At 71.6% G+C, this 57671-nt stretch carries 47 protein-coding genes (2 of these 47 only partly in view); 16 read left to right on the top strand and 31 right to left on the bottom strand.

Translation table 11 applies throughout. The features are described 5' to 3' along the window. The 3 genes from AB0D27_RS15670 to AB0D27_RS15680 form a co-directional block, all read left to right on the top strand. Positions 1 to 767, top strand: the 3' portion of a protein-coding gene (locus AB0D27_RS15670) for an NAD(P)/FAD-dependent oxidoreductase (protein ID WP_362507820.1). Its footprint begins 439 nt before the window's first position; the window shows 767 of its 1206 coding nt (coding positions 440-1206); the start codon falls outside the window, past its left edge; its stop codon occupies positions 765 to 767. 338 nt (positions 768 to 1105) lie between these two features. Beyond that, positions 1106 to 3331, top strand: a complete 2226-nt coding sequence (locus tag AB0D27_RS15675) for an acetate--CoA ligase family protein (RefSeq protein ID WP_362507823.1) — start codon at positions 1106 to 1108, stop codon at positions 3329 to 3331. A gap of 70 nt (positions 3332 to 3401) precedes the next feature. Continuing rightward, positions 3402 to 4226 (top strand): enoyl-CoA hydratase-related protein, encoded by an 825-nt coding sequence (locus AB0D27_RS15680; RefSeq protein WP_362507825.1) that lies wholly within the window; start codon positions 3402 to 3404, stop codon positions 4224 to 4226. An 86-nt stretch (positions 4227 to 4312) separates the two neighbouring features. On the opposite strand, the gene AB0D27_RS15685 is transcribed toward AB0D27_RS15680, so the two are convergent. Further along, positions 4313 to 5275: a hypothetical protein gene (locus AB0D27_RS15685; RefSeq protein ID WP_362507828.1), complete on the bottom strand. Its 963-nt coding sequence runs from the start codon at positions 5273 to 5275 to the stop codon at positions 4313 to 4315. 239 nt (positions 5276 to 5514) lie between these two features. Here AB0D27_RS15685 and AB0D27_RS15690 point away from each other — a divergent pair, with 239 nt between their 5' ends. Beyond that, positions 5515 to 6126 carry a flavin reductase family protein gene (locus AB0D27_RS15690; protein ID WP_362507831.1) on the top strand — a complete coding sequence of 204 codons (612 nt, stop codon included), beginning with the start codon at positions 5515 to 5517 and terminating at the stop codon, positions 6124 to 6126. Positions 6127 to 6135: 9 nt separating this feature from the next. Here the strand turns inward: AB0D27_RS15690 and AB0D27_RS15695 are convergent, their stop codons facing one another. Beyond that, positions 6136 to 7458, bottom strand: a complete 1323-nt coding sequence (locus AB0D27_RS15695) for an MFS transporter (protein ID WP_362507834.1) — start codon at positions 7456 to 7458, stop codon at positions 6136 to 6138. Positions 7459 to 7529: 71 nt separating this feature from the next. On the opposite strand from AB0D27_RS15695, the gene AB0D27_RS15700 reads away from it, so the two are divergent. Further along, the gene (locus AB0D27_RS15700; protein WP_362507837.1) at positions 7530 to 8567 is read left to right on the top strand and encodes a helix-turn-helix domain-containing protein; all 1038 of its coding nucleotides are present in this window, start codon (positions 7530 to 7532) and stop codon (positions 8565 to 8567) included. 20 nt (positions 8568 to 8587) lie between these two features. Here AB0D27_RS15700 and AB0D27_RS15705 read toward each other — a convergent pair whose 3' ends face one another. From AB0D27_RS15705 to AB0D27_RS15715, 3 genes are all read right to left on the bottom strand, one after another. Beyond that, a complete protein-coding gene (locus AB0D27_RS15705; RefSeq protein ID WP_362507840.1) occupies positions 8588 to 9637 on the bottom strand; it encodes an alcohol dehydrogenase catalytic domain-containing protein in 1050 nt (349 codons plus the stop codon). A gap of 10 nt (positions 9638 to 9647) precedes the next feature. After that, positions 9648 to 10808 (bottom strand): acyl-CoA dehydrogenase family protein, encoded by a 1161-nt coding sequence (locus AB0D27_RS15710; RefSeq protein WP_362507946.1) that lies wholly within the window; start codon positions 10806 to 10808, stop codon positions 9648 to 9650. A 116-nt stretch (positions 10809 to 10924) separates the two neighbouring features. Further along, entirely contained in the window at positions 10925 to 11836 is a 912-nt protein-coding gene (locus AB0D27_RS15715; RefSeq protein ID WP_362507843.1) for an SDR family NAD(P)-dependent oxidoreductase, read from the bottom strand. 95 nt (positions 11837 to 11931) lie between these two features. On the opposite strand from AB0D27_RS15715, the gene AB0D27_RS15720 reads away from it, so the two are divergent. Further along, positions 11932 to 12858: a cyclase family protein gene (locus tag AB0D27_RS15720; protein WP_362507846.1), complete on the top strand. Its 927-nt coding sequence runs from the start codon at positions 11932 to 11934 to the stop codon at positions 12856 to 12858. A gap of 434 nt (positions 12859 to 13292) precedes the next feature. Here the strand turns inward: AB0D27_RS15720 and AB0D27_RS15725 are convergent, their stop codons facing one another. The 4 genes from AB0D27_RS15725 to AB0D27_RS15740 form a co-directional block, all read right to left on the bottom strand. Beyond that, the gene (locus AB0D27_RS15725) at positions 13293 to 13754 is read right to left on the bottom strand and encodes an ATP-binding protein (protein WP_362507849.1); all 462 of its coding nucleotides are present in this window, start codon (positions 13752 to 13754) and stop codon (positions 13293 to 13295) included. 479 nt (positions 13755 to 14233) lie between these two features. Next, positions 14234 to 15151 carry an acyl-CoA dehydrogenase family protein gene (locus tag AB0D27_RS15730; RefSeq protein WP_362507852.1) on the bottom strand — a complete coding sequence of 306 codons (918 nt, stop codon included), beginning with the start codon at positions 15149 to 15151 and terminating at the stop codon, positions 14234 to 14236. A gap of 9 nt (positions 15152 to 15160) precedes the next feature. Further along, complete coding sequence (locus AB0D27_RS15735) at positions 15161 to 16315, bottom strand: acyl-CoA dehydrogenase family protein (protein ID WP_362507855.1); 1155 nt, start codon at positions 16313 to 16315, stop codon at positions 15161 to 15163. Beyond that, the gene (locus AB0D27_RS15740; RefSeq protein WP_362507858.1) at positions 16315 to 17502 is read right to left on the bottom strand and encodes an amidohydrolase family protein; all 1188 of its coding nucleotides are present in this window, start codon (positions 17500 to 17502) and stop codon (positions 16315 to 16317) included. The genes AB0D27_RS15735 and AB0D27_RS15740 overlap by 1 nt, the downstream gene beginning before the upstream one ends. A gap of 168 nt (positions 17503 to 17670) precedes the next feature. On the opposite strand from AB0D27_RS15740, the gene AB0D27_RS15745 reads away from it, so the two are divergent. Next, on the top strand, positions 17671 to 19170 hold the full coding sequence (locus AB0D27_RS15745) for an AMP-binding protein (protein WP_362507861.1): 1500 nt from the start codon (positions 17671 to 17673) through the stop codon (positions 19168 to 19170). A 13-nt stretch (positions 19171 to 19183) separates the two neighbouring features. Here the strand turns inward: AB0D27_RS15745 and AB0D27_RS15750 are convergent, their stop codons facing one another. Then, on the bottom strand, positions 19184 to 19696 hold the full coding sequence (locus tag AB0D27_RS15750) for an EF-hand domain-containing protein (protein ID WP_362507864.1): 513 nt from the start codon (positions 19694 to 19696) through the stop codon (positions 19184 to 19186). Positions 19697 to 19871: 175 nt separating this feature from the next. Then, positions 19872 to 20246, bottom strand: coding sequence for an STAS domain-containing protein (locus AB0D27_RS15755; protein ID WP_362507867.1), 375 nt, complete (start codon positions 20244 to 20246; stop codon positions 19872 to 19874). 352 nt (positions 20247 to 20598) lie between these two features. Between AB0D27_RS15755 and AB0D27_RS15760 the strand changes: the two genes are divergently transcribed. Both AB0D27_RS15760 and AB0D27_RS15765 read left to right on the top strand, forming a co-directional pair. Beyond that, positions 20599 to 21180: a sigma-70 family RNA polymerase sigma factor gene (locus AB0D27_RS15760; protein WP_362507870.1), complete on the top strand. Its 582-nt coding sequence runs from the start codon at positions 20599 to 20601 to the stop codon at positions 21178 to 21180. A 620-nt stretch (positions 21181 to 21800) separates the two neighbouring features. After that, positions 21801 to 23030: a maleylpyruvate isomerase N-terminal domain-containing protein gene (locus AB0D27_RS15765; RefSeq protein ID WP_362507949.1), complete on the top strand. Its 1230-nt coding sequence runs from the start codon at positions 21801 to 21803 to the stop codon at positions 23028 to 23030. A gap of 146 nt (positions 23031 to 23176) precedes the next feature. On the opposite strand, the gene purU is transcribed toward AB0D27_RS15765, so the two are convergent. Further along, positions 23177 to 24061: a formyltetrahydrofolate deformylase gene (gene purU / locus AB0D27_RS15770; RefSeq protein WP_362507873.1), complete on the bottom strand. Its 885-nt coding sequence runs from the start codon at positions 24059 to 24061 to the stop codon at positions 23177 to 23179. Positions 24062 to 24275: 214 nt separating this feature from the next. Next, complete coding sequence (locus tag AB0D27_RS15775; RefSeq protein ID WP_362507876.1) at positions 24276 to 24776, bottom strand: hypothetical protein; 501 nt, start codon at positions 24774 to 24776, stop codon at positions 24276 to 24278. 117 nt (positions 24777 to 24893) lie between these two features. Here AB0D27_RS15775 and AB0D27_RS15780 point away from each other — a divergent pair, with 117 nt between their 5' ends. Then, positions 24894 to 26192, top strand: a complete 1299-nt coding sequence (locus AB0D27_RS15780) for an ABC transporter substrate-binding protein (RefSeq protein ID WP_362507879.1) — start codon at positions 24894 to 24896, stop codon at positions 26190 to 26192. Between the two features lie 56 nt (positions 26193 to 26248). Here the strand turns inward: AB0D27_RS15780 and AB0D27_RS15785 are convergent, their stop codons facing one another. Beyond that, entirely contained in the window at positions 26249 to 28189 is a 1941-nt protein-coding gene (locus AB0D27_RS15785; protein ID WP_362507882.1) for a hypothetical protein, read from the bottom strand. A gap of 263 nt (positions 28190 to 28452) precedes the next feature. Further along, the gene (locus tag AB0D27_RS15790; protein WP_362507885.1) at positions 28453 to 29838 is read right to left on the bottom strand and encodes a transcriptional regulator; all 1386 of its coding nucleotides are present in this window, start codon (positions 29836 to 29838) and stop codon (positions 28453 to 28455) included. Positions 29839 to 30144: 306 nt separating this feature from the next. Between AB0D27_RS15790 and AB0D27_RS15795 the strand changes: the two genes are divergently transcribed. The 3 genes from AB0D27_RS15795 (at position 30145) to AB0D27_RS15805 (ending at position 33620) form a co-directional block, all read left to right on the top strand. Further along, complete coding sequence (locus AB0D27_RS15795) at positions 30145 to 30798, top strand: bifunctional DNA primase/polymerase (protein ID WP_362507888.1); 654 nt, start codon at positions 30145 to 30147, stop codon at positions 30796 to 30798. A 99-nt stretch (positions 30799 to 30897) separates the two neighbouring features. Then, positions 30898 to 31692: an ABC transporter ATP-binding protein gene (locus tag AB0D27_RS15800; RefSeq protein ID WP_362507890.1), complete on the top strand. Its 795-nt coding sequence runs from the start codon at positions 30898 to 30900 to the stop codon at positions 31690 to 31692. Continuing rightward, the gene (locus tag AB0D27_RS15805; protein WP_362507893.1) at positions 31689 to 33620 is read left to right on the top strand and encodes a transporter; all 1932 of its coding nucleotides are present in this window, start codon (positions 31689 to 31691) and stop codon (positions 33618 to 33620) included. The genes AB0D27_RS15800 and AB0D27_RS15805 overlap by 4 nt, the downstream gene beginning before the upstream one ends. 63 nt (positions 33621 to 33683) lie before the next feature. Here the strand turns inward: AB0D27_RS15805 and AB0D27_RS15810 are convergent, their stop codons facing one another. Together AB0D27_RS15810 and AB0D27_RS15815 are read right to left on the bottom strand one after the other, a co-directional pair. Further along, complete coding sequence (locus tag AB0D27_RS15810) at positions 33684 to 34550, bottom strand: alpha/beta hydrolase (protein WP_362507896.1); 867 nt, start codon at positions 34548 to 34550, stop codon at positions 33684 to 33686. 719 nt (positions 34551 to 35269) lie between these two features. Next, positions 35270 to 35962 carry a metal-dependent transcriptional regulator gene (locus AB0D27_RS15815; protein WP_327429616.1) on the bottom strand — a complete coding sequence of 231 codons (693 nt, stop codon included), beginning with the start codon at positions 35960 to 35962 and terminating at the stop codon, positions 35270 to 35272. A 296-nt stretch (positions 35963 to 36258) separates the two neighbouring features. On the opposite strand from AB0D27_RS15815, the gene AB0D27_RS15820 reads away from it, so the two are divergent. Next, positions 36259 to 37014: an SIS domain-containing protein gene (locus AB0D27_RS15820; protein ID WP_362507898.1), complete on the top strand. Its 756-nt coding sequence runs from the start codon at positions 36259 to 36261 to the stop codon at positions 37012 to 37014. Positions 37015 to 37033: 19 nt separating this feature from the next. Here the strand turns inward: AB0D27_RS15820 and AB0D27_RS15825 are convergent, their stop codons facing one another. Then, positions 37034 to 38416, bottom strand: coding sequence for a PAS domain-containing protein (locus tag AB0D27_RS15825; protein ID WP_362507901.1), 1383 nt, complete (start codon positions 38414 to 38416; stop codon positions 37034 to 37036). A gap of 727 nt (positions 38417 to 39143) precedes the next feature. Between AB0D27_RS15825 and AB0D27_RS15830 the strand changes: the two genes are divergently transcribed. Further along, entirely contained in the window at positions 39144 to 40169 is a 1026-nt protein-coding gene (locus AB0D27_RS15830) for a 2-oxoglutarate and iron-dependent oxygenase domain-containing protein (RefSeq protein ID WP_362507903.1), read from the top strand. 25 nt (positions 40170 to 40194) lie between these two features. On the opposite strand, the gene AB0D27_RS15835 is transcribed toward AB0D27_RS15830, so the two are convergent. Beyond that, positions 40195 to 41295, bottom strand: coding sequence for a citrate synthase 2 (locus AB0D27_RS15835; RefSeq protein ID WP_362507906.1), 1101 nt, complete (start codon positions 41293 to 41295; stop codon positions 40195 to 40197). A gap of 496 nt (positions 41296 to 41791) precedes the next feature. On the opposite strand from AB0D27_RS15835, the gene pdxH reads away from it, so the two are divergent. Next, positions 41792 to 42430 carry a pyridoxamine 5'-phosphate oxidase gene (pdxH, locus tag AB0D27_RS15840; protein WP_362507951.1) on the top strand — a complete coding sequence of 213 codons (639 nt, stop codon included), beginning with the start codon at positions 41792 to 41794 and terminating at the stop codon, positions 42428 to 42430. Between the two features lie 33 nt (positions 42431 to 42463). Here the strand turns inward: pdxH and AB0D27_RS15845 are convergent, their stop codons facing one another. The 12 genes from AB0D27_RS15845 to AB0D27_RS15900 form a co-directional block, all read right to left on the bottom strand. Further along, on the bottom strand, positions 42464 to 43228 hold the full coding sequence (locus AB0D27_RS15845; protein WP_362507909.1) for a hypothetical protein: 765 nt from the start codon (positions 43226 to 43228) through the stop codon (positions 42464 to 42466). A gap of 85 nt (positions 43229 to 43313) precedes the next feature. Next, positions 43314 to 43931 (bottom strand): TetR/AcrR family transcriptional regulator, encoded by a 618-nt coding sequence (locus AB0D27_RS15850; protein WP_362507911.1) that lies wholly within the window; start codon positions 43929 to 43931, stop codon positions 43314 to 43316. Beyond that, a complete protein-coding gene (locus AB0D27_RS15855; RefSeq protein WP_362507914.1) occupies positions 43919 to 44653 on the bottom strand; it encodes an enoyl-CoA hydratase family protein in 735 nt (244 codons plus the stop codon). Before AB0D27_RS15855 ends, AB0D27_RS15850 begins: the two co-directional genes overlap by 13 nt. Continuing rightward, entirely contained in the window at positions 44650 to 46215 is a 1566-nt protein-coding gene (locus AB0D27_RS15860) for a 4-coumarate--CoA ligase family protein (protein ID WP_362507917.1), read from the bottom strand. Before AB0D27_RS15860 ends, AB0D27_RS15855 begins: the two co-directional genes overlap by 4 nt. Before the next feature lie 31 nt (positions 46216 to 46246). Next, complete coding sequence (locus AB0D27_RS15865; protein ID WP_362507920.1) at positions 46247 to 47407, bottom strand: acyl-CoA dehydrogenase family protein; 1161 nt, start codon at positions 47405 to 47407, stop codon at positions 46247 to 46249. 57 nt (positions 47408 to 47464) lie between these two features. Continuing rightward, the gene (locus AB0D27_RS15870) at positions 47465 to 49330 is read right to left on the bottom strand and encodes a biotin carboxylase N-terminal domain-containing protein (protein WP_362507923.1); all 1866 of its coding nucleotides are present in this window, start codon (positions 49328 to 49330) and stop codon (positions 47465 to 47467) included. An 11-nt stretch (positions 49331 to 49341) separates the two neighbouring features. Then, positions 49342 to 50940, bottom strand: coding sequence for a carboxyl transferase domain-containing protein (locus tag AB0D27_RS15875; RefSeq protein ID WP_362507926.1), 1599 nt, complete (start codon positions 50938 to 50940; stop codon positions 49342 to 49344). Next, positions 50937 to 52637, bottom strand: coding sequence for an acyclic terpene utilization AtuA family protein (locus AB0D27_RS15880; RefSeq protein ID WP_362507929.1), 1701 nt, complete (start codon positions 52635 to 52637; stop codon positions 50937 to 50939). The genes AB0D27_RS15875 and AB0D27_RS15880 overlap by 4 nt, the downstream gene beginning before the upstream one ends. Beyond that, entirely contained in the window at positions 52634 to 53446 is an 813-nt protein-coding gene (locus AB0D27_RS15885; RefSeq protein ID WP_362507932.1) for a TIGR03084 family metal-binding protein, read from the bottom strand. Before AB0D27_RS15885 ends, AB0D27_RS15880 begins: the two co-directional genes overlap by 4 nt. A gap of 655 nt (positions 53447 to 54101) precedes the next feature. Beyond that, positions 54102 to 55073 carry an EamA family transporter gene (locus AB0D27_RS15890; RefSeq protein ID WP_362507935.1) on the bottom strand — a complete coding sequence of 324 codons (972 nt, stop codon included), beginning with the start codon at positions 55071 to 55073 and terminating at the stop codon, positions 54102 to 54104. A gap of 253 nt (positions 55074 to 55326) precedes the next feature. Further along, positions 55327 to 56475, bottom strand: coding sequence for a peptidoglycan bridge formation glycyltransferase FemA/FemB family protein (locus tag AB0D27_RS15895; RefSeq protein ID WP_362507938.1), 1149 nt, complete (start codon positions 56473 to 56475; stop codon positions 55327 to 55329). Between the two features lie 54 nt (positions 56476 to 56529). Then, on the bottom strand, positions 56530 to 57671 hold the final stretch of the coding sequence (locus tag AB0D27_RS15900; RefSeq protein WP_362507941.1) for an FAD-binding and (Fe-S)-binding domain-containing protein. The gene runs 1846 nt beyond the window's last position; only the last 1142 of its 2988 coding nucleotides appear in the window; the start codon falls outside the window, past its right edge; the stop codon is at positions 56530 to 56532.

A 57671-nucleotide genomic window follows, 5' to 3' on the forward strand; every position in this document is an offset into this window, starting at 1 on the left:
ACAACCACACCCCGCACCTCCCCGACTGGTCCGGCCGCGACACCTACACCGGCGAACTCCTGCACGCCGGCGACTACCGCAACCCCGCCCCGTACACCGGCCGCGACGTCCTCGTCGTCGGCGTCGGCAACACGGGCGCCGAGATCGCCGTGGACCTCATCGAGGGCGGCGCCCAGCGCGTGCGGCTCTCCGTGCGCACCGCCCCGCACATCGTGCGCCGCTCCACGGCCGGCTGGGCGGCCCAGTTCACCGGGATCCTCGTACGACGGCTGCCGGTGCGCCTCGTCGACCGGCTCGCCGGGCCGATGGCCAAGCTGAGCGTCCCCGACCTGTCGGCCCAGGGGCTGCCACGCCCCGGCACCGGGCTCTACTCCCGCGTCAACGAGGGCGCCATCCCCGTCCAGGACGTCGGTCTGATCGACGCCGTCCGCAAGGGGAAGCTGGAGATCGTGGCCGCCGTGGACGGTTTCGAGGACGGCAAGGTCGTGCTCGCCGACGGGAAGCGGATCGGCCCGGACGTCGTGATCGCCGCGACCGGTTACGTACGTGCCCTGGAAGGCGTCGTCGGGCACCTCGGCGTGCTCGACGACCGCGGGCGCCCGGTCGTGCACGGCGCCCGCACCCCGAAGAACGCCCCCGGCCTCTACTTCACCGGCTTCACCAACCCCATCAGCGGCATGTTCCGCGAACTCGCCCTCGACGCCGAGAAGATCGCGAAGGCGGTCGCCCACTCCGCCACACGGAAACCGTCGTCCGTCACGCGCTGACCTCACCCGGCGTACGAACGGGAAGTGACCTCGACAGGGAGATCACAACCGGCCGATACCGCTCATCACCTGAGCACACGCGTTCGGCATGAGTGATCACATGTCGGTACGAGACCGAGCCGACCGAGCCCATCGGCGAGGCCGGCCATGTCCACCCGCTCATGAACTTCCCGCACTCGCCGTGACCCTCTGACGGTTCCTCCCTCACGCGTGGCGGGTACGAACCTCTTGCCCGCCACACGTCTTTGCCTGCACAACGCTTCCTGACGCAGCGTCAGTTAAGTAATCTGACAGAGCGTCAGTTAGAAGTTGGCTGTCACACAGGAGCGGGCGGACCGATGCTTGGATCAACCCACGGCACCCTCACCACCGACTCCCGCCGGGCCCGGGTCATCGCCTGCGGCGAGCAACCCTCACCGGTCGTGCACGGCCGGCCGGCCGAGGTGGACGACCTCGACGTCAGCGGACGACCGCTGTACGCCGACGTACCCGATCTCGACCGCTTCTTCCGTCCCCAGTCCGTCGCCGTGATCGGCGCGTCGGACGCCGAGGGACGGCCGAACACCGGTATCACGCGGCAGCTGATCGGCTGGGCCGACCGGGTCGGCGCCCGGCTGCACCCCGTGCACCCCACCCGTCCGTCCGTCTTCGGCATACCCTGCGCTCCCTCCGTCGCGGACCTGCCCGAGCAGGTGGACCTGGCCGTACTGCTGGTCGGCGACCCCCTTCCCGTGATCGGAGAACTGGCCGAGGCCAAGGTGAAGTTCGCGGTCGCCTTCGCCTCCGGGTTCGCCGAGACCGGAGCCGAGGGCGCGGCCGCGCAGGGCCGGCTCGCCGACGCCGTGCGCCGCTCCGGCCTGCGGCTGCTCGGACCCAACACCAACCTCAACGCCTTCGAGAACTTCCGCGACGACCTCGACGGCCCCGCGATCGCGCTCATCACCCAGTCCGGACACCAGGGCCGGCCGGTGTTCGCCATGCAGGAGCTGGGCGTCCGGCTCTCCCACTGGGCACCCACCGGCAACGAGGCCGACCTGGAGAGCGCCGACTTCATCTCCTACTTCTGCGAACAGCCCGGGGTCGGCGCCATCGCCTGCTATGTCGAGGGCCTCAAGGACGGCCGCTCCTTTCTGCTCGCCGCCGACCGAGCCGCCCGGCGCGGGGTGCCCGTCGTCGCGGTCAAGGTCGGCCGCACCGAGACCGGCGCCCGCACCGCCGCCTCACACACCGGCAAGCTGACCGGCGCCGACACGGTGGTGGACGCGGCCATGCGGCAGTACGGCGTGATCCGCGTCGACGGGCTCGACGAACTCCAGGACACCGCCGCCCTGTTGGCCCGGGCACGAGCCCCGCAGGCCGACGGCGTCGTCGTCTATTCGATCTCGGGCGGCACGGGCGCGCACTTCGCGGACCTGGCGAGCGAGGCGGGCCTGAGCCTGCCGGTCCTGTCCGCCGACAAGCAGACCGAACTGCACCAGTGGATACCCGAGTACCTGAACGTCGCCAACCCCGTCGACAACGGCGGCCACCCCGTCGGCGACTGGCGCGGCCGGAAGATCATCGACGCGATCCTCGCCGACCCGGCGGTCGGGGTGCTGATCTGCCCGATCACCGGTCCCTTCCCGCCGATGAGCGACAAGCTCGCGCAGGATCTGGTGGACGCGGCGGAGGAGACGGACAAGCTGGTGTGCGTGGTGTGGGGTTCGCCGGTCGGCACGGAGGCCGCGTACCGCGAGACGCTGCTCGGCTCGTCGCGGGTCGCCACCTTCCGCACCTTCGCCAACTGCATCACCGCCGTCCGCGCCCACCTCGACCACGCACACTTCATCGCCTCCTACCGCTCGCCCTTCGACGAGGCGCCGCGCACCCCCTCGCCCTCCTTCCGCAAGGCGCAGGCGCTGATGCGTCCCGGACAGCAGCTGAGCGAGCACGCGGCCAAGCAGCTGCTGCGCGCGTACGGGATCCGCGTACCGCGCGAGCAGTTGGTGACCAGCGCGGCGGCGGCCGTACGGGCGGCGAGCCTGGTCGGCTACCCGGTGGTCATGAAGGCCTCCGGCGCACAGATCGCCCACAAGACCGAACTCGGCCTGGTGAAGATCGGGCTGACCTCCGCCAGCCAGGTCCGCGACGCCTATCGCGAGCTGACCGACATCGCCCGCTACGAAGGGATATCGCTCGACGGCGTCCTGGTGTGCCAGATGGTCGAGCGGGGCGTGGAGATGGTCGTCGGCGTCAGCCACGACGAGCTCTTCGGGCCGACCGTGACCGTCGGGCTCGGCGGGGTGCTCGTCGAGGTGCTGCAGGACGCCGCCGTACGCGTGCCGCCCTTCGGCGAGGACCAGGCGCGGGCCATGCTGTCCGAGCTGCGGGGGCGGGCGCTCCTCGACGGGGTGCGTGGGGCTCCGCCCGTGGACATCGACGCGCTCGTCGAAGTCGTGATCCGGGTGCAGCGCATGGCGCTCGAACTCGGGGACGACATCGCGGAGCTGGACATCAACCCGCTGATGGTGCTGCCCCGGGGGCAGGGGGCCGTGGCGCTGGACGCGTTGGTGGTGTGCCGCTGAGCGGTCGCCCACACGGCCACGCCTCAGGTGCCACAGGCACACCACTCGCCGCACGAAACGGAGCATCCACATGCCCGACTCCCCCCATGAATCCGTAGAAAAGCCCCTCGACTCATTGATACGTCACGCCACTGACAACGCCGTCTCGTGGATCACCCTCAACCGGCCCGAAGCGATGAACGCCCTTACTTGGGACCAGCGGGAACGCGTGATCGCGCTGCTCGCGGCGGCGTCCGCCGATCCGGACATCCGGGCCGTCGTCATCACGGCGACGGGCCGCGGCTTCTGCGCGGGCGCGGACCTGCGGGGCGGGCCGCCCGCCGGGGAGCGGATGGCCGGGGATGTCGCCCGGACCCTCAGGCTCGGCGCCCAGCGGCTGATCGCCGCCGTACTGGACTGCGAGAAACCGGTGATCGCGGCGGTGAACGGCACGGCGGCCGGGATCGGCGCGCACCTCGCCTTCGCGTGCGACCTGGTGCTGGCGGCGGATTCGGCCCGGTTCATCGAGGTGTTCGTGCGCCGCGGTCTCGTCCCCGACGGCGGCGGCGCCTATCTGCTGCCCCGCCTCGTCGGCCCGCGGCGCGCCAAGGAGCTGATGTTCTTCGGCGACGCGCTGACGGCCACGGACGCGGAGCGGATCGGACTCGTCAACCGGGTCGTACCGCCGGGCGACCTGGAGAAGACCGCCCGGGAGTGGTCCGAACGCCTCGTCACCGGCCCCACCCGTGCCATCGCCCTCACCAAACAGCTGGTCAACGCCTCTCTCGACACCGACCGCGCGACCGCCTTCGCCGCCGAGGCGAGCGCGCAGGAGATCAATATGACGACGGCGGACGCGAACGAGGGGATCGCGAGCTTCGTGGAGCGGCGGAGCCCTGTCTACAAGGGCCGGTAGTCACTCCCGAGACACCGATGGTCATTCCCGAAGGGCTGCTGGTCGTTCCCGAAGGTCCGTTGGTCATTTCCAAAGAGCCGGTGTCATTAGCGCCTCAAGCTCCGCAGGTCACCCGAGTCCAGGTCGCCGAACAGGACGAACAGTTCGGGACGGGCCTCGGTGCCGCCGATGGTCCAGTACGTGTCTTCGCCGCAGTTCCCGAGGCGTACGACGACACCGTCCCGTTGCGCGGGGCCGCTCCCGTCGGCGTTCGGGTCGTAGCGGCCCTCCGTGTCGAGGAACCACCTGCCGGTCCCGCCGCACCGCGTGAAGTCCTTGGTCGCCACGTCCTCGAACTCGGGGCGGGCCGGCAGCGCCGTCAGTTCGGCCCGCCCGCCGGCCCGCAGCCGCAGCACGGCGCCGCCGTCGCCCCGCCAGACTCCGGTGAGCCGCTCGGCGGACAGCTGTGGGGGCTCGTACTCCTTGATGAGTCCCGTGGACAGGCCCACCGCGCCCGCCCCGGCGACCAGCACGCATCCGCCGAGGGCGGCGAGCGCCGCGCGGGTCCAGACGCGGTGGGTGCGCGGCACACGGTCCCTGGCCCGCTCGCGGACGTATCCGACGCCCAGCGCGGGCAGGACACCGGACGCGGCGAGGAACAGGGCCTTCGCGCCGGTGGGCGAGAGGCCGCAGAGTGCGACGGCGAGGGCCGCCCAGAGCGCACCGAGTACGACCGCGAACGTCAGATGCCAGGCGGCCTCGGAGCCGCGTGCGCGCCGGGCCGCGAGGCGGGCGAGCGTGGCGGCCGGCATGGTGTGTGCCGCCGCGTGCAGCAGGCCCAGGACGGCGAGCAGCGGGGGGCCAAGGACGAGCATGCACAGCAGCCCCGCCGCGGCGAGTCCACCGCCGGAGCCCGCACCGTGGCTGTCGTCGTCGAACGTCCCGACCCACCAGACCGTGCCGGCCACCGCGAGTTGTGCCGCGGCGATCGCCGCGGCCGCGTTCAGTTCGACGTTCGCCCAGCTCAGCCGGGTGCGCTTGGGCCGCTGCCATGTGTCTCCCCACCCCATGGGGGGAAGATACGCGGCGGCCCACGGGGTGGCCGGCCTGGGGTGGGCGCCCAGGGTTTTCGCCCCCTCCGCCCCTGCCCGTCCCGTACCCGGGGGTTGCGCCCCCAGACCCCCCTGTGGGCTTCGCGCTCGTCCTCAAACTCCCCCAGTCCCGGCTTCGCTCGAGCGGAGGGGACCCCCACGACGGGCTGGAACACCTCTTCCCATCTGACATACCGTCAGCTTCAATGGTTGGCGTGATGGGACACGCAGGGATGGCCGCCGCCGCCGTCCGCTATCTCAGGTCGGCCGGGGCCCCCACCGTCGCGGGGCCCGTCGAGGCGTTGCCGCGGCCGGATCTGCGCGCGGTCGGCGAGGACGAGCGCGCGCCGGTCGATCAGGCCCAGTTCCGTCGCGTCCTGGGGAGTTTCGCGACCGGCGTGACCGTGGTGACCGCACCGCCCACCGATGACGGGGAGGGCCTGGGTCCAGCCGGCTTCGCCTGCCAGTCCTTCTCCTCGCTCTCCCTCGACCCTCCGCTGGTCTGCTTCATGGTCGGCCGTACGTCGACGACCTGGCCGCGCATCGCGCGCGCGGGCGTCTTCTGCGTGAACGTCCTCGGGGCACACCAGGGTGAGCTGTGCCGCGGCTTCGCGGTGAGCGGCGCGGACAAGTTCGCGGGGGTGGAGTACGACGCGGCGCCGGTGTCCGGCTCGCCCCGCCTGGTGGGCGCCGCGGCCTGGATCGACTGCACGATCCACGCGGTGCACACCGGCGGGGACCACCTCATCGTGGTGGGGCGGGTGGACGCGCTCGGCACCGGCGACGGGGATATGGCGCCGCTGCTGTTCCACAAGGGGCGGTTTCTCTAGGCCCTGCCGTCAGGCGATCGCCGCCGCCGGTACGGCCATCACCGGGCGTCGGCGCCGGATCACCAGTGCCATCAGGGCCGCCACCGCGCACAGCGCGCCCGAGGCGTACCAGACCACGTTGTAGGAGCCGAAGGCGTCGCGGGCGACGCCGCCGAGGAAGGCTACGAGGGCGGCGCCGATCTGGTGGGAGGCGAGGACCCAGCCGAAGACGATGGCGCTGTCGTCGCCGTACTGCTCGCGGCACAGGGCCAGGGTGGGCGGGACCGTGGCGACCCAGTCGAGGCCGTAGAAGACGATGAAGAAGATCATCGGCGGGTGCACGGTCGCGGCCAGGAGCATCGGGAGGAAGAGGAGGGAGATGCCGCGCAGGGCGTAGTAGACCGCCAGCAGGCGGCGCGGTTCGAAGCGGTCGGTGAACCAGCCGGACGCGATCGTGCCGACCACGTCGAAGACGCCTATGACCGCCAGCAGTGAGGCGGCCGCCGTGGGCGGCATGCCGTGGTCGTGGGCCGCGGGCACGAAGTGGGTCTGGATCAGGCCGTTCGTCGAGGCGCCGCAGATGGCGAACGTCCCGGCCAGCAGCCAGAAGGGGCCGGTGCGGACCGCCGAGAGCAGCACGGTCACCGCGCGCCGGGCGGCCCCGGGCACCGGTTCGGGCTTCGGTACGAACTCCGTCGCCCCGTACGGCTTCTGGCCCACGTCCGCCGGGTGGTCGCGCAGCAGGAGCCAGACGAAGGGGACGACCGCGAGGGCCGCGAGGGACACCGTGACCGCCGCCGGACGCCAGCCGTGCTCGGTGACGATCCAGGCCAGCAGCGGCAGGAAGATCAGCTGGCCCGATGCCGAGGCCGCCGTCAGGATGCCCGTCACCAGGCCCTTGCGCACCGTGAACCAGCGGTTGGTGACCGTCGCCGCGAAGGCGAGCGCCATCGAGCCGGAGCCGAGGCCCACCAGCAGACCCCAGCAGAGCAGGAGTTGCCACGCCGCCGTCATCCACACGGTCAGCCCGGAGCCGAGCGCGATCACCGTCAGGGCGACCGCGACCACCCGCCGGATGCCGAAGCGGTCCATCAGCGCGGCAGCGAACGGCGCCGTCAGCCCGTACAGCGCCAGGTTGATCGAGACCGCCAAGCCGATCGTCCCGCGCGACCAGTGGAACGTCTCGTTGAGCGGGTCGATCAGCAGCCCGGGCAGCGAACGGAAGGCCGCCGCGCCGATGATCGTCACGAAGGTGACGGCGACGACGAACCAGGCGCGGTGGATGCGAGGAGCGGAGGGGCGGGTGGGCCGGGAGTCCGCCGCGGCGGTGGTGGCGTCGGTTGTCTGGGTCACGTCATAGAGCTTCGGCGTTCCCGTCGCCGCGAACCACTGGCCCGAAGGACAGCATTCGCTAGGATCGGGCCATGGCCCCTCACGGTACCTTCCGCCGCCACCGCGTCGTCGTCCTCGCCCTCGACGGGCTGCTGCCCTTCGAGCTGGGCATTCCGCAGCGCATCTTCGGCATGGCGCGCGACGCTGAGGAGCGGCCCCTGTACGAGGTCGTCACCTGCTCGGTCCGGCCGCCCGGCCCGGTCGAGACGGACGCCGACTTCACCGTCCTCGTCCCGCACGGCCCCAAGACGCTGGCCACCGCCGACACCGTGGTCGTCCCCGCCTCGTACGAGCTCGGGCCCGTCCACGACGAAGGCGTGCTCACCCCCGAACTGGCCGCCGCCCTCGCCCATATCCGCCCCGGCACCCGCCTGGTCTCGATCTGCACGGGCGGATACGTCCTCGCCGCCGCCGGGTATCTCGACGGCCGCCCGGCCACCACGCACTGGATGCACGCCGAGCACTTCCAGCGGCTCTTCCCGAAGATCCAGGTCGACGCGGACGTGCTCTTCATCGACGACGGGGACGTCCTGACCTCCGCCGGTGTCGCGGCCGGGATCGACCTGTGCCTCCATCTCGTACGCCGCGACCACGGCGCCGCCGTCGCCAACGAGGTGGCCCGCCGCACCGTCGTACCGCCGCACCGCGACGGCGGCCAGGCGCAGTACATTCAGCGCCCGGTACCGCAGGCACAGGCGGCCACCACGACCGCCGCCCGCGCCTGGGCGCTCGGCCGCCTCCACGAGCCCATCCAGCTGCGCGACATGGCCGAGCAGGAGTCCATGTCCGTACGCACCTTCACACGCCGTTTCCGCGAAGAGGTCGGCGTCAGCCCCGGGCAGTGGCTCACCCAGCAGCGCGTCGAACGGGCCCGGTACCTGCTGGAGTCCACCGACCTGTCCATCGACCAGGTGGCACGGGCCGCCGGCTTCGGCACGGCCCAGTCGATGCGACAGCACCTACAGGCGACGCTCGGTGTCACACCCACCGTGTATCGGCGCACGTTCCGGTCCGGGAGCCCCGGGGCCGGCACGGGGTTCGGCGACTCCCTGGCCTCCTCCGTGCGGTGACCGGCCGCGCACTCGGCCCGCTAGAACGTCAGTACCGCCCTCGCCACCCTTCCCTCCTCCGCGTCCTGTGCCGCTTTCTCGAAGTCCTCCACCGGGTAGGTCGCCGTGACCAGTTCGTCGAGGAGCAGATGGCCTTCCCGGTACAGGTCGGCGTACAGGGCGATGTCCCGCTGGGGGCGTGCAGAGCCGTACCGGCAGCCGAGGATCGACTTGTCCAGGTACATGGAGGCGACGAGGAAGGACGCTTCGGCTGTCGCCGGGGGGACGCCGAGGAGTACCGCCTGGCCGTGCCGGTCGAGGGAGTCGATGGCCTGGCGGATGAGTTCGACGCGGCCGACGCATTCGAAGGCGTGGTGGGCGCCGGTGGGGAGGATGTCCCTCACCCCTTCGGTGGAGGTGAGGAAGTGCGTCGCGCCGAACTGGCGGGCCACCGACTCCTTCGCCGGGTTGGAGTCGACCGCGACGATGGTCAGGGCGCCCGCGATCCGTGCGCCCTGGATGACGTTCAGGCCGATGCCGCCCGTCCCGATCACGAGGACGGTCTCGCCCCGGTCCACCCGGGCGCGGTTCAGTACCGCCCCCACTCCCGTCAGGACCCCGCATCCGATCAGCGCGGCGGACGTGAGCGGTATGCCCTTCGGGATGCGGACAGCCTGAACCGCCTTCACCACTGTCCGTTCCGCGAAGGCCGAGTTGGCGGCGAACTGGTACAGCGGCCGGCCGCCCCGCGCGAACGGCTGCTGCGGCATCCCGATCGCCTTGCGGCACATCGTCGGCCGCCCCCGGTCGCACTCGGCGCAGGCCCCGCAGTTGGCGAGCGTGGACAGCGACACATGGTCACCGGGCTCGACATGGGTGACGCCCACACCCACCGCCTCCACCACACCCGCGCCCTCATGGCCGAGCACCACAGGAACAGGGAACGGTATGGTCCCGTCCACCACAGAGAGGTCGCTGTGGCAGAGTCCGGCCGCGGAGATGGCGACCTGTACCTCGCCGGGCCCCGGATTCCGTACCTCCAGATCGTCCACGACCTGGGTCCGCTTTCCGTCGAAGATCACGCCTCGCATCGCGACTCCCTCAGCCTTTCGGTTCCCTTGGAAGGCCGAGCACCCGCTCGGCGATGATCGTGCGCTGAATCTCGTCGGAGCCGCCGTAGATCGTGTCGGCCCGGCTGAACAGGAACAGGTGCTGAAACGCGTCGAGTTCGTACGGTGCCTCCGCCGACCAGTCGGCCGGGCCCACCGCCGCCTCGGCGCCCCGCACCCGCACCGCCAGCTCCCCGAGCCGCCGGTGCCAGCCGCCCCACAGCAGCTTCGCGACACTCGGTGACCCCGCGTCCCCCGAACTCCCCAGCGTCCGCAGGGCGTTCCACCGCATGGCGCGGAGCTGGGACCACTGCCGCACCAGCCGGTCGCGTACGACGGGGTCGGCGACCGCGCCGGTCGCGACAGCCGTCTCCACCACCCGTGCCAACTCCTGTGCGAAGCCGATCTGTTGCGCCAGTGTCGAGACACCTCGCTCGAAACCGAGCAGGCTCATCGCGACGCGCCAGCCGTTGCCCTCGCCGCCGACCAGATGCTCGGCTCGGGCCACCGCACCGTCGAAGAAGACCTCGTTGAACTCGCTCGTCCCGGTCAGCTGGCGGATCGGACGGACCTCGATACGGCCCGGCTGGTCCATGGGGACGAGGAGGAAGGACAGGCCTTGGTGGCGAGTGGATTCGGGTCGCGTACGGGCGAGGACGAAGCACCAGTCCGCCTCGTGGGCGAGCGAGGTCCAGATCTTCTGGCCCGTGACGCGGTACGAATCCGACGGCGCCACTCCCGTGTCCCGTACGGCGATTGTGCGTAGGCCTGCCAGGTCCGAGCCGGCGCCCGGTTCGCTGTAGCCCTGGCACCAGAGTTCCTCACCCCGGGCGACGGCGGGCAGGAAGCGTTTCCTCTGCTCCGGTGTGCCGTGGGCGATGAGGGTCGGGGCGAGGAGGTTTTCGCCGATGTGGCCCGAGCGGGGCGGGGCGTTCGTGCGGGCGTACTCCTCGGCCCAGGCGACCTGTTGGGTCAGGCTCCCGCGCCGGTTGCCATATCCGTCCTCGGCCCAGCCGAGCCCGATCCAGCCGGCCCGGCCCAGCTGCCGCTCCCAGTCCCGGCGGTCCGGCTCCCCGGCACCGAGACGATCCGCCAGCCAGGCCCTCACCTCACCCCGGAACGCCTCGTCCTCCGGCCCGAACCCGAACTCCACGGTCACCGCCTCACGTTGGCCCACTGAGGTTCTTCCCGTACCTGGGGGCTCCGCCCCAGACCCCCGTATCGCGCTGACGCGCTCGTCCTCAAACGCCGGACGGAACCCTCCGGCGCCTACGCATTGGGCCGCGCCCGCTCCCCCGCCGCCCGCGCCATCGCCTCCACCCGTTCCAGCAGCGGCATCGGATCCACGCCCACCGTTCCCGGCAGGAAGTCAGCGATCTTCTCCGGAGTCCAGGACCCCTCGGCGTACCCGGCACGCAGCTCGCGCGGCTGGGCCCACACCGCGATCTTGGGTCCGGCGATCGTGTACACCTGCCCGGTGATCCGTTCCGAGCGCGCCCGCTCGGAGAGCAGGTAGACGACCAGCGCGGCCACGTCCTCCGGTTCGCCGATCTCCGCGAGTTCCATGGGGACGTTGGCGGACATGCGCGTACGGGCGACAGGCGCCACCGCGTTCGCCGTGACCCCGTACTTGTGCAGGCCGAGCGCGGCGCTGCGGACGAGCGAGATGATTCCGCCCTTCGCCGCGCTGTAGTTGGCCTGGGAGACGGACCCCTGGTGGTTGCCGCTGGTGAAGCCGATCAGCGTGCCCGAGCCCTGCTTGCGCATCACCGCGGAGGCGGCGCGGAAGAGCGTGAACGTGCCCTTGAGGTGGGTGGCGACCACCGGGTCCCACTCGTCCTCGGACATGTTGAAGAGCATCCGCTCGCGCAGGATCCCCGCCACGCACACCACGCCGTCGATACGTCCGTACGACGCGAGCGCGGTGTCGACGACCCGCTGCCCGCCCGCCATCGTCGAGATGTCGTCGGCCACCGCGACCGCGTCGCCGCCCGCCGCCTCGATCTCCTTGACCACGGCCTCGGCGACCGAACTCGTGGGCTCGGCCCCAGCGATGGACACGCCGTAGTCATTGACGACGACACGCGCGCCCTCGGCCGCCGCGGCGAGAGCGACGGCCCGGCCGATACCCCTGCCCGCCCCCGTGACGGCGATGACCTTGCCTGCCAAGAAGTTCCCCACGCCCGGCCCCTTCCCGCAGTTTCTGACGGTCCGTTAGATTCAATTCGATTCTACGACCCGTCAGATACCTGGAGACAAGACCCCGGGGAGGACTCATGTCACTGCCGGCCGAGTTCCATGAGATCGCCAAGCGCGTGAACAACTGGGGCCGTTGGGGGGCCGACGACGAGATCGGGACGCTGAATCTCATCACCGACGAGGTCGTACGGGAGGCCGCCGCGGCCGTACGGACCGGACGCCGCGTGCCGCTCGCCCTGCCGCTTCAGCAGGACGGCGTGCAGAGCGGCATGATCCCCGGGCGGGTCAATCCGCTGCACGTCATGGTGCAGGTCAACCAGGAGATCTTCGGGCCCGGCACCGTCGCGTGCAGCGACGACGCCGTGACGATGGGACTGCAGGCGGCGACCCACTGGGACGCGCTCACCCATGTCTCCCACTCCGGGAAGCTCTACAACGGCCGCCCGGCCGGCACGGTCACCCCGCACGGCGGCGCCGAATTCAGCGGGATCGACAAGCCGCGGCACATCGTCTCGCGCGGCGTCCTGCTCGATGTCGCGCGGGCGCGCGGCACGGACCGGCTGGACGGCGGACACGCCGTGACGCCCGAAGACCTCGAGGCGGCCGAGGAGTTGGCGGGGGCGCGGGTGCGGGCGGGCGACATCGTGCTCGTACGGACGGGACAGATCCAGATCTATCTCGCGGGCGACAAGCAGGGATACGGATATCCGTCTCCCGGTCTGTCGGTGCGTACGCCGGAGTGGTTCCACGCGCGCGATGTCGCGGCGGTCGCGAACGACACCCTCACCTTCGAGATCTTCCCGCCCGAGATCGAGGACCTCTGGCTGCCCGTGCACGCGCTCGACCTGGTCGAGATGGGGATGCTGCAGGGTCAGAACTGGAATCTCGAAAAGTTGTCCACAGCCTGTGGAGAAGAGGGCCGCTACACGTTTCTGCTGTCGGCGATGCCCGAACCCTTCGTGGGCGGCACGGGGACTCCGGTGGCGCCTGTCGCCGTGCTGTAGGTGCCCGGGGACTTCTGATCTGGGGTCGGCTGGCGGCGCGCCTCCCCCGCTCTCGACTGCGCTCGAGCGGGCGGTACCCCCACCTCGCCCCGAGCGCGGCGCCGCGCGCCGCCATCCGGCTCCGGCGTACCCGCCCTCCTCCTGCTGGCTCAGCAGGAGCCGACGCCGAATCGCGAATCGCACTCGCCAAGGGCTCCCGTCACCGAAACCCTCGTCGTCCCCTCGCGGCGAATCGCTGAACACAAGGGTGATCAAACGGACACGTCACGTCAACACCCGTTCGGGGATTTAGCACTTGACATCCTTTTTGCGGCAACGCGTACAGAAGCACGACCCGGCGCATTCGGCCACCAACGTGGCCCTGTACTCCCGTTTCGTGCATACATGCACAAGACCGCGCGTCCACGCTCCGCGCGCGCGGCCGGACCGGTCCGCTAGACCGCCTCGTACGCGAAGTCCTCGTACGCGGGATACACCGCTCCCGCCGCGGCACCCGGGGCGCAGCGGTCGACCTCGCACCAGATGCGCTTGCCGGCGCCCTCGGGATTCCAGCCCCAGCGGTCCGCGAGGCCGTCGACCAGTTCCAGGCCGCGGCCGTTGGTCTCGTCGCCGTCGGCATGCCGGGGCACCGGGGGCCGGGCGCTGGAGTCGGCCACCTCCAGGCGGACGGTGGCCGCATTGGCGCCGCACGGCAGGCACAGCCGCAGCACGGCCGGACAGCCGGTGTGGACCACGGCGTTGGTGACGAGTTCGGAGACGAGCAGGATCAGCGTCTCGGCGAGTGGTTCATCGGCCCCTATCCCGGACCCGGCGAGCCTTGAACGGGCCCACCGCCGGGCTCGCCCCACCTCTGCGGGGTCGGGCCGGATCTCCAGCTGCACTTGAAGCACCTGCACCGCTCACACCATCCGAACCGGCGGACACATCGCCTCGCGCCTCACAAGGGCCACGATCGTAGCCATTTTCTGCATGGCCAGAACAAGGATCACGGAAAGTGATTCCCTTGCGAAACAGCATGGTTGACGTACAGTCACCCCAACAAGCGCTTCGGGCATATTCCAGCGCGAAGGAGTACGCGTGCGGCATACTGTGCGACGCTCGCCACGGGGAGTCGAACAGGCAGGCACGGGGGTCCGTCCTGCCCTGCGAGCGGTATGCATCGCCGGGTCCGGAGTCGCCTCAGGGGCAACACCGGGATGGCTCAGCCTCAGAACCACTCGCATCCCACACAAGGTACCGGAGCCCGGCGCCGACTCCAGGCCGTGACAAGTCACGCCTAGGACACAACCCGATATCAACGCTCCGTAATTCCGGTATGCCACGATCCGCAACATTCGCTCGCGCCCTTCCCGCGACATGCCTGCCCAGGGGCCCTCTAGGCCACTCCGGTCAGCAGTTCGCCCGCCAACATCTCCTCACACTCCGTAACTCCGCCCGCACGCTGCGTCCGCACCCACGCCCTCTTGAGGTGGAGATGGACATCGGACTCCCAGGTGAAGCCCATGCCGCCGTGCACCTGGAGGCAGTCGCGGGCGCCGCGCACGGCGGCCTCATCGGCCAGCAGCCGGGCCGCGGCCACCTCGGCCGGGTCGGCGGTGACGGCCGCCGCATAGACGGCCGCGCGGGCCACCTCCACCCGCACCAGCATCTCCGCGCACAGGTGCTTCACCGCCTGGAAGGCCCCGATCGGCTGCCCGAACTGCTCGCGGGTCCGGGCGTGTTGCACGGCCAGCTCGCAGGTGCGGGCGGCGGTGCCCAGCTGTTCGGCGGCGGTGAGGAGTGAGGTGAGGTGTACGGCCCCTGAATCGTCGTCCCCCAAGTCGCCCCTGCGGTCGCCCTCGGCGGATGCGGGCACCCGGTGCAGCGGGGTCAGCGGATCCACCGACTCCAGCGGCTCGGCGCCGGTCGTGTCGCCTCGTACGACATCGGCCTGGGACAGCCACTCCACCAGTCCTGCGTCGACGGCGGCCACCACGGTCTCGCCGGTGGCCGCCCCGTCCACCGCGCCCGCCGCGAGGTGGGTCGCGATCAGCGGGCCGGGCAGCAGGACACGGCCCGCCTCCTCGAAGGCCAGGACGGCTTCCTGGAGGCCCAGTCCGACGCCGCCGGCCGCGTCCGGGAGCCGCAGCGCGAAGAACCCCGCCGCGCCGAGCTCGCGCCACAGGGTCCGGTCGAGGACGGGCGGCCCGTCGGCCACGGCGGCCCGCAGCTCCTCGCGTCCGAAGCGCGCGGTCAGCAGTTCGCGTACGCCGGCCTTCAACGCGCGTTGATCATCTGTGAGTTGGAAGTCCACTTTTCGAACTCACCGTCCCTTGGGAAGGCCGAGGATCCGCTCGGCCACGATGTTCCGCTGGATCTGCGAGGTGCCGGCCGCGATGGTGTACGACAGGGACGTAAGCCGGTCGAGGGTCCACTCCCGCCCGAGGTCGAGCGCCTCGGGGCCGAGAACCTCGGCGGCGGTGTCGTACAGCTCCTGGCGCGCGTGCGAGTAGCTCAGTTTGAAAACCGAACCCCCGACGCCCGGTACTCCCCCTGTCCGCTGCGACTCGCTGACGTTCCACTGCGTGAGCCGCCACAGCGCGCGGAACTCGGCGTTCAGCCTGCCCAGGCGGCGGCGCAGTACGGCATCGTCCCAGCGGCCGTTCTTCCGTGCCTCACGGGCGAGTTCGCCCAGCACCCGGCGGCAGGCGACGACCTCTCCGACGAAGGCGGTACCGCGCTCGTAGGACAGCGTCACCATGGTCACTCGCCAGCCGTCGTTCTCGGCGCCGACGCGGCCCGTGACCGGGACGCGCACCTCGTCGAGGAAGACCTCGGCGAACTCGGTGGAGCCCGCGAGCGTCCGCAGCGGCCGGACCGTGATCCCGGGCGCGTCCATGGGCATGGCGAGCCAGGAGATGCCCCGGTGTCTGGGCGCCGCGGGATCGGTCCGTACCAGCAGCTCGCACCAGTCGGCCACCTCGGCGTGGGAGGTCCAGATCTTGGACCCACTCACCACGTAGTCGTCGCCGTCCCGCCACGCGCGCGTGCGCAGCGCCGCGAGGTCCGAACCCGCGTCCGGCTCGCTGAAGCCCTGACACCACACCTCCTCGCCGCGCAGCACCGGCGGCAGCCAGCGCGCCCGCTGTTCGGCACTCCCTTCGGAGGCGATGGTCGGCCCGGCGTGCAGCAGTCCGACGAAATTGGCCCCTACGTAGGGGGCGCCCGCCCTTTCCGTCTCCTCCAGGTAGATGAGGTGCTGCGTCGGGGTGGCGCCCCGGCCGCCCGCGTCGACGGGCCAGTGCAGACCCGCGTACCCGGCGTCGTACAGCATCCGCTGCCAGCCGAGGTCGTACGCCCGTCTGCCCGGCCAGTCGTCCGGGGACGGTTTCGGCGGCAGCGACGGCAGCACCTTGCCGAGCCACTGTCGAAGGCGCGCCCGGAACTCCTCCTCTTGCGGGGTGTACGCCAGGTCCACTACAGATCCAGGTCCAGCATGCGGATGGCGTTGCCGCGCATCAGCTTGTGGACGGTCTCGTCGTCGAGGCCCTTCACATGGTCGAGGGCGACCTCCTTGGTGTGCGGGAAGGTCGAGTCGACGTGCGGGTAGTCGGTCTCGAAGGTGGCGTTGTCCCGGCCGACCACGTCGAGGGACGCGACGCCGTGCTTGTCGCGGAAGAAGCAGCAGAAGATCTGCCGGTAGTAGTACGTCGACGGGGGCTCGGGAATCAGATCCCTGACGCCGCCCCACGCGCGGTGTTCCTGCCAGACGTCGTCAGCGCGTTCCAGGGCGTACGGGATCCATCCCATCTGCCCCTCTGAATAGGCGAGTTTGAGGCGCGGGAACTTCACCAGCACACCGCTGAACAGGAAGTCCATCATCGAGGCCATCGCGTTGTTGAAGGACAGCGAGGCCTGCACGGCGGGCGGGGCGTCCGGAGAGGCGGCGGGCATCTGCGAACTGCTCCCGATGTGCATGTTCACGACCGTGCCCGTCTCCTGGCAGACCGCGAAGAAGGGGTCCCAGTAGCCGGAGTGGATGGAGGGCAGTCCCAGGTAGGTGGGGATCTCCGAGAAGGTCACGGCCTTCACGCCCCGGGCCGCGTTGCGCCGGATCTCGGCGACCGCGAGGTCGATGTCCCACAACGGGATGAGGCACAGCGGGATCAGCCGGCCGCCGCTGCCGCCGCACCACTCCTCGACCATCCAGTCGTTGTACGCCCGCACACAGGCCAGGGCCACTTCCTTGTCGTGCGCCTCGGCGAAGGTCTGCCCGCAGAAGCGGGGGAAGGTGGGGAAGCAGAGGCTGGCCTCGACATGGTTGAGGTCCATGTCCTTGAGCCGTTCGACCGGGTCCCAGCAGCCCGGCCGCATCTGCGCGCGGGTGATGCCCTCCAGCGTCATCTCGTCGCGGTCGAAGCCGACGGCGGCGATGTTGCGCTTGTACGGGAACTTGAGGTCCTCGTAGATCCACCAGTCGGTGGGCGGCCCCTCCGGGTCCATCGTGATCTGGTACTTCCCGCCGACGTAGGCGAGTTCGCCGATGCCGGCGGTCAGGGGGCGGGGCCCGCGCTCGCGGTATTTCCGCGGCAGCCAGGTCTCGAAGAGGTGCGCGGGCTCGATCACATGGTCGTCGACGCTGATGATGCGGGGCAGTTCGGTCATGGTCCCCTCCGCCTGGCAAGGATCTCGCATTTTCTGATCTCGCATTTTTCTGATGGACCGTCAGATCACTGGTCACAAGCAGGCTAACCCCGCGCCTATGGACCGACAAGGCGGCGGGCCCTACGCTCTGCCCACCATCTGACAGCCCGTCAGTTACAGGGGGCCCAAGTGAACGACACCGCACACGAGCTGAGTTCCGCCCGCACGCTCTGGGACCTGGTGGCCCGTCGCGCCGACCTCACCCCCGACCGGCCCGTCCTCCTCCAGGACGACCGCTCACTGAGCTTCGGCGAGCTGCGCGACCGCGCCGAACGCGTGGCGGCGGGCCTCTACGACAGGGGCGTACGCCCCGGCACGGTGGTCGCCTGGCAGCTGCCCACCCGGATCGAGACCGCGCTGCTGTCCTTCGCGCTGGCCCGCCTCGGCGCCGTACAGTCGCCGGTGATCCCCTTCTACCGGGACCGCGAAGTCGGCTTCGCGCTACGGGAGTCCAAGGCCGAGTACTTCGCCGTACCGGGCGAGTGGCGGGGCTTTGACCACACGGGTATGGCGCGGCGGCTCGGCGCGAAGGGCGTCTTCGAGGCGTACGACGTCCTGCCGGACGGCGATCCCTCCGTACTCCCGGCCCCGCCCGCCGACGGCACCTCGGTCCGCTGGATCTACTGGACCTCGGGCACCACCTCCGACCCCAAGGGCGTCCTGCACACGGACCGTTCGCTGATCGCGGGCGGCTCCTGCCTCGCGCACGCGCTGCGCCTGTCCGCCGACGACGTGGGCTCGATGGCCTTCCCGTACGCGCACATCGCCGGACCCGACTACACGGTGATGCTGCTGCTGTACGGCTTCCCCGCCGTGATGTTCGAGCACTTCGCGCTGCCCGCCGCACTGGAGGGCTATCGCAAGCACGGAGTGACGGTGGCGGGCGGCTCCACGGCCTTCTACTCGATGTTCCTCGCCGAACAGCGCAAGCAGCCCGGGGTGCCGGTCATTCCGACGCTGCGGCTCCTCGCGGGCGGCGGGGCGCCGAAGCCGCCCGAGGTGTACCACTCCGTCGTACGCGAGATGGGGGTGCAGCTCACTCACGGGTACGGGATGACCGAGGTCCCGATGATCACCATGGGGTCGCCGGACGACGCGGTCGGGAACCTGGCGACGACGGAGGGCAGGCCCCCAGAGGGCATGGAGATACGGATCGTGGACGGCGAGGTGCGACTGCGCGGGGAGGCCGTCTGTCAGGGGTATCTGGACCCCCAGCAGACCGCCGCGGCCTTCGACGCCGACGGGTTCCTGATCACCGGGGACGTCGGGCATCTGACGGACAGCGGGCACCTCGTCCTCACCGGGCGCCTGAAGGACATCATCATCCGCAAGGGCGAGAACATCTCGGCCAAGGAGATCGAGGACCTGCTGCACCGGCACCCGGCGGTCGGGGACGTGGCCGTGATCGGACTGCCCGACGCCGAGCGCGGGGAGCGGGTCTGCGCGGTGGTCGAACAGCCGCCAGGGGCCGGGGAGTTGACGCTGAAGGCTGTCACTTCGTATCTGCGCGAGGAAGGGCTGTCGGTCCACAAGCTGCCCGAGCAACTGGAAGTAGTGGACGCCCTTCCGCGCAACGAGACCTTGCGCAAGGTGCTCAAGTACCGGCTCAGGGAGCGATATTCGAGGTGAGTCCCGGTGCGTCCTACTCCGGCACCGTGAAGTAGCGGGCGAACGCGCTCACGACCTCCGACTCACCGATCCGGCCGTCGGAGTCCGCGTCCAGGGTGGCGGCCGCGACGGCGGCGATGTCGTCGTTCACGCCCAGGGCCTTGAGGACACGGGCGGTCTCCTCGACCGTGGCCGCACCGTCCCCGTCGGTGTCTGCGACGGCGAGGGCGGCGTGCAGGAAGGGCCGGGCGATCTCGGCGAACCGGTCGGGGTTGTCGCGCAGCCGCTTCACCGCGCCGCTCACGAACTCCTCGCGGGTGATCCGCTGGTCGCCGTCCCGGTCCGCAATCCCTGCCATGCCCTGCCAGAACGCCTCGGCGCCGACGTAGAGGGCCTGGCCCTTGTCCGACCGGGCCGTCGTGGCGAACTCGGCGAGGACCGCCTTGGTCGCGGCGTTGAAGTCCTCCCGGTCGATGTAGCCGTTGCCGTCCTGGTCGAAGCCGGTGAACCGGGCGGCAATCCTGCGCTCGTACTCGGAGTTGACCATGGTGTCCTCGGACCGCCTTACATCTCAGCCGGACTCTCAGCCGGACTGGGGTTCATCTGGGACGGAGCGTACGACGCGGAGGCCACCTCGGGAGCGGGAAAACGATGGTTGTACCAAGACCGCGGGAATTCCGGGACAACTCTGTCGCGCGGCGTCGCGTACCGGGTGAGGTGCGTCACGCCGACAGGGGGCTCGACTCCTCGTCGACGGCCGCGGTGACGTCCGGATAGACGTCGAAGAGGCGGCGTACGCCGAGGGCCGCGAGGACACGGTTGACGTGCGAACCGTCGTACGCGCCCTGGGCGGGCAGGATCAGACGCAGGCGGCCCTGACAGGAACGGATCAGGCGGCGGGTGGCGATGAGGACGCCGACGCCGCTGGAGTCGCAGAAGAGGACCCCGGCGAGGTCGAGGACAAGACTGCGGCGCCCCTCGGCCACCGCGTCGTGCACCCGCTGGCGCAGCACCGGTGATGTCACGAGGTCCAGCTCGCCCGACACCCGGAGCACGGCCCACTCACCCTCGTCGCCGTCGGTCACCTTGAGCGTCACCGGTACGCCTCTCGCTCGCCTCGCCCAGCAAAAACGGAAGCGGTCACTTCGCTTCTCTTCAGCGCGGCTGCCCCGCCCTCGTTCCATGAAACACCGGTCCGCGAACGAAGAAACGCCTGTCTACGGTCGAAAATGTGCGGTGAACGATCTGTTTCGGACTCGTACGGTCTTTTTCGGGCGCGGCTCTTACCATCTACGGCCCTTCGGGGGGCGCGCATTGGCGTAAAGGGGCGTGCGCTGTCAGACGTGCCGACTACATTCGAGACAGCGGTGCGCACAGGCTGGACGGCGGCAGCGCACATACGTCGACCACGAGGACAGGCGTCGGGCACGGGCAGGGTGAGGGGGCCGCATGGCGAAGAAGGACGCACCGCCCCGTTGGGACCGCAAGATGCAGCAGCGGCTCGCACGCGGGGAGGCGGCGGCGCTCGGCGAGCTCTACGACCGGTTCGCCTCACTCGTGCACGGCCTCGCCCACCGTGTGCTCGGGGACGAGCGGGCCGCGGACGGCATCACACGCGAGGTCTTCGCCCACGTCTGGGAGAACCCCGAGGCGTACGACCCCAAGCAGGGCCCGCTGCGTTCCTGGGTCGCCACGCTGACCCACCGCCTCGCCGTGCAGCGGCTGCGCGCCACCGAGACCGCCGCGCTCGCCCGGGGTGGCCACGGCACCACGGAGGACCTGGAGCGCAAGGTGCGGCGCGCCTCGGTGGCCGCCCGCGCGGACTACATCGTCACGTCCATGCCCGCCCCGCTGCGGGCCGCCCTGGAACTCGCGTACTTCCAGCGCCGTGACTACCGCCAGGCCGCCGCCGACCTCGGCGTCACCGAGGACGAGGCCCGCCGCCGCCTCCGCCTCGGCCTCCAACTCCTTTCTACCGCCCACGACACCGGCCCCACCGGCGCGCCCCCCGAATACGGGGGTGCACGGTGAACGGAGGAGCGGACCGGTTCGAGGCGTCCGACGGGGGCGAGGGACACGAGGCGCACGAGGGGGAAGGGAAGGGCGGGTTCGAGGAGGGGGCGGGGGCCGGGAGCGGCGTGGGTCCGGACGACGTAGGTGGGGCTGCGGCGGCGGGTGAGGGGAGCGTGGGGCCGGCGTCGGGACCGGGCGGGCGCGGCGAGCCGGCAGGATCCGGCGGACCGGGCGGGCGCGGCGAGCCGACGGGGCCCGGCAAATCGGGCGGACCGGCAGGATCGGGCCAACCCGGCGAACCCGGCGGACCGGGCGGACCCGGCGCTCTCGACGGGCCCGGCGGATTGGCCGGACCGGGCGGACCCGGGGGACCGGACGGACCCGGGGGACCCAGCGGACCGGGCGGGCGCGGCGAGCCGACGGGGCTCGGCAAATCGGGCGGACCGGCAGGATCGGGCCAACCCGGCGGACCGGGCGGGCCCGGCGCCCTTCACGGGCCTGGCGGATTGGCCGGACCGGGCGGACCCGGCGAGTCCCGGAAGGGGGACGGGGAGGAGCCGGACACCGGGGAGAGGCCGGACACCGGGGCGCCGGACACCGCAGCGGGGCCGGATACCGGGGCGGGCAAGCCTCCGCGCATACCGCTGCCGCGTTCCTCCGTCGAGGACACCGGGCTGCCGCTTCCGCTGCCCGAACCCGCCGCCGCTCTCCAACCCGCGCCGCTCGTCCTCGAGCACCGTGTCCTGAAGGCGCTGCTCGGCGCGTGGGCGCTGGCCGCCTGCTCGGCGGAGGAGACGGCGGCCGTCGAGGAGCACCTCGGGGACTGCGGATCCTGCGCCGACGAGGCGCTGCGGCTGCGCGGGGCGGTCGGGCTGCTGCACCCCGCCGAGAGCCTCGACCTGGACCCGACCCTGCGCACCCGGGTCCTGGAGGGCTGCCTCGACCGGCGCCCGCCGCGCATCCCGGTGCCCGAGTGGGCGACTCCGTACGACGCGGAGACCGCGCGGCTCGACGCGCTGCTGCAGGACATAGGCGGTGCCGAGTGGCACGCGCCCGTGCGGCTGCGCTGGTTCGAGGGCGACGAATCCACCAGCCGCCGTACGACGGTCGCCGGGGTCATCGCCCATCTGCTGAGCGTCGACGGCCTGGTCGCCGTCGCGCTGGGCCTGGAGGACCCGCTCGGCCCGGCCACCCCCGAGGAACCGACGCCGGAGGCCCGCACCGAGGCGTACTGGCGTGCCTCGCACTTCCCGCCCACCCGGTCCGTACGCGGACCCTGGCGGGAGCAGAGCCACAACCTGGTTCGTACGGTGGCGTTCGCGGATGGGGGCACCTCCCGCACGAGCGAAGCCGAGCGTGGGGGAGGCTCCGGGCGCCTCACCGTGGCGTACGGCGAGTTCGAACTGCCGCTCAGCGACTCGATGCTGGACCGGGCCTTCGAGTGCTGGGTGCACGCGGGGGACATCGCGGAGGCGGTGGACTACCCGTACGAGCCGCCGGCCCCTCGGCACCTGCACCGGATGATCGACCTGGCCGCACGGATGCTGCCGGGGTCGCTCGCGGAACGCCGGCGGGCGGGGCTGTCGAACGCGCCGGCCCGCCATCTCGTCGCCGCGGGTGCGCCGGGGCGCAGCCTGCGCCTCGAGATCGAGGGCTCCGGGGGCGGGGAGTGGCTGATCCCGCTCGACTCACCCGGCGCCGTGGCCTCCGCCGAGCGCGAGGTCGCCCACGTCGCCCTCGACGGGGTCGAGTTCTGCCGTCTCGCCGCGGGTCACGTCTCCCCCCAGGAGGCCGCCGCCGGCCAGGACGGCGACCGCGAGGCAATCAGGGACGTCCTGTTCGCGGCGGCGTCGCTGAGCCGGATGTAGGGGGTTCAGCCCGTCGTGGGGGTCCGCCCGCTCGAGCGAAGCCGGGAGTGGGGGATTTTCGAGGACGAGCGTGAAGCGCGATACGGGGGGTCTGGGGGCAGGGCCCCCAGATACGGGACGGGCAGGGGCGGAGGGGGCGAAAACCCCTACGCGAAGACGACCGTACGGCGCCCGTTCAACAGGATGCGCCGCTCGGCGTGCCACTTCACAGCGCGCGCCAGCGCCTGGCACTCGACATCCCGGCCGATGGCGACCAACTGGTCGGGGGTCACACCGTGGCCCACCCGCTCGACCTCCTGCTCGATGATCGGCCCCTCGTCGAGGTCGGCGGTGACGTAGTGCGCGGTGGCACCGATGAGCTTGACACCCCGGGCGTGAGCCTGGTGATACGGCTTCGCGCCCTTGAAGCTCGGCAGGAAGGAGTGGTGAATGTTGATGATGCGACCGCTGAGCTGCTTGCACAGGTCGTCCGACAGCACCTGCATATAGCGGGCGAGCACGACCAGCTCGACATCCTCCGCACGGACCAGCTCGAGCAGCTGCGCCTCCGCCTCCGCCTTCGTGTCCTTCGTCACCGCGATGTGGTGGAAGGGGATGTCATACGAGGCCACAAGCTCGGCGAAATCCGTGTGGTTGGAGACCACGGCGGCGATGTCGACGGGCAGCGCGCCGGTCCGCGCCCGGAAGAGCAGGTCGTTCAGGCAGTGCCCGAACTTGCTGACCAGGAGGACGATGCGCATCCGGTCCTCGGCACGGTGGATCTGCCAGTCCATGTGGAAGGAGTCGCCGATCGCGGCGAAGCTGGCGCGCAGCTTCTCCACGGTCACCGGCGCCTCCGCCGAGAAGTGGACCCGCATGAAGAACAGTCCCGTGTCGTGGTCGCCGAACTGCTGACTGTCCTCGATGTTGCAGCCGGTCATGAAGAGGTAGCTCGACACGGCGTGCACGATTCCCTGCTTGTCCGGGCAGGAGAGGATCAGGACGTACTGCTCGGCGGCGGGCGCGGCCCCGCGAACGGACTGCTCATTCATGCATCACAGGGTCCCATACCAGCCCCCGGGCCCGGGCGTACGTCCCGCCAGACGGACGGCACCGAAGGGCGCAGCCGTCTCTCCGCCAACCACGCCCAACAGCGCACGCGTCTCTGAGCCGGACCACGCCTCCAACCGCGCACGGGTCTCTGAGCGGACCCCGACGAACGCGCGATCATCGCCACGCGGACGCCATCCGATCACGCACCCGTCCCTAAGCGGACCGCGTAAGGATCCGCAGCACCTCGAGCGTCCGCGGCACCGCGTCCGGATCCTCGCCGTCGCTCGCTGCCAGGCGTACGTGCGCGTCGCGGGCGGCGCGGACGGCCTCCGGCCACCCGTGGTGGTCGAGGTAGGCGGAGACGGGCGCGTCGGGCCCCACCTGGTGCATGATCCGCAGGACGCGCAGGACGGCGGTGTCGACGAGGGCCGCCTCCTGGGAGTCCCGGAAGATCGTGCCGACGTACTTCTCGGCGGACCAGCTGTCCAGCCAGGTGTCCTCGACCAGGCGGTACACGGCGTCGGTGACGTCCCCGTACCCCTCGACACCGGCGAGCCAGACGTCACGTTGGAAGGCGGGGTCGGAAAGCATGTGCAGCGCGGAGCGCACATTGCTGCGCCAGCGCCACCACGGCATGTCGTTCAGTGGCATGCCGCCCATGGTGGAGGAGCGACGGCCGCGACGGGAAGAGTTCTCCGAACCTTGCACGGTCATCGATCGTACGTTCCCCCTGAAGAACAGATCACCGGCCCCCGTAATTCACCTCTGAGTCACCTCTCGTTGACCAGGGGTCACACGCAGGTTAGCGATGTGACGGAATCGTGCGTGTCCATGACCGGTAGGCGACGCACGCGCACCAGCTCTCCCGTCCTCCCCCGGCCTCTCAAGGCCACATTGCTGTCCGCGGGCGCGCTGGCCGCGTGTGCGTCGATCGCCGTCGGATGCGGGGTCATCCCTGGTGCCACGGGGGGTTCCAGGGATGACCCCGTCACCGTCATGACCTGGGCGCCCGAGAAGACCGCGGCGACCAACAAGCCCGGCATGCCGGCGATGGCGAAGGCGTACGCCCGCTGGGTCAACTCCCACGGCGGCATCAACGGCCACCAGCTCAAGATCCTCACCTGCAACGACCACAACGACTCCGTGGACGCCGCGAAGTGCGCCCTGCGCGCGGCCGACGAGAACGTCGTCGCGGTCGTCGGCTCCTACAGCCAGCACAGCCGCTCGTTCCTCGCCCCGCTGGAAAGCGCGGGCATCCCCTACCTCGGCGGCTACGGCGTCACCGACGACGAGTTCACCAGCCCCCTCTCCTACCCCGTCAACGGCGGTGAGCCCGCGCTGCTGGCCGGCCTCGGCGAGCAGCTCGGCAAGAACTGCGGCCCGGTCTCCCTGATCCGTCCGGACACCATCGCCGGTGACCAGCTGCCGGTGCTGCTCAACGCCGGCCTGAAGTCGCAGGGCCACGCGTCCGCCGGGGACCAGCGGGCCGCGGAGGACGCCACCGAGTACTCGCGCCAGACGGACCAGGCGCTCGAGCACGCGACGTCCGACCCGCTCGACCGGGGCTGCGTGGTGCCCGCGCTGGGCGACCGTACCGACACCTTCATGGACTCCTTCCGCCGCGACAGCGCGGACTACCCGAGGGTGCGCACGGGCAGCGTGCTCGGCAGCGTCGACCAGTCGCTGATCGACGCCAGCGGCGGCAAGTCGAGCCCGTACGAGGGCTCGTACGTCACCGGCTGGTACCCGACGGCGAGTGACCCGCGATGGGACTCGATGCGCGCGGTGATCAAGGAGCAGGCCTTCGGCGACAACCGCATCGACCCCGCCGACTCCGGGGTGCAGACCACCTGGATCGCGTACACCGTGCTGCGGGCGGTCATCGAGTCACTCGGCGACGGCCAGGTGTCCGCGCTCACCGTCCGGCGCGCCCTCGACAACGGCCTCAAGGTGACCACGGGCGGGCTCACCCCGACGCTCAGCTGGCGCTTCGAGGACCTGATAGCGGCCGTCGACTTCCCACGCCTCGTCAACGCCGACGTCACCTTCCAGGTCGTACGCCAGGGTCAACTGACCGCGCAGCGGCGCGGTTTCGTCAATGTGTCGAGGACTCTGGAGAACGCGGACTGAGGACCGGCCTCGGGGGCCGACCGGCCCCCGAGGGCGCGCGGACGGTCAGAGACGGCTCACAGCTGGGTCCGCGTCCGCTGTGTCAGGCCGTACGTGGACGCGATGGAGTTCCACAGCTTCGCGGCCTTCTCCTTCTCCGTGGACGCCGTGCCACTGGCCCGGTTGCCCGCCTGGGTCTGCGCGGTGGTGCGGGCGTGGCCCTTCCTGCAGCCCTTCTTGCCGGCGACCTGGTCGGCCCAGGCGGCGTAGTGGTTGTCGGCCGACGCGGAGGCCTTCCAGCCGTTGGTGAGCGCGGTGGTCAGCCCGGCGTGGTTCGGAAGCCTGTCCACGGAGAGGGCGGCGAGCCGGGTGACCAGCTCGCCCCGCTGCTTGGCCGCGTCGCGCAGATCACTGGCCGCCTGGCCCAGGTTGTCGCACGTCTTGACGTTCGCCACGGCGTTGATCACCGAGTCGCGGCTGTTGCTGCTGTCCGCGAGGAGCTTGTCGAGTTCGACGGCCTGCGCCTTGACCGGGTCGGTCGAGGGTGACGCCGAGCCCTCGGTGGCGGGGGCCGTCGCCGAGACGGTCTTGCTGCTGTCCTTCTTGCCATCGCCGCCGCCACTGAGCAGGGCGCCGGCGCCTATGCCGAGCACGGCGATGCCGATGCCGACGGCGGCGATCACCGGGACGCGCGAGCCGCTGCGGCCCCCGCGTCCGCCGCCGCCCTCACCGTCGGAGGCGCCGCCACGCCGTGCGGCGGCACGGCCACCGGGCGCGCCGGGGGCGTGCGCCCCGTATGGAGCCTGCGCGCCGTATGCGCCGGGCGCGCCCTGCGAGGGCTGAGCGCCGTACGCGGCTTGCGCACCGTGCCGGGCGTGCGGGGCCGACGGGTCGAAGCGCGGCATCTGCTGCGTCGACGCGGGCCCCTCCGGCTCACTGCGGAAGAGACTGTCGAACTCCGCGGGCGGCTGCCGGTCCTCCGGCGCGCCCGGGCGTATCCCGTACGGCGCCCCGGCCGGCTGCGCGGGCACGGGAGCGATGAACTGCGTGGCCTCGGCGTCCGGACTCGCGGCGGAGGGCAGCGGTCCGGCGCCGGGACCGCCCTGCGGCGTCCGCCCGAGGAACTGCGTCGCGTCGGCCGGCACCTCGGGCGGCAGCGCGCCAGGACCCACCGGCGGGATGTACTGAGTGGCGCCCTCGTCCGGCGCGGCGGCGACCGGCGGGAGGTACTGCGTCGCACCCCCGTCGGCACCCGGCGCGGGAGGAATGTACGGAATGTACTGCGTCGCGCCGTCATCGGCGCCGGGCGGCAGCGGCGCGGGCTGCGCGGCGGGAGGCAGCGAGGGCGAGGATCCGGCGGCGGACCCGTACGGCGCCGCCTGCGGAAGCGCGTTCCCGGGGTGCCCGGCCTGCGGCGGCTGCTGGACGTGCGGAGCCTGCGGGAGGCCATTGCCGGGGTATGCGGCCTGCGGGAGGGCGTTCCCCGGGTACGCAGCCTGTCCGGGCTGCTGGACGTGCGGGGCCTGCTGGCCGGGGGCCGCGTACCCGTCGACGTACCCGCCGGCCGCGTAGGCGCCCTGCGCCCCCGGCGCGAAACCGCTCTGCGCGCCGTACGACGGTGGTCCCGCGCCCTCGGGCGGCAGCGGCCCGGCGTCAGACGCCGACTGCGGCGCGAATCCCTGCGGCTGCTGGGCGCCGTGCGGGTCGGCGGACGTCCTCCAGCCCTGGGACGCGTCGGGGGTGCCCCAGTCCGGGGCGGGGGTGGCGGACTGGGGCGGCTCGGCGGCTCCCCACGTCTGCGTGCCGTTCTCCGGCGCTCCCCAGCCGTCACCGGGCTGCGCGGCGGGGACGGCCGACTGGTCGGGGCCCCACGGCCGGCCCCAGGCCTGGCCGCCCGCCGGGGTCGTACGGTCACCTGCCGTGCCCGGCAACAGCGGCTCGCCGCCGTCGGAGGGCAGCACGATGCCTTCGCGCGCGGGCCGCGCCGAGGGCTCCTCGCCCTGTCCACTCTGCGTCACCGGGACTCCTACGAATGGGGGACCTTCGGAATCGTCGGCTCACGCTACCGGGTCCCCGCGACCCGGTGCCACGCAGCACAGGAGGTGACGCCCGCCTCCTGTGACCGGGGTAACGAAACCGCCCTCCTAGGCGCTGTAATTACCTCCGCTCGCTCCCGGCGCGCGCGTTTCCCTGGCGTTCATGCCCGCGCCGGCCATCCGTTCACGCTCGCGGAGATCACCTGCGCACGCCTGCTCGCACGTATCCAGGGCGCCCCCTGTCGTCACGCCGCCGCCTGCAACTCCATCCGTGCCCCGAACTCGCGCACCACCGGCTCGTCCCGGTACGGCTCGAGCCGCTGCTGGAAGTCCTCCAGATACTCGGCGCCGCGGTTGGAGCGGAGAGTGCCGAGCAGCTCGACCGCGCGCAGCCCGGTGTGGCATGCCTGTTCCACCTCGCGCTGCTGGACCTGGGCGGTGGCGAGCAGCACGAAGCCGATCGCGCGGCGCCGGACCCGCGACTCGGGATGTCCGGCGAGGGACTCCTCCGCGCACCGCGCGGCGGCCTCCGCCTGCCCCAGGTCACGGTGGCAGTGCGCCAACTCGTCGGCGAGGTAGGCCTCGTCGAAGTGCGCGATCCACGTCGGGTCGTCTCCGGAGGCCGCGTCGGCGCCCTCCAGGGCGCTGACCGCCCGCCCGGACGCCACCTGGGCGGCGCGCGCGTCGCCCATCAGCGCGTGCCCGCGCGCCTCCGCGGCGCAGAACATCGACTCCGCGCGCGGTGTCACACGCCCGCGCGCCCCCTCCTGCGCCGCGCGCGCCAACTGCGCGATCTCGCGCGGGTTGCCGAGTTGCGCGGCCAGGTGGCTCATGGACGCGGCGAGCACGTATCCGCCGTACCCGCGGTCGCCGGCCGCCTGGGCAAGCCGCAGCGCCTGGATGTAGTACCGCTGGGCGAGCCCGGGCTGGCCGGTGTCGATGGCCATGTAGCCGGCGAGTTCCGTCAACCGCGAGACCGCGGCGAACAGGTCACGTCCGACCGCCTCCCGGTAGGAGCCCGCGAGCAGCCCGGAGACCACGCTGTTGAGGTAGTGCACGACCACCGGGCGCACATGCCCGCTGCCGTACTGGTGGTCGAGGTCTACGAGCGCCTGGGTCATCGCGCGAACCGCCGCCACGTCCGAGAGCCCGACGCGCGGGCCCGCCGAGCGCGCCACCTGCGAATCCGGCGAGGAGATCAGCCAGTCGCGGCTGGGCTCGACGAGCGCGGAGGCGGCGACGGACGACCCGGACAGGAAATCCCGCCGCCCCACGTCACTGCGCCACAGCTCGCAGACCTGCTCGATGGCCCCCAGTACGGTCGGCGAGAACTGGAGACCTACGCCGGACGCGAGGTTCTTGCCGTTGGCCATGCCGATCTCGTCGATCGTGACCGTACGGCCCAGCTTGCGGCCGAGTGCCTCAGCGATGATGGCGGGCGCCCGTCCGCGTGGCTGCTGTCCGCGCAGCCAGCGCGCCACGGACGTCTTGTCGTAGCGCAGATCGAGGCCGTGCTCCGCGCCGCACATGTTGACCCGGCGGGCCAGCCCGGCGTTCGAACAGCCCGCTTCCTGGATAAGCGCCTGCAACCGTTCGTTCGGCTGCCTGGCGATGAGAGGCCTTGCGGCCATGGCGTACCCCCTGTGGCTGCGGTGCCTGCCCACGCACCGAGTTGACGTGCCTTCGGCGGCCGACCGCACCGAAGGAAGTCGGCCATGAAGATCAATGCCCCGCAGACATACCGAAGATGCGAGACATGTGAGGATTGCCGGGGTAAAGGCGGTTGCCCGACCCCTCCCCTGGTTACCCACTCCCGGGTGTCGTTCCTCCCGCGCGCCCCCACACGTGCATCCATGCGCCCCAGGTGCGGAATCGATGCTCCTCCCCCGCGCGCGTGTCCCCCGTAACCCAGGGTGGACCCGGGAGTTGAGTTCCACGTGGAAGAGACCATCGCAGGCACCGAGACCGCACAGATCCCCAAGCAGCGCGGCGAATCGCTGCAGGAAACCGCCGTGCGCTATGCCGAGGAGCGCCACTGGGACGTGTTCCCCGGCACCTGGCTGGAAGCCGTCGACGGGGTGCAGCGCTGCTCCTGCGGGGAGCCCGCGTGCGCCGCGCCCGGCGCGCATCCGGCGCGTGAGGACTGGGCGACGCAGGCTACGGGCAGTGCGACCGCCGCGCGCCGCATGTGGTCGAAGCAGCCCGCGGCGTCGATCCTGCTGCCCACGGGGCGTACGTTCGACGCGATCGAGGTGCCCGAGACGGCCGGCTGTCTCGCGCTCGCCCGGATGCACCGCATGGAACTGCCCCTCGGCCCCGTCTCCTGCACTCCGGACCGGCGCATGCACTTCTTCGTGCTCCCCGGTGCCGCGGCGAAGGTCCCTGACCTGGTGCGGAAGCTGGGCTGGCCGTCTGCCTCGCTCGACCTGGTCACCCTCGGGGAGGGGGCGTACGTGGCGGCGCCCCCCACGCGGTTCGGCTCCCGGGGTGCGGTGCAGTGGGCGTGCCGGCCGACTCCCGCGAACCGGTGGCTGCCGGATGCGGAGGAGTTGATCTCGCCGCTCGCCTACGCGTGCGGGCGGGATCGGTGACGCGGGTTCGTCGCCGTCGTGACCCGCGGGTTCGTCGGTGCTGGTCGCGCAGTTCCCCGCGCCCCTAAAAACAGCGCCGCTGCCCCTTAGGGTGCTCACATGGCCGATCGAACAGGGACGAACGCGCCCGCTGTACGTGTGCAGGGACTCTGGAAGCGGTTCGGGGAGCAGATCGCCGTCGCCGGGGTCGATCTGGAGCTGCCCGCGGGCCAGTTCATCGGACTCGTCGGCCCGAACGGGGCAGGGAAGACCACCACCCTGTCGATGGTGACCGGCCTGCTCAGGCCGGACCAGGGCATCGTCGAGGTCGTCGGCCACGACGTGTGGCGCGACCCGGTGCAGGTGAAGGCGCGGATCGGCGTGCTGCCCGAGGGGCTGCGGCTCTTCGAACGCCTCTCGGGGCGTGAACTCCTCGCGTACACCGGCAGGTTGCGCGGTCTGCCCGGCGCCGAGGTCGACAAGCGGGCCACCCAGCTCCTCGACGTCCTCGACCTCGCGGGCGCCCAGCACAAGCTCGTCGTCGACTACTCCACGGGCATGCGCAAGAAGATCGGCCTGGCCTGCGCTCTCCTCCACAACCCCGAAGTCCTTTTCCTCGACGAGCCGTTCGAGGGCGTCGACCCGGTCTCCGCGCAGACCATCCGCGGCGTCCTGGAGCGGTACACGGCCTCGGGCGCCACGGTCGTCTTCTCCTCCCACGTGATGGAGCTGGTCGAGTCGCTGTGCGACTGGGTCGCCGTCATGGCCGCGGGGCGCATCCGCGCACACGGCCCGCTCGCGGAGGTACGCGGCAGCGCGCCCTCCCTCCAACAAGCCTTCCTGGAGCTGGTCGGCGCACACGGCCGCACCACGGCCACCGACCTCGACTGGCTGGGCGGCGGGGCGCCCCGATGAGCACGAACCCGAGCGAGGACACGAACGCGAGCGCGGACACGAACCCGACCGGGGGCGCGAACATCGGCTCGCACGCCGGCGCGAGCACGAGTGCCGGCGCGACCACGGGCGCGGGCTCTGGCGCGGGCACGACTGCGGGCGCGGGTACGACTGCGGGCGCGGGCTCTGGCGCGGTTACGACTGCGGGCGCGGGTACGACTGCGGGCGCCAGCGACCCCGCAGGGGCAGTCCCCGGCACGAGCACGACTCCGGGCACCAACGACCCCACAGGCGCAGGCCCCGGCACGAGCACGACTCCGGGCGCCGGCGCGGCGGCCGCCCCCACCCCCCGTACCTCCGCCACATCCATCACCCCCGTCGTCGTACGGCTGAAGCTGTCGCTGCTGCGCAATGGGCTGCGGCAGTCGGCCGGGCGGCGGGCCGCGTATGTCACCTCCGTCGTGCTCGTGCTGCTCTTCGCCGCCCTCCAGCTGCTCGGTCTGATCGCGCTGCGCGGCAACGCGCACGCGAGCCCCGTCGCCCTGCTGCTCGTGGCGGTCCTGGCGCTCGGCTGGGCGGTGATGCCGCTGTTCTTCCCCAGCGGCGACGAGACGCTGGACCCGACGCGCCTGGTGATGCTGCCGCTGCGCCCGCGCCCGCTCGTACGGGCGCTGCTCGCGGCCTCGCTGGTCGGCATCGGTCCCCTCTTCACGGTTTGTCTGCTGGTCGGCTCGGTGATCTCGGTCGCGCACGGCGCGGCGGCGTACGTCACCGCGGTCGTCGGCGTGGTCCTGGGGCTGCTCGTCTGCGTGGCCCTCGCCCGCGCGGTCGCCGCCGCCAACATCCGGCTGCTGTCCAGCCGCAAGGGCCGCGATCTGGCGGTGCTCAGCGGGCTGGTGATCGCGGTCGGCGCGCAGCTGGTCAACTTCGGGGCGCAGCGGCTCGGTTCGGCGGGCGGTCTGTCCAAGCTCGACCCGGCGGCGGACGTACTGCGCTGGGTACCGCCCGCGTCGGCGATCGGCGCGGTGGATTCGGTGAGTGAGGGGTCGTACGGGATCGGCGTCCTCCAACTCGCGCTGTCCGCCGCCGCTCTGGCGGGCCTGCTGGCGCTCTGGTCCCGTCACCTGACCCTGCTGATGACCTCGCCGGACGGCTCGACGCTGCAGGCCGCCGAGCCCGCGGCACGGGAGCGGACGTCGGCGGGGCCGGCCCGCCTGTTGCCGTCGGGCCGTACCGGGACCGTCATGGAGCGCAGCCTGCGGTATGTGTGGCGCGATCCGAAGACCAAGGCGGCGTGGGTGACGTCGCTGGCCATCGGGCTGATCGTGCCGGTGTTCAACGCCCTGCAGGGCACCGGCTCGATCTACTTCGCGTGCTTCGCGGCGGGGATGCTCGGGATCCAGATGTACAACCAGTTCGGGCAGGACACGTCCGCGTTCTGGATGGTCGCGATGACGATCTCGTCCACGCGTGACGCGTACGTCGAACTGCGCGGGCGTGCGCTGGCGCTGCTGGTGATCACCCTGCCGTACGCGACGCTCGTGACCGTCGTGACGACCGCGATGCTCGGCGACTGGCCCAAGCTGCCCGAGGTGCTCGGCCTCTCCTTCGCGCTGCTCGGCGCGATGCTGGCGACCGGGGCGTGGTCCTCGGCCCGCTTCCCCTACTCGATACCTCAGGAGGGCTACAAGAACGTCGCCCCCGGGCAGGCGGGCCTCGCCTGGATCGCCATCTTCGGCGGCATGGTCTCGGCGGCCCTGCTCGCCGCCCCCGTCATCGCCCTCACGATCTGGCTGAACGTGGCGGCCGGCGGGGACGAGTGGAGCTGGCTGCTGCTGCCGCTGGGCGCCGGCTACGGGGCGCTGATCACGGTGTTCGGGCTGCGGCTGGCGGCGCCCCGGACGGCTCGGCGGCTGCCGGAGATCCTGACGGCGGTGAGCAAGGGCTGAGGCCGGGGCTCGGCCCACCAGCCCAGGCTCCCCACCGACCGACCGACCCAGCTAGCTAGCTAGCTAGCTAGTGAGAACCCCGTCCAGGAACGGTTCGATCGCCGCGCGCCACGCCTCCGGCTGGTCGTAGTGCACGAGGTGGCCGGCGTCGGCCACCTCCGCGTACTGGCCGTGCGGCAGGACGCGGACCATCTCCTGGGACTCGGCCCGGCCGAGCTCGCCGTCGAGGCCCCGTACGACCAGGGCGGGGCACCGGACTTGGGTGAGCTCCTCCCAGTGGGCGTCGTACACCCAGGTCTGGCGGGACTTGAGCATCTGTTCGGGTTCGAAGACCGGGCGCCAGCCGTCCGGTGACTCGTGCATCACCTCGGCGTAGAACTCGCCGCGGGACGGATTCGGGCGCTCCACCCAGGGGTCGTCCTCGCCGAACCACTTCCGTACGTCGGCGAGCGTGGCGAAGGGGGCGGGCCAGGCCTTGAACCAGTCCTCCCACTCACGCTGCGACGCGGACCCTAACGCCGAGGCCCGCATGTCGCAGATGATCAGGCCGCGGACGAGATCGGGGCGTTTGGCGGCGAGCTGCCAGGCGGTCAGCGCGCCCATGGCGTGGCCGATGAGGACGGCCGGGGCGAGGCCGAGCTGTTCGAGGGCGGCCTCGGCGTCCTCGACATACGCCTCGCGGGTGTACTCCGCCTCCGGCGCCTTGGCGCTCTGCCCGTGGCCGCGCTGATCGAGGGCGATGGCGCGGTGCCGCTCGGAGAGCCAGCGGGCGGTGGACGCCCAGTGCGAGGCGCGGCCCATGAGGCCGTGCAGCAACAGCACGCCGGGCAACTCCGAGGCCTTCGGCGGGTCCGTCTTGGGAGGATCGGCGAACTCCCAGGCAGCGAGACGTACACCGCCCGCTCCCGTCACGTCGATGCGCCGCACCATCGGTAATGGCACCCCCCTAGCTCGCTCGGACCGGCTCACTCCCGCTCGAACCGGCCGGTCCACTCGTACCGCTTCCTACCGCTGTCGTACCGCTGCTCCTGCTGGTGTGCTGCTCTACGTGTACCTCTACCGCACCGCCACGTTATCGAATGAGGTTTCGAAAATGGCCTTCCTGGCTGCAACACCCCTCGTTCGAGTGACCACGCTCAAGGATTGACCGCCGTCGCCCAGGGGAGATCTTCAGCGGGAGGCGGACCGCTCGGGGAAAACGGTCCGAGGGGAATGACCCTGAGAGCTCGGGGCTCCGGGTCAGCACAGGGGAGGACAGGCCCCGGCGCCATGTGGCGCCGGGGCCCTCTCCACGTCTGCGGCACATCCATCCCGCCCCCTCCCCGACCGCGCGCCATCCTCTCGGACACGGTCAAGAGCCCTCAGGTCATATGCCTCATGCGACAGCCTCGCACGCAAACGGTCGCGGCGCTGCGATTCGGCACACTGAATCTTGGTTTCAGCGAGGTCGCGGAAACATCACAACTGCCTCTATGACCCCACGAGTTGACCGCCCGTGGTACGCCGGGCGGCGAGCGCCCCGCACCGGACGGCGCGCGCCCGGGGGCCGACGTGGGGGCCGACGCATGCCGGCGTCCACGGTCGGCGCCCGGGAGCTGCCCCTCGCGGGTACCGGGAAGTCACCACCCCGTCGGGCGGCACTGCTGCTGCTAGCGCTTGGCGACGAACACATGGGAGGCGACGTCCGCCTCCAGCTCCGCGGCCTCGCCGCCGCTGCCCACGAGAACCCCGCCGGCGGACTCGGTCACGCTCACCACGGAGCCGGGCTGCACGCCCGCCCGCCGCAGCGTGTACATCAGCTGCGCGTCCGTCTGAATCGGCTCACCGATACGTCGTACGACCACGGTCTTGCCGTCCAGGCCCGGGTCGAGCTCGGCCAGCGACACCATGCCCTCGTCCAGGAACGGGTCGGCGCCGTCCTTCTCGCCGAGCTCCTCCAGACCCGGGATCGGATTGCCGTACGGCGACTCGGTCGGGTGGCGCAGCAGCTCGAGGACGCGCCGCTCCACCGCCTCACTCATCACGTGCTCCCAGCGACACGCCTCGGCGTGCACCTGCTCCCACTCCAGACCGATCACGTCGACGAGCAGGCACTCCGCGAGGCGGTGCTTGCGCATGACACGGGTGGCCAGCCGCCGCCCCTCCTCGGTGAGCTCCAGATGCCGGTCGCTGGCGACCGCCACCAGGCCGTCGCGCTCCATCCGCGCCACCGTCTGGCTGACCGTCGGGCCGCTCTGGTCCAGCCGCTCCGCGATCCGGGCGCGCATGGGGACCACGCCTTCCTCCTCCAGCTCGAGGATGGTGCGGAGATACATCTCCGTGGTGTCGATCAGTCCGGACATACGTGCCCCTCGATTAGCTCTGCCGGAGACTCGATGGCCCACCGGCGTGTGCGCTGGCCCTGAACTCAATTCTGACGCATACCACTGACAACCGTGCCTCGCCGTTGAAACCACGCGGTTACGCGTGCCTCTGCAGCCATACGGGCACGGGGGCCGCCCGGGGCGGATGCGACACGGCGCTCCGTCCCCGGTGTCGTACCCACAGACCGTATTGACAGGGTGCTGGTCCAGACCGCAACGTGATCCGCGACACGACGCCCACCCGACGCCGACGAGACTTCTAAGGGGCTTCGCCGATGAGCGACAGCAAGCTGGCCGGGCAGTTCTTCGACGCCGCGATCGGCCTGCTGCAGCGGGTGCGGGACGAGGACGCCGGGGACATCGAGGCCGCCGGGACCCTGATCGCCGACACCGTCGCCGACGGCGGGCGGCTTTTCGCCTTCGGCGCCGGACACTCCTCGCTCGCCGCGCAGGACATCGTCTACCGCGCGGGCGGCCTCGCCCTGATGAACCTGCTCGCCGTACCGGGAGTCGTGGGCGTCGACGTCATGCCCGCGACACTCGGCTCCGCCCTTGAGCGGGTCGACGGCCTCGCCAGTGCCGTCCTGGACTCCAGCCCGCTCCGCTCCGGCGACCTCCTCGTGATCATCTCGCTCTCCGGACGCAACGCGCTGCCCGTGGAGATGGCCATGCACGCCCGCGCGCTGGGCGTGCAGGTCATCGGCGTCACCTCGGTCGCCTACGCCACGGAGACGAAGTCCCGGCACGTCTCGGGAACGTATCTGAAGGACCACTGCGACATCGTCCTCGACTCGAAGATCGCGGTCGGCGACGCGGAACTCACCATGGACGCGATCGAGGCCCCCTTCGCCCCCGCCTCCACGGTCGTCACCACGGCCCTCCTCCAGGCCGTCATGGCCACGGCCGCGGGCACCCTGGCCGACCGGGGCATCGAGCCCCCGCTCCTGCGCTCGGGCAACGTCGACGGCGGCCACGACTGGAACGGCCGCGTCATGACGGAGTACGGGGACCGGATCTTCTACCGGCGCTGAGCACGCCCTCGAATGGCCCCTACGGACGGTTCAGCAGACCGTCCAGGTCCAGTGCCATCGCGATCCGTACGGCCACGTCCTCCGCGTACGTCGCGTCCGCGCGCTCGAACTGGCTGCGTCCGGGCCCCCGCAGGAACGTCACGACGCCCAGCGTGCGCCCTCGGCTGCGCAGCACGGCGCACAGGGCGTGCACCGAGTCCGGCGGCCACTGGCGTGCGACGGCCCACTCGCGTGCCTGCTCGGAGCCGGCGGCTCCCGCGCTGGCCCGTACGGATCCGGCGCGCTCCACGCACTGCAGCGCGGGATGCCCGTCCCCGTAGCGCACGGGCAGCCCCGCCTTTCCGGTGAGCAGGCTCGGTCCCGGCGCCCCCGAGGGCGTGGCGGCGGCCCGTACGAGCCGTACGGGCCCCTCGCCGTCCCGCACCGGACCTCCGGCCACGCGGTCGATCAGCGCGTGGTCGGCGAAACCGGCGAGCGAGAAGTCGAGGTGGACGGTGGCGGCCTCGCCCGGGTCCTCGCACTCGGCCGCAGCGCGCGCCGCCCGGTGCAACTGGTTCGCCCGGAAACGCAGCAGTGCCGCCTCCTGCTCGGTCTGCTTGGCCTCCGTCACGTCCTGGAAGAGCCACCCGACACCGAGGGGCACGGGTTCCTCGGCGAGCGGGGAGGCCAGGCGCAGGAAGCCGCTGCGCCAGCACCGCCGGTTCTCACCCTCCGGCGTCCGCACGCCCACCCACATCTCGGCCGGCGCGGGCGGCGCGCCCTCGGCCAGCACATGCGTGAGCGCGCCCTCCAGCTCCTCGACGCCCTGGGACAGCAACTCGCCGAGGGGCCGGCCGAGCACGGACGTACGCCCGGTGCCCAGCGCCTGAGCCGCGTGCGCGTTGACGACGGCGGGCCGTAGATCGGCGTCCACCAGTACGACACCCCAGCTGGCGTCCTCGAACAGCGCCTCGCTCAGCGCGATGGACCGCTCCAGATCGATCTGCGCGTGCACCTCGCTGAAGGCGCAGTACACCCCGGCGGGCTTGCCGTCCGGACCGCGTACGGCGGCGGACTGGGTGCGTACGAGCACGCGCCCGCCGTCCTTGGTCAGCAGGGCGAACTCGTGCACCTGCCGTCCGGGCGCCTGCATGGCTGACAGCAGCCGCCCCTGGACCTCCTCGGCGTCCGCGGTCCGCACGGCCCACCCGGCGAACCCGCGCCGCCCCACGGCCTCGGCCGCGGTCCAGCCGAGAATGCGCTCGGCCTCCCGATTCCAATGGGTCACGACCCCATCGGCGTCGAAGGCACACAGCGCCGCGTCCATTCCGTCCAACAGCGCGGCAAGCAGATCGGAACCATCCGGCTCGGGCTCATCCGGCCCCAGCTCATCGGTGGTCCCACTACGCCGGGAAGCACTCACCTGGACCCCCTGCAGGCTGCGTCCGCACGTACGGCGCGACAGTTCGCTCACTCGCCATCATTCAACTCGAACGTGACCCAGCCCACACCATCTTCCCCAAAGATTGGACGAAATCGTTGTACGCCGGATTCCCGTCCCGCCCGTCCCGCCCGTCCCGCCCGCCCGCCCGCCCGCCCGCCCCGGACGGAACTCATGCCGTCAACATCTCGAAAAACCGGTTGAAGGACGGAGAGCCGGTTCCTAAAGTGGCTGTTACTTCGGAAAGGAGGTGGTTCGGCAGATGTATGCAAACCGGACGGAAGAGGTGACTGCGGGCTAGTCGTCCGCCGTCAGACTCGGTTCGGCGCCGGACCAGCGCGTGTGTTGTGCGCGCAGCCGGCCTAATCCAACGCAGTCACCCGACCCGCGAGCTCGCCGGTGCGTCCGGCCGGCTTCTCCGCCGTCAGGCGGAGGGACCTGAGCTCGCGGGTCGCCGCGTTTCCGGAGTGGCGGCGGGTGAGGTGGGCCACACCTGGATCAGCTGCCCCGCAGTACTCTTGGGCCATGCTTCCGATGCTCGTTCGACGCCGCCACGTGGACTTCGTGCGCGTCACGAGCATGGGCTGTCGGCGCTCTGCCTGACCCAGCCCCCTCTGCGCACAGCCTCCTTTCTTCCACTTGGCACCCGTGGCCCCCGCCCCATCCCTGGCGGCTGCCCGGGCACCCGTACACCCTGCGGACGCACCCCATGACGACGAACACGTCTTCTCAGTACCAGCAGCTTCCGATCATTGATCTCTCCGCCGCCGATCGCGGACCGCAGGCGCGTGCGCTGCTGCACGCGCAGTTGCACAGTGCCGCCCATGACGTGGGGTTCTTCCAGCTCGTCGGGCACGGGGTGACTGAGGAGGAGACGGGTGCGCTGCTTCGTGCCATGCACCGGTTCTTCGCGCTTCCCGAGGCCGACCGGCTCGCGATCGACAACGTGAACTCGCCGCACTTCAGGGGGTACACACGTACGGGAGACGAGCGGACGGGCGGCAGCCGGGACTGGCGGGATCAGCTGGACATAGGCGCTGAGCGGGCTGCGCGGACACCGGGGGCGGGTGAGCCGGCGTACTGGTGGCTGGAGGGGCCCAATCAGTGGCCGGTTGCCCTGCCGGAGCTGCGAAAGGCCGCGTTGACCTGGATCGAGCGGCTCAGTTCCGTCGCCGCGCGGCTGCTGCACGAGCTGCTGGCCGCCATCGGGGCGCCCGCCGGCTTCTACGAGCCGATCTTCGGGGACCGGGCGCATCCGCATCTGAAGCTGGTGCGGTATCCGGGCAGCGCGGGTGACGGCGCCGACCAGGGCGTCGGCGCGCACAAGGACTACGGGTTCCTGACACTGCTGCTGCAGGACCAGGTCGGGGGGCTTCAGGTGCAGCGGGAGGACGGGCTGTTCCATGACGTTCCGCCGCTGCCGGGGGCCTTCGTCGTCAACCTGGGCGAGCTGCTCGAGGTGGCCACCAACGGGTACCTGGTTGCCACGAATCACCGGGTGGTGAGCCCGGCCGGTGCCACCGAACGGTTCTCGGTGCCGTTCTTCTACAACCCCCGGCTGGACGCCCGCGTCGCGCCGCTGCCCTTCCCGCACGCGTCCGCCGCGCCCGGGGTGACGACGGATCCAGCGAATCCGCTCTTCGCCGAGTACGGCTTCAATGAGCTGAAGGGCAAGCTGCGCGCGCACCCGCTGGTCGCCGCCCGTCATCACGCGGAGCTGCTGACGCCCGCGTGATGACCGGCGTGCGGCGGGGCGGGTCTCAGTGGGCGATGTGCGCGTAGCCCTCAATCTCCTGGGGGCTGCGCGAGCCGGGGCCCACATAGCGCGCGGAGGGGCGTACGAGGCGGCCGGTGCGCTTCTGCTCCAGGATGTGCGCCGACCACCCGGCGGTACGGGCGCAGGTGAACATCGAGGTGAACATGTGCGCCGGGACCTCGGCGAAGTCGAGGACGATGGCGGCCCAGAACTCGACGTTGGTGGCGAGGACCCGGTCCGGGCGGCGCGCGTGCAGCTCGGCGAGGGCGGCCTTCTCCAGGGCCTCGGCGATCTCGAAGCGGGGGGCGCCGAGGTCGCGGGCGGTGCGGCGGAGGACCCGCGCGCGCGGGTCCTCGGCCCGGTACACGCGGTGGCCGAAGCCCATCAGGCGTTCGCCCTTGTCGAGGGCCTGCTTGACGTAGGCCTCGGCGTCTCCGGTGCGTTCGATCTCCTCGATCATGCCGAGGACGCGAGAGGGGGCGCCGCCGTGCAGCGGGCCGGACATGGCTCCCACGGCACCGGAGAGAGCGGCGGCGACGTCCGCGCCGGTGGAGGCGATCACGCGGGCCGTGAAGGTGGAGGCGTTCATGCCGTGCTCGGCCGCCGACGTCCAGTAGGCGTCCACGGCCGCCACGTGCTTGGGGTCGGGCTCGCCGCGCCAGCGGATCATGAACCGTTCGACGACGGAGTGCGCCTTGTCGATCTCACTCTGCGGAACCATGGGCAGGCCCTGGCCGCGGGCGGACTGGGCGACGTAGGAGAGGGCCATGACGGCGGCGCGGGCGAGGTCCTGGCGGGCCCGCTTCTCGTCGATGTCGAGGAGGGGTTTGAGGCCCCAGACGGGTGCGAGCATGGCGAGCGCGGACTGGACGTCGACGCGGATGTCGCCGGAGTGCACGGGGATCGGGAACGGCTCGGCGGGCGGCAGGCCGGGGTTGAAGGCGCCGTCGACGAGGAGTCCCCAGACGTTTCCGAAGGAGACGTGGCCGACCAGGTCCTCGATGTCGACGCCCCGGTACCGGAGTGCGCCGCCCTCCTTGTCCGGTTCGGCGATCTCCGTCTCGAACGCGATGACTCCTTCGAGTCCGGGTACGAAGTCGGACATCAGGCGGCTCCTCGTGATGTGTGCGACAGATGGTGTTGTGGGGGTGTACATGACGTACGGGGTGTACGCGTGTTCGTGACCATGTGTCAGGCAGGGGTGACGGTCGATGGTCGTTCGTCCGCCGGTCCGGTTCCGCGGCCGTTGTCGAAGACTCTCTGAAGACTCCGAAGCGAAAAGCTCTCCGAAGCTCGTCGAAGAGCCCTCGCCGACTCGCGGTCCGAAGCGGTCACCCCGGTGATGCCCCGTGCGGTCGGTAGTCATCCCCACCGGAACGGCAGCAGCACGATATCTCTGAGTGCCACGCTTGGGGAGGGGACGCGGCACTCAGTGCCATGCAGTGATGAAGCACACTCCCCGCCGGATGCGGGCGTGGATACGGCAAGATGACCGCGTGAACGATCGTTTCCCGGACGAATCCGCCGCCGAGCCCCTCATCCAGCACGCGGCCGCGGCCGCCGAGGCCGCCCACGAGGAACTGGCCGCCGACCCCGCCGCGATGCGGGCGCACTATCGTGCCGAGGGCCTCGGTGAGAACGATCTCGCCGCGCACCCCATGGAGCAGTTCTCCCGCTGGTTCAAGCAGGCCGCGCAGGCAGCGGTGCACGGCTTCGTGCACGAGCCGAACGCGATGGTCGTCTCCACGGCGGACGCCGAGGGCCGGCCCAGCTCCCGCACGGTGCTGCTCAAGCAGTACGACGAGCAGGGCTTCGTCTTCTACACCAACTACGACTCCCGCAAGTCCCGCGAGCTGGCCGAGAACCCGTACATCTCGCTGCTCTTTCCGTGGCATCCGATGGCCCGGCAGGTCATCGTCACCGGGACGGCGCGGCGCACCGGCCGCGACGAGACGGCCGCCTACTTCCGCACCCGCCCGCACGGCTCCCAGCTCGGCGCCTGGGCCAGCGCGCAGTCCTCGGTCATCTTCTCCCGCGCGGAACTGGACGCCTCCTACGCGGAGTTGAGCGCCCGTTATCCGGAGGGCGGGCAGGTTCCGGTGCCGCCGAACTGGGGCGGTTTCCGTATCGCCCCGCGGACGGTCGAGTTCTGGCAGGGCCGCGAGAACCGGCTCCACGACCGGCTCCGGTACGTGGCCGAGCCCGACGGCAGCTGGAGGGTGGAGCGGCTCAGCCCCTGAGAGCGGCTCAGCCCCTGAGCCGGCCCGGCCCGGTCAGAGCTTGCCCCGGACGAATGCCGTGCGGTGCCCGCCGAGGACGCGGGATATCTCGGCGCGGAACTCGGGGGTGAACTCCGGCCAGTTCCAGAACTCCCGCCCGAGGTGCCCGAACGCGAAGTAGTCGTCGGCCCAGATCCAGTCGGTGAGGGGGACGGGCTGCGCGCAGGCGGGGCAGTCGGCGGTGGCGGCGCCGGTCTCGTGCCAGGTGTCCATGGCGGCGGCGAATCGGGGCCATGCGTCGTCGTCCCCCGCCGTGAGACCGGGCGCGTCCGCAGTGTCCTGGCCCTCATCCGCCGCCGTGTCACCCGGCGCGTCCGCCGTGTCCTGGCCCTCGTCCACCGCCGTGTCACCCGGCGCGTCCGCCGTGTCCTGGCCCTCGTCCACCGCCGTGTCACCCGGCGCGTCCGCGGTGTCCTGGCCCGCCTCGTCCCACTCGTACGCACCCTCGCCCAGCGGTGTCGTGGTCTCGCAGAGTGGGCACGTGACCGACTCCGGTCCGCCCTGGCCGCCGTCGAAGATCCCGCGCTCGGTGTGCACGGCCAGTCCGTCCCAGGGGTCCTGGTCCGCGTCTGCGGCCGCCACCGCCCGCTGCCAGTTCGGCCCGGGCTCATGGCCGAGCGGCGCTCCGAGGACGCAGTCGGTGCGCTCGGCCAGCACGATGCCCTCGGTCACCAGCCACTCGACCACGCGCGCCCCGAGCTGCGGCGCCTCGTCGGCCTTGGCATCCAGGTCGATGATGGTCTGGAAGTGGTCCCCCATCGCGCTGCTCCCCCCGTGTTCATCCGCTGTCCGTCAGCCGTCTGTCAGCGGATTCCCACACTACGACCGACCACTGACAACGCCCTCAGCCCAGCGCCTCCTCCAGCAGCACGCCCCACTGCGCCACCACCCTCTCCCGCCGCACCCCGTCATCGGTGAGCAGGTTGGCCAGGCCCAGTCCCCGTGCCATGTCGAGGAGACCCTGCACGGTCTCCCGTACCCCGGGCCGGGACTCGTCCGCGCCCAGCAGGTCGACGGCGATGCGATGGGTCTCGCGGCCGACGCGGGCCTCGAGTTCGGTGACGCGGGGCCGCAGGTGTGCCTCGTTGGAGGCGGCGACCCAGAGGTGGAGGGCGGCGCGGAAGAGGGGGCCGGTGTAGAGGTCGACGAGGGCGGCGACGACGACACGGCGATCGGCGGGGCCGTCGGGGAAGAGGGCGCGCAGGGCGGTCGAGCGTTCCTCGGCGACGTACTCGACGGCGGCGGTGAACAGGTCCTCGCGGGTGGGGAAGTGGTGCTGCGCGGCGCCCCGGGAGACACCGGCGCGTTCGGCGACGACGGAGACCGTTGAGCCCGCCCAGCCGTGTTCGGCGAGACAGGCCACGGCGGCTGCCAGGAGCCGCTGCCGGGTGGCCCGGCTGCGGTCCTGTTTGGGGACGTGCGGAAGACGCGCGGCGTGTTCCGTCGTGCTCACACCACCCATGGGGGATCCCATCGTTCGAGGAAGGCCGTCATCCCCTCGCGGGCCTGTGCGGAGGAGAACAGTCGGGCCGAGAGGGCGGTCAGGTCGGCCGCGTCCCGGTCGAAGGCCTCCAGCACCTTAGCCGTGAGCAGCTCCTTCGTCGCGGCGAGGCCTTGAGGGGAGGCCCGGCGCAGGCCGTCGAGGACGGGTGCGAGTACGTCGTCGACGTCGTCGCCGGTGGCCGTCAGGAGTCCGGTGCGGACGGCCTCGGCGGCGTCGAAGCGTTCGCCGGTGAGGTAGTAACGGGCGAGCGCGCGGGGGTCGGTACGGGGTAGCAGGGGGAGGGAGATCACGGCGGGGGCGACGCCGATGCGTACCTCCGTGAAGGCGAAGCTCGCTGCGCCGCCGGCCACCGCGATGTCGCAGGCCCCGAGCAGGCCGAGTCCGCCCGCCCGCACATGGCCGGTCACCCGGGCCACCACGGGTTTGGGCAGCTCGACGATCTGCCGCAGCAGCGCGACGAGGGCGTCCGGACGCGGCGGCTCGCGCAGGTCGGCGCCCGCGCAGAACGTGTTCCCGGTGTGGGTGAGGACGATCGCGCGTACGTCGCTGTCCTTGCCGCATCGGGTGAGCGCGTCCGCGAGTTCGCCGACCAGCGTGGCGGACAGGGCGTTGCGGTTGTCCGGCGAGTCGAGGGTGAGAGTGGTGACGGCGCGCTCGTCGGCCACCCGCACAACGCTCACGCGAGGCCTCGCAGTTCCCGGCGCAGGATCTTGCCCGAGGCGGCCCTGGGGATCGTCTGGATGAAGCTGACTTGGCGGACCCTCTTGTAGGGGGCGACGCGTTCGGCGACGTGCATCATGACCTCTCCTTCGGAGAGGTCGGTGGCGGACGGCTGGCGGACCACGAAGGCATGCGGGACTTCGTTGTTGTCGTCGTTGTAGACGCCGATGACGGCGGCGTCGGCGATACCGGGATGGGTGAGCAGGAGCGCTTCGAGTTCGGCGGGGGCGACCTGGAAGCCCTTGTACTTGATGAGTTCCTTGACGCGGTCGACGATGAACAGCCAGCCGTCGGAGTCCACGTAACCGACGTCTCCGGTGTGCAGCCAGCCGGCGGGGTCGATCATCGCGGCGGTGTCGTCGGGGCGGCCGAGGTAGCCCTTCATGACCTGCGGGCCCCGGATGACGATCTCGCCGGCCTCACCGATGCCCAGGTCCTTGTCGGGGTCGTCGAGGGAGACGACACGCATCTCGGTGCCGGCGATGAGCCTGCCGACCGTACCGGGGGGTGCTTCCGGGGTGTCCAGGGGCACCAGGTGGGTGCAGGGGGAGAGTTCGGTCATGCCGTAGCCCTGGCCGATGGGCGGCAGTCCGAGCCGCCGCGAGCAGGCCTGCGCCAGTTGGGCGTCCAAGGGGGCGGCGGAGGAAATGACGTGCTTCAGGGACGACAGGTCGTACTGGGCGACCGCCGGGTGTTTGGCGAGGGCGAGGACGATCGGCGGCGCCACGAACAGCACGTTGATGCGGTGCTTCTCGATGGCGGCGAGGAATGTCTCCAGGTCGAAGCGGGGCAGCACGACGACGGTGGCTCCCTGCCGCAGCGGGGCGTTCATCAGGGCCGTCAGCCCGTAGATGTGGAAGAACGGCAGTACGGCGAGGACACGGTCGCCGGCGCCCAGCGGCATGGACGGCGCGAGCTGAGCCAGGTTGGTGGCTATGGACCGGTGGGTCAGCATCACGCCCTTGGGGACGCCGGTCGTGCCCGAGGAGTACGGGAGGGCGGCGATGTCTGCCACGGGGTCGATGGCGATCCGCGGTTCGGGCGCGGTGCTGGCGAGCAGGTCGATCAGCGAGCGGTGGCCGGGGGCCTCGTCGCAGACGAAGATCTCCCGTACGCCGCCGACGAGTTCGGCGGCGGCGCGGGCGGTGTCCAGGAGGGGCGACACGGTGACGATCCAGCGGGCCGCGCTGTCCCGCAGCTGTTTGGCGAACTCCTGCGGTGTGGCCAGCGGATGGACGGTCGTGACCGACGCCCCCGCGCGCGTGGCGGCGTAGAAGGCCGTCGGGAAGGCGATGGTGTTCGGGCTGTGCAGGGCCAGTACGTCGCCCTTGCGGACGCCCGCGTCGGCGAACGCGGCGGCCAGCCGGCGGTGGAAGAAGTCCAGTTGGCCGTAGGTGAGCGTGGTCCCGTCGACGCCGTCGACGAGCGCGGGTGTCTCGCCGCGCTCGGCGGCACGCCCGAGGACGGCGTCGTGGATGGGTTCCTCGACGGCCGGGACATCTGCGTACGCGCTGCGGAACACGGTTCCTCCTGGAGCGGCTCGCCAAGGTCGCTCAGTACGACTTGGGCAGACCGAGAGTCTGGTGGGAGACGTAGTTGAGAATCATCTCCCTGCTGACCGGTGCGATACGAGACACACGCGAGGCCGTAATCAGTGAGGCGAGGCCGAACTCGCGGGTGAGGCCGTTGCCGCCGAGGGTGTGAACGGCCTGGTCGACGGCCTTCACGCAGGCTTCGGCGGCCGCGTACTTGGCCATGTTGGCGGCCTCCCCGGCCGCCATGTCGTCTCCGGAGTCGTACAGGAAGGCGGCCTTCTGCATCATCAGGCGGGCGAGTTCGAGCTCGATGTGGGACTGGGCCAGGGGGTGCGCGACGGCCTGGTGGGCGCCGATGGGCTCCTTCCAGACGGTGCGTTCACGGGCGTACTCGACGGCCCTGGAGAGCGCGTAGCGGCCCATGCCGATCGCGAACGCGGCGGTCATGACGCGCTCGGGGTTGAGCCCGGCGAACAGTTGCAGCAGTCCCGCGTCCTCGTCGCCGACGAGCGCGTCGGCGGGCAGCCGGACGTCGTCGAGGGTCAGCTCGAACTGCTTCTCCGCGCCGTGGAGTTCCATGTCGATGCGGCGCCGCTCGAAGCCGTCGGCATCGCGCGGGACGATGAACAGGCAGGGCTTAAGGCGGCCGGTCCTCGCGTCCTGCGTGCGGCCCACGATGAGCGTCGCGTCGGCGATGTCGACACCGGAGATGAACACCTTGCGGCCGGTGAGGACCCAGTCGACGCCGTCCCGGCGGGCGGTGGTGGTGATCCGGTGCGAGTTGGAGCCCGCGTCGGGTTCGGTGATGCCGAAGGCCATGGTGCGGGTGCCGTCGGCGAGTCCGGGCAGCCACTGCCGCTTCTGCGCCTCGGTACCGAAGCGGGCGATGACGGTGCCGCAGATCGCGGGCGATACGACCAGCATCAGCAGCGGACAGCCTGCCGCGCCCAACTCCTCCAGGACGATGGAGAGTTCGGCTATGCCGCCACCTCCGCCGCCGTATGCCTCCGGCAGGTTGACGCCGAGGTAGCCGAGCTTGGCCGCCTCCGCCCACAGCTCGTCGGGGTGACCTCCCTCGGCGACGACCCGGGTGAGGTAGTCGCGGCCGTAGCGCTTGCCGAGGGCGGCCACGGCCGCCCGGATGGCCTTGTGCTCTTCGCTCTCGATTACGGGGCTCATGGGGTCTCCTGGAGAGTGCGGCTTCCATATGGCTTGTCGCGCAGTTCCCCGCACCCCTTACGGGGCGCTCTCCTTACCGGCGTGTTGTACGACTGCCAGCAGAGCGCCCACCTCGACCTGTTGGCCAGGGGACGCGTGAAGGGCACTCACGGTGCCTGAGACGGGCGCGGAGATCTTGTGTTCCATCTTCATCGCCTCCAGCCACAGCAGGGGCTCTCCGGCCCGTACGGCGGTTCCCGCGGCCAGTCCCTCGGCGATCCGGACGACCGTGCCGGGCATGGGAGCCAGCAGGGAGCCGGGAGCCCGCTGGGCGGCGGGGTCGGGGAAGCGGGGCAGGGCGGTGAGGGCGGTGGCGTTCACGAACACCTGGTCGCCGTGGCGCGCGACCTCGAAGTTGCGTCGCATGCCGCCCACTTCGAGGACGACGTGATCGGCGTCGGCGCGCACCACACGCACGCCTTCTGCCGTCAGGCCCTCGCGGGTGTGGTGGTAGCGGACCTCGTGCTCGGTGCCGTGCACCAGATAGCGCTTGGTCTGCGGCTGCGAGGTGAGGTTGCGCCAGCCGCCGAACCGGGAGCGTCCCTGCGCGTCGGCGAGGGCGGCGGCCAAGGGTACGTACGGGTCCGGGGCGGGCTCGGTCAGCCCGGCCAGGTGGCGGTCGTAGAAGCCGGTGTCCATGCGGGCGTCGGTGAACTCCCGGTGCCGCAGGGACCGTACGAGAAGGTCCCGGTTGGTGACCGGGCCGTGGATGGTCGCCCGCTCCAGGGCGCCGGCGAGTTTCCGCAGGGCCTGCGCGCGCGTGGGGGCGTGGGCGACGGCCTTGGCGAGCATCGGGTCGTAATGGATGCCGATGGTGTCGCCGTCGGTGTGGCCGGTGTCCAGGCGGACGCCGTCCGGGACGGTGAGGCGGTGCAGGGTGCCGGTCTGCGGGGCCCACGCGCGCGCGGGGTCCTCCGCGTACAGGCGGGCCTCGATGGCGTGCCCGCGCGCGCGTGGAGGTTCGTTTTCGAGCGCCGCGCCCTCGGCGACCTGGATCTGCAGCGCCACGAGGTCGATGCCGAAGACCGCCTCCGTGACGGGGTGTTCGACCTGAAGGCGGGTGTTCATCTCCAGGAAGTGCGCCCTGCCGTCCGCGACGAGGAACTCGACCGTGCCCGCGCCCACGTAGTCGACGGCACGTGCGGCGCGTACGGCCAGCTCGTGGAGCTCTTGCGTGAGCCCGTGCGTGAGCCCGGGCGCCGGCGCCTCCTCGATGACCTTCTGGTGGCGCCGCTGGAGGGAACAGTCGCGCGTGCCGAGCGCCCACACGGTGCCGTGTGTGTCCGCGAGGATCTGCACCTCGACGTGCCGGCCGCCCTCCACGTAGGGCTCGACGAAGACCTCCCCGTCGCCGAAGGCGCTCGCCGCCTCCGCGCGTGCTCCCGTCAGCGCGTCCTCCAGCTCGTCGAGCCGGCGCACGACCCGCATTCCGCGCCCCCCGCCACCCGCCGCCGCCTTCACCAGGACCGGCAGGTCGGCCTCCGCGACCTCGTGCAGGGGCTCGACGCCCATCAGTTCCTTGGCGCGCGTCTTGGAGGCCATCGCCTCGATCGCCTCGGGCGGCGGCCCGATCCAGACGAGGCCCGCGTCGCGGACGGCCCGCGCGAAGTCGGCGTTCTCGGAGAGGAACCCGTACCCGGGGTGCACGGCGTCCGCGCCCGCGTTCAGGGCCGCCTTCACGATCAGATCGCCGCGCAGATACGTCTCCGCCGACGCCGCGCCCGGCAGCCGTACCGCCGCGTCGGCCACGCGCGCGTGGAGGGCGTTTTCGTCGGCGTCGGAGTGCACGGCGACCGTCCGGATCCCCAACTCACCGCACGTACGGAAGATCCGGCAGGCGATCTCGCCCCGGTTGGCGACCAGCAGACTCGAAATGCTCGACATCAAGGGATCCCTCACATCCGGAAGACGCCGAAGCCACCGCGCGCGCCCTCGTAGGGCGCCGTGTGGATGGCGGACAGGCACAGGCCGAGGACGGTGCGGGTGTCGCGGGGATCGATGACCCCGTCGTCGTACAGCCGCCCGGACAGGAACATCGGCAGCGACTCGGACTCGATCTGCTGCTCCACCATGGCGCGAAGCGCCGCATCCGCGTCCTCGTCGTAGGGCTGCCCCTTCGCGGCGGCCGACTGCCGGGCGACGATCGAGAGGACGCCGGCGAGCTGCTGGGGGCCCATGACGGCCGACTTGGCGCTGGGCCAGGCGAACAGGAAGCGCGGGTCGTAGGCGCGCCCGCACATGCCGTAGTGACCGGCTCCGTAGGAGGCGCCCATGAGCACCGAGAGATGCGGGACCCGTGAGTTGCTCACCGCGTTGATCATCATGGCGCCGTGCTTGATGATGCCGCCTTGCTCATATTCCTTGCCGACCATGTAGCCGGTGGTGTTGTGCAGGAAGAGCAGCGGGATGTCGCGTTGGTTGGCGAGCTGGATGAACTGGGCGGCCTTCTGGGACTCTGCGCTGAAGAGCACGCCCTGGGCGTTGGCGAGGATGCCGACGGGATAGCCGTGCAGTGCCGCCCAGCCGGTCGTCAGGCTCGTCCCGTAGAGGGGCTTGAACTCGTCGAAGTCCGAGGCGTCGACGATGCGGGCGATGACCTCGCGCGGGTCGAAGGGATGCCTGAGGTCGCCCGGGACGATCCCCAGGAGTTCGTCCTCGTCGTGCTTGGGAGGGATCGCCGGGCCCGGATCCCCGTACGCCTTGCGGTGGTTGAGTCGGGTGACCACGCGCCGGGCCTGCCGGAGCGCGTCCCGCTCGTCGACGGCGAAGTAGTCCGCGAGGCCCGACACGCGCGCGTGCATCTCGGCGCCGCCCAGGGACTCGTCGTCGCTCTCCTCGCCGGTGGCCATCTTCACCAGCGGCGGCCCGCCCAGGAAGACCTTGGCCCGCTCCTTGACCATGATCACGTGGTCGGACATGCCGGGGATGTACGCGCCTCCGGCGGTGGAGTTCCCGAAGACGACGGCGACCGTCGGGATGCCGGCCGCCGACAACCTGGTGAGGTCGCGGAAAATCGCTCCCCCGGGGATGAAGATTTCCTTCTGGGAGGGCAGATCGGCGCCGCCCGACTCGACGAGGCTGATGCAGGGCAGCCGGTTGGCGAGGGCGATGTCATTGGCCCGCAGCGCCTTTTTCAGGCTCCAGGGGTTGCTGGCGCCGCCGCGCACGGTCGGGTCGTTCGCCGTGATCAGGCACTCCACGCCCTCGACGACACCGATGCCGGTGACAAGCGAGGCGCCGACGGCGTAGTCGCTGCCCCAGGCGGCGAGCGGCGACAGCTCCAGGAAGGGCGTGTCCGGGTCGAGCAGCAGCTCGACCCGCTCCCGGGCGAGCAGCTTGCCGCGCTTTCGGTGCCGGGCGAGGTACTTCTCGCCGCCGCCCGCGAGCGCCTTGGCGTGCTCGGCGTCCAGTTCGGCGAGCTTGCCGAGCATGGCCTCGCGGTGGGCGGCGTACTCGGGGCTCTTCGTGTCGAGCGCGGAGGAGAGGACGGTCACAGGAGGGCCTCCGGAATGTCCAGGTGGCGGGAGCGGAGCCATTCGCCGAGCGCCTTGGCCTGCGGGTCGAAACGGTGCTGGGCGGCGACGCCCTCGCCGAGGATTCCCTCGACGACGAAGTTGAGGGCGCGGAGGTTGGGCAGTAGGTGGCGTACGACGGTCAAGCCGGCGGTTTCCGGGAGAAGTCCCCGGAACCGGTCCACGGTCAGGGTGTGCGCGAGCCACCGCCAGCCGTCGTCCCTGCGGGCCCAGACACCGACGTTCGCGTTCCCGCCCTTGTCGCCGCTGCGGGCACCGGCGACGAGGCCGAGGGGGGCGCGGCGGGTCGGTCCCGGCGGCGACGGCTCCGGCGGTGACGGTTCTTCCACCGGCTCCAGTACGCGAGTGTCGTGGGCCGGAGCCACCGGAAGCCGTCGCCCGTCGTGGAGAACGGCCATATGGTCCACGGCGCCATGGGGGACGTACACATCCTCGAAGACTCCATAAGGCGCGCCCGTCCCAGGTGGCGCCATCACATGGAATCCGGGGTAGCTCGCGAGCGCCAGCTCTACGGCGGCTCCACTCAGCGCGCGGCCCACCGCGCCCTGGTCCGGGTCCCGTACGACGAGGCGGAGCAGCGCGCTCGCGGTCTCCTCGGTGGGGGCGTCGGGGTGGTCGGTGCGGGTCAGGTCCCAGCGGACGTCGGCCGGGCGGGACTTGGCGGCGTCGAGCGCGGCCTCCATCTGGGCGCGTACGAGGTCGGCCTTGCGCTCGATGTCGAGCCCCGTCAGGACGAACACCACTTCGTTGCGGAAGCCGCCGAGCCGGTTGCGCCCGACCTTGAGGGTGGGCGGCGGGGCCTCGCCGCGCACCCCCTCGATGCGGACGCGGTCCGGGCCGTCCTGGGTGAGCCGGACGCTGTCCAGCCGGGCGGTGACGTCCGGGCCCGCATACCGGGCGCCCTGCGTCTCGTACAGGAGTTGCTCGGTGACCGTGCCGACGTCGACGAGGCCGCCGGTGCCGTCGTGCTTGGTGATGACGCTCGTGCCGTCCTCGTGGAGTTCGGCGAGCGGGAAGCCGGGGTGGCGCAGCCGTGCCGGGTCGTGGTCGGCGAAGAAGGCGTAGTTGCCGCCGGTGGCCTGGGTGCCGCACTCCAGAACGTGCCCGGCGACGACGGCGCCCGCGAGCCGGTCGTAGTCGTGCGGCCCCCAGCCGAAGTGGGCGGCGGCGGGGCCGGTGACCAGCGCGGCGTCGGTGACGCGCCCGGTGACGACGATGTCCGCGCCCTCGCGCAGACACGCGGCGATACCGGCGCCGCCGAGGTAGGCGTGCGCGGCGAGGCTCCGCGGGTACCGCGCGGTGAGGTCGTCGCCCTCGACGTGCGCGACGCGCGCCGGGACGCCGAGGCGGTCGGCCAGCTCCCGTACGGCTTCGGCGAGTCCGGCGGGGTTGAGGCCGCCCGCGTTGGCGACGACGCGTACGCCGCGCTCGTGCGCGAGGCCGAGGCACTCCTCCAGTTGGCCCAGGAAGGTCTTGGCGTACCCGCGCCTCGGGTCCTTCAGCCGGTCCCGGCCCAGGATGAGCATCGTCAACTCGGCGAGATAGTCGCCGGTGACGACGTCCAGCGGGCCGCCGGTGAGCATCTCGCGCAGGGCGTCGAAGCGGTCGCCGTAGAAACCGGAGGCGTTGCCGATGCGGAGCGGTCGCGCGGCGCTCACCTCACCTCCCCCTTCGGCGCCCGCCCGCTGCCGGGAGGCCCCGCGAAGGCCTGGGCGATGTCCAGCCACCGGTCGGCGTCGGGGCCCTCGGCCCGTACGGCGAGGTCGGCGCGGTGCGCCCGCTGGGTGACCAACAGGCAGAAGTCGAGGGCGGGGCCGGTGACGCGCTGGGCGGCGCCTTCCGGGCCGTACGTCCACAACTCGCCCGAGGGGGCGATGAGTTCCACCCGGAACTCCTCGCCGGGCGCGGTGAGCCCCCGTACCCCGAATGCGAAGTCCCGGGCCCGCACCCCGATGCGCACCACATGCTTGAGCCGGTCCGTGGGTGCGCGCACCATATGCAACGCGTCGGCCACGTCCTGGCCATGGGCCCAGGTCTCCATAAGACGGCCGGTGGCCATAGAGGCGGCCGACATGGGCGGCCCATACCAGGGAAACCGCGTTCTTGGGGGTGCCGCGCGCAGGGCCTCCTCCAGCGCGGTGCGCCCCGCCCGCCACTCGGCGAGCAGCCGGGCGGGCGGCAGCGCGGCCCCCTCCTCGGCGCCCTCGTCCACGAAACCGTCGGGCGACGCGAGCGCCTTCTCGACCTCCTTCGCGAAGGCCTCGGCGTCGGTGACGGCGAGCAGCGCGGAGCGGTCGGTCCAGGCGAGATGCGCGATCTGGTGGGCGACGGTCCACCCCGGGGCGGGCGTACCGAGGGCCCACCGCTCCTCCCCCAACTCCCCCACCAGCCGGTCGAGTTCCTCGCTCTCCCGGTGCAGATCGTCGATCACGGAGCTCACGGAGATCCCAGCCGACGCGTCGGACACGATGCGCTCCCCTCGGGGCCACGACGTTGTGTGTCCCGGAGCATGGCAGCGACGGGGTAAACAAGCAAGCGTGCTTGCATTAATTGGCTTGGATGGAGGGTGGGATACGCCCGTAGGGATACGCCCGTGGGCTACAACACGGGCAACGCACCGCCGGTGACACTGCGCCGACGGACATCGCGCTGGAGCCACGCGGTGAGGCTCCACGCATCGGACTACACGGGCCGGCTCCGCCAGGGCATTCGCGGGCGGCCCTCCCGGTAGGGCTTCACGAACCGGAGTCCGCGAGCCGGACCTGGCGCAACGCACACCGCGAGCCGGAGCTCGCCGACAGGACTGCATAAGGCAAGCCCTCCCGGGCAGGGCTTCGCGAGCCGGACCTCGCGCGACGCACACCGCGTACCGGCCCTCGCGGACGCACACCGCGAGCCGCGGCTCGCCGACAGGACTGCACGACGCAAGCCCTCGCCGGCAGGGATTGGCAAGCCGGACCTCGCGGGCGCACACCGCGAACCGGACCCCGGCGCGACGCACACCGCGTGCCGGACCTCGCCGGCAGAACTGCACAAGGCAAGCCTCGCGGGCAGGGCTTCGCGAGCCGGGGCTGGGGGGCCGGGCTCACGTCCGGTGGGTTGAGTCGGGGTGGCTCAGCCGGCTACGCGGTCGGCTCCTCCAGGCCCCTGGCCTTGCCGCGGCCCACCTGGGTCCGTACCGCGCCCATGCTCGCGGCGATGACCAGGGCGATGGCCACGGCCTCGGTGGCGGAGAGGGACTGGTTCAGGACGAGGAAGCCCGCGGTGGCGGCGACGGCCGGTTCGAGGCTCATGAGGATGGCGAAGGTGGAGGCGGGCAGGCGGCGCAGGGCGAGCAGTTCGAGGGTGTAGGGGAGGACGGAGGAGAGGACGGCCACCGCGGCGCCCAGCGCGACCGTGGTGGGAACCAGGAGTTTCGAACCGGACTCGATGATCCCCAGGGGCAGGAACGCCACCGCCGCGACCACCATCGCGAGGGCGAGGCCGTCGGCCTGGGGGAAGCGTCGGCCCGTACGAGCGCTGAAGATGATGTACGCCGCCCACATGGCACCTGCCCCCAGGGCAAACGCGACACCGATGGGGTCGAGGCTGCTGAAGCCTCCGCCGCCGAGCAGGAAGACGCCGCCGAGGGCGAGGCCCGCCCACACGAGGTTCACTGCGCGGCGGGAGGCGAACACGGAGAGGGCGAGCGGGCCGAGCACCTCGAGGGTGACGGCTGTGCCCAGCGGGATCCGGGCGACCGCCTGGTAGAAGAGCCCGTTCATCGCGGCCATCGTGATGCCGAAGACCACGACGGTTCCCCAGTCGGCGCGCGAGTGCCCCCGCAGCTTGGGCCGGCAGACCGCGAGCAGCACGATCGCGGCCACCAGCAGCCGCAGCGTCACGACGCCGAGGGCACCGGCCCGCGGCATCAGGCTCACCGCGAGGGCGCCGCCGAACTGCACGGAGACACCCCCGGCGAGCACCAGGCCCACGGGTCCAAGCGCGCCCCGTCTGCGCGCGCCGCCCGCCGTCGGCACGCCCACCGCGGGGGCGGGTTCCGTCGCGGGGGCGGCCGGGGCCGGGGAGGACGGGGCGGCGCTGGGCGTGTTCACGGGGCCTTCCAGGGATCGACTCGGATTCGTTCATCGTGCTGCACTCGCCAGTCCAGAGTAATGGACTCGGTCAGGCGTGTGAACCCGTTATGGAGCTGTCTGTGAGGCAGGACCGGGAGAGGGGCGTCAGGCGCCGGGCCAGGGCACCTTGTCCCGGAAGAGCGGACGGCCGTCGGAAAGGTGGTCGGGGACAGTGCCGACGATGCGCTCCTGGGGCGCGCGCGGGGTTATCCGGGGGCGCCGTCCGTCGCCGTCAGCGGCGCGCCATGTACAGGTCCAGGGCCTTGTGCAGCAGCCGGTTGAGGGGAAAGTCCCACTCACCCAGGTACTCGACCGCCTCGCCACCCGAGCCCGCCTTGAAACGCAGCAGGCCCAGGAGGTGGTTGGACTCCTCCAGCGTGTCGGTGATGCCGCGGAAGTCGTATACGCCGGCGCCCATTTCGTGGGCGTCGGTCATCATGCGCCACTGGATGGCGTTGTTGGGCTGGACCTCGCGCTTGCGGCTGGTGGAGGCGCCGTAGGAGTACCAGACGTGGGTGCCGACGGTCAGCATGGTGGCCGCGGCAAGGACGTCGCCGTCGTGGTGGGCGAGGTAGAGCCGCATACGGTCCGGGTCCTCGGCCGTGAGCGCGGTCCACATGCGCTGGAAGTAGGGCAGGGGGCGGGGGATGAAGCGGTCCCGTTCGGCCGTCTCCGCGTACAGCTCGTAGAAGGCGGGCAGGTCGTCGTAGCCGCCCCGCACCACCTTCACGCCGGCCTTGTCGGCCTTCTTGATGTTGCGCCGCCACTGTTGGTTGAGGCCGCGGTGGATCTCCTCCAGCGAGCGTCCGGCGAAGGGCACTTGGAAGACGTAGGGCGGCTGTCCGGCCGCGAAGCCCTCCTCGCCGCCCGGCTCGGTCCGCTGCCAGCCCATGCGGCGCAGTCGGTCGGCGACCTCGACGGCCCCCGGCTCGTCCGTCGTCGCCGTCACGTCGCCCAGCCGCCGCGCCGCCGGATCGGCGATCGCCGCCTTCACCGCGTCCGCGCTCCATCGGCGTGCGACCACGGGCGGCCCCATCTTCACCGAGAACGCGCCGCGCGCCTTCAGGTAGGCGAGCATCGGTTCGAGCCAGCGTTCGGCGAGGTCGGCCGCATGCCAGTCGATGACCGGTCCCTCGGGCAGATACGCGAGATACCGCTTCACCTTCGGCAGCGGGCGCAGCAGCGCCAGCCCGGCTCCGACGAGCCGACCGCCTCCGGAGGCGCCGGCCTCCGCGCCCTCGTCGAACCACCCCAGGCTCTCCGCGCGCCAGTCCGGCTTCACGTCGCCCCACGACGGCACCTGCATATGGCTGGCCGAGGGCCGCGTCCTGACGAAGGCCAGGTGCTGCTCACGGGTGATCGCCTGAAGACGGAGACTCATACGCGCTGCTCCTCGGGGTCCGTGGTCCTCGACTCGGTGGATCCGCCAGCGTACTTACGGGAGACCGTCCACCGGCCCGTCCCCCGCCGACCTCGCCACCCCGTCCGCCAGCACCTCCGCCAAATGCCGCCCCCGGCGTCCCGCCAGCTGCTCCAGCTGCGTGCGGCAGGAGAAGCCGTCCGCGAGGATGACCGTGTCGTCCGAGGCGGCTCGTACCGCTGGGAGAAGTTGCTCTTCCGCGCAGGCCACCGACACCTCGTAGTGCCCCTTCTCGAAGCCGAAGTTGCCGGCCAGGCCGCAGCAGCCGCCTGTGAGGGTGCCGGTCAGGCCCGCCGCCTCGCGCAGGCGGCGTTCGGAGGTGTCGCCGAGGACCGCGTGCTGGTGGCAGTGGGTCTGGCCGACGGCCGGGCGGTCCAGGCGGGGCGGTGTCCAGTGCGGGGCGTGCCGTTCGAGGGCCTGGGCGAACGTCAGCACCGCCGCCGCGAGACGTGCCGCGCGCGGGTCGTCGGGCAGCAGCTCCGGGAGGTCCGTGCGCAGGGCGGCGGCGCAGCTCGGTTCCAGGACGACGACCGGGATGCCGTCCATGTCGAGGTAGGGCTCCATCAGGTCCAGGGTGCGGCGCAGCACGGCGCGGGCGCGGGCGAGCTGGCCGGTCGAGACGTACGTCAGTCCGCAGCAGACGCGGTGACGACGCTGTGGAAGGAGGTGGCCCAGGCCGATGGGACCCTCGGTGACGCCGTCCCCGACCGGCCCGTACCGCATCCGCCGAGTCGGCGGCAGCAGCACCGACAGCCCGGCCGCCTCCAGGACCCGTACGGCCGCTCGCCCCACGGACGGTGAGAGGTGCTCGGTGAAGGTGTCCGGCCACAGCACGACGGTGTCCCCGCCGAACCCGGGAAACCGCTCTCCCGTCTGCCCGCGCACGAACGCCCGCGCCCGGTCCCGGAACCTCCGCGACCACCACCGGCTGAACGTCTCCCGCGCCACCCGCGGAATATCCCGCTCGGGCGCGATCCCGCCCAGCCGCTTGGCGAGGCCGGCCAAGGGCCCGATGGCGGCAAGGGAGTTGACGAGCCGCGCCGAGCGGGTCCGGGTCACAGCGGCCAGCCACACCGGCAGCCACCCCATCGCGTAGTGCGCGGCCGGGCGCCGCCGCCCCTCGTAGTGGTGGTGGAGGAACTCCGCCTTGTACGTGG

Origin of the sequence: Streptomyces sp. NPDC048415, from assembly GCF_040651675.1 — a bacterium.
Classification (GTDB): Bacteria; Actinomycetota; Actinomycetes; order Streptomycetales; family Streptomycetaceae; genus Streptomyces.

Bases quoted from the DNA above. Each gene is read 5' to 3' on its own strand.
- AB0D27_RS15675 (WP_362507823.1), top strand. From the start codon at position 1,106: ATGCTTGGATCAACCCACGGCACCCTCACCACCGACTCCCGCCGGGCC.
- AB0D27_RS15680 (WP_362507825.1), top strand. From the start codon at position 3,402: ATGCCCGACTCCCCCCATGAATCCGTAGAAAAGCCCCTCGACTCATTG.
- AB0D27_RS15685 (WP_362507828.1), bottom strand. From the start codon at position 5,275: ATGGGGTGGGGAGACACATGGCAGCGGCCCAAGCGCACCCGGCTGAGC.
- AB0D27_RS15690 (WP_362507831.1), top strand. From the start codon at position 5,515: ATGGGACACGCAGGGATGGCCGCCGCCGCCGTCCGCTATCTCAGGTCG.
- AB0D27_RS15700 (WP_362507837.1), top strand. From the start codon at position 7,530: ATGGCCCCTCACGGTACCTTCCGCCGCCACCGCGTCGTCGTCCTCGCC.
- AB0D27_RS15705 (WP_362507840.1), bottom strand. From the start codon at position 9,637: ATGCGAGGCGTGATCTTCGACGGAAAGCGGACCCAGGTCGTGGACGAT.
- AB0D27_RS15720 (WP_362507846.1), top strand. From the start codon at position 11,932: ATGTCACTGCCGGCCGAGTTCCATGAGATCGCCAAGCGCGTGAACAAC.
- AB0D27_RS15740 (WP_362507858.1), bottom strand. From the start codon at position 17,502: ATGACCGAACTGCCCCGCATCATCAGCGTCGACGACCATGTGATCGAG.
- AB0D27_RS15750 (WP_362507864.1), bottom strand. From the start codon at position 19,696: ATGGTCAACTCCGAGTACGAGCGCAGGATTGCCGCCCGGTTCACCGGC.
- AB0D27_RS15760 (WP_362507870.1), top strand. From the start codon at position 20,599: ATGGCGAAGAAGGACGCACCGCCCCGTTGGGACCGCAAGATGCAGCAG.
- purU (WP_362507873.1), bottom strand. From the start codon at position 24,061: ATGAATGAGCAGTCCGTTCGCGGGGCCGCGCCCGCCGCCGAGCAGTAC.
- AB0D27_RS15775 (WP_362507876.1), bottom strand. From the start codon at position 24,776: ATGACCGTGCAAGGTTCGGAGAACTCTTCCCGTCGCGGCCGTCGCTCC.
- AB0D27_RS15780 (WP_362507879.1), top strand. From the start codon at position 24,894: ATGACCGGTAGGCGACGCACGCGCACCAGCTCTCCCGTCCTCCCCCGG.
- AB0D27_RS15790 (WP_362507885.1), bottom strand. From the start codon at position 29,838: ATGGCCGCAAGGCCTCTCATCGCCAGGCAGCCGAACGAACGGTTGCAG.
- AB0D27_RS15800 (WP_362507890.1), top strand. From the start codon at position 30,898: ATGGCCGATCGAACAGGGACGAACGCGCCCGCTGTACGTGTGCAGGGA.
- AB0D27_RS15805 (WP_362507893.1), top strand. From the start codon at position 31,689: ATGAGCACGAACCCGAGCGAGGACACGAACGCGAGCGCGGACACGAAC.
- AB0D27_RS15810 (WP_362507896.1), bottom strand. From the start codon at position 34,550: ATGGTGCGGCGCATCGACGTGACGGGAGCGGGCGGTGTACGTCTCGCT.
- AB0D27_RS15815 (WP_327429616.1), bottom strand. From the start codon at position 35,962: ATGTCCGGACTGATCGACACCACGGAGATGTATCTCCGCACCATCCTC.
- AB0D27_RS15820 (WP_362507898.1), top strand. From the start codon at position 36,259: ATGAGCGACAGCAAGCTGGCCGGGCAGTTCTTCGACGCCGCGATCGGC.
- AB0D27_RS15830 (WP_362507903.1), top strand. From the start codon at position 39,144: ATGACGACGAACACGTCTTCTCAGTACCAGCAGCTTCCGATCATTGAT.
- AB0D27_RS15835 (WP_362507906.1), bottom strand. From the start codon at position 41,295: ATGTCCGACTTCGTACCCGGACTCGAAGGAGTCATCGCGTTCGAGACG.
- pdxH (WP_362507951.1), top strand. From the start codon at position 41,792: ATGCGGGCGCACTATCGTGCCGAGGGCCTCGGTGAGAACGATCTCGCC.
- AB0D27_RS15845 (WP_362507909.1), bottom strand. From the start codon at position 43,228: ATGGGGGACCACTTCCAGACCATCATCGACCTGGATGCCAAGGCCGAC.
- AB0D27_RS15850 (WP_362507911.1), bottom strand. From the start codon at position 43,931: ATGGGTGGTGTGAGCACGACGGAACACGCCGCGCGTCTTCCGCACGTC.
- AB0D27_RS15865 (WP_362507920.1), bottom strand. From the start codon at position 47,407: ATGAGCCCCGTAATCGAGAGCGAAGAGCACAAGGCCATCCGGGCGGCC.
- AB0D27_RS15870 (WP_362507923.1), bottom strand. From the start codon at position 49,330: ATGTCGAGCATTTCGAGTCTGCTGGTCGCCAACCGGGGCGAGATCGCC.
- AB0D27_RS15895 (WP_362507938.1), bottom strand. From the start codon at position 56,475: ATGAGTCTCCGTCTTCAGGCGATCACCCGTGAGCAGCACCTGGCCTTC.